The sequence below is a fragment of the Limnohabitans sp. TS-CS-82 genome (assembly GCF_002943475.1).
The window spans coordinates 1-57,671 of the sequence record NZ_PTQX01000001.1 but is presented as its reverse complement, the minus strand read 5'-3'; the positions used below and the strand labels follow the sequence as shown (position 1 = coordinate 57,671).

At 54.1% G+C, this 57,671-nt stretch carries 46 protein-coding genes and 3 tRNA genes (1 of these 49 running past the window's edge); 29 read left to right on the top strand and 20 right to left on the bottom strand.

The window, feature by feature from the left end; translation table 11 throughout:
* A protein-coding gene (locus C5F52_RS00245) for an AAA domain-containing protein (RefSeq protein ID WP_104796340.1) crosses the window boundary here: on the top strand, nucleotides 1–1,600 show its 3' portion. It extends 461 nt beyond the left edge of the window; 1,600 of the gene's 2,061 nt are visible here — the last part of the coding sequence; its start codon lies off the left edge, out of view; its stop codon occupies nucleotides 1,598–1,600.
* 234 nt (nucleotides 1,601–1,834) lie between these two features.
* Here C5F52_RS00245 and C5F52_RS00240 read toward each other — a convergent pair whose 3' ends face one another.
* The 5 genes from C5F52_RS00240 to C5F52_RS00220 form a co-directional block, all read right to left on the bottom strand.
* Complete coding sequence (locus tag C5F52_RS00240) at nucleotides 1,835–2,803, bottom strand: tripartite tricarboxylate transporter substrate binding protein (protein WP_104796339.1); 969 nt, start codon at nucleotides 2,801–2,803, stop codon at nucleotides 1,835–1,837.
* Between the two features lie 35 nt (nucleotides 2,804–2,838).
* The gene (locus C5F52_RS00235; protein WP_161499627.1) at nucleotides 2,839–3,147 is read right to left on the bottom strand and encodes a hypothetical protein; all 309 of its coding nucleotides are present in this window, start codon (nucleotides 3,145–3,147) and stop codon (nucleotides 2,839–2,841) included.
* A 109-nt stretch (nucleotides 3,148–3,256) separates the two neighbouring features.
* Nucleotides 3,257–5,017 (bottom strand): hydantoinase B/oxoprolinase family protein, encoded by a 1,761-nt coding sequence (locus tag C5F52_RS00230; protein WP_104796337.1) that lies wholly within the window; start codon nucleotides 5,015–5,017, stop codon nucleotides 3,257–3,259.
* Nucleotides 5,014–7,098, bottom strand: a complete 2,085-nt coding sequence (locus C5F52_RS00225; RefSeq protein ID WP_104796336.1) for a hydantoinase/oxoprolinase family protein — start codon at nucleotides 7,096–7,098, stop codon at nucleotides 5,014–5,016. Before C5F52_RS00225 ends, C5F52_RS00230 begins: the two co-directional genes overlap by 4 nt.
* 10 nt (nucleotides 7,099–7,108) lie before the next feature.
* Nucleotides 7,109–7,963 (bottom strand): fumarylacetoacetate hydrolase family protein, encoded by an 855-nt coding sequence (locus tag C5F52_RS00220; RefSeq protein WP_104796335.1) that lies wholly within the window; start codon nucleotides 7,961–7,963, stop codon nucleotides 7,109–7,111.
* Between the two features lie 138 nt (nucleotides 7,964–8,101).
* Between C5F52_RS00220 and C5F52_RS00215 the strand changes: the two genes are divergently transcribed.
* A complete protein-coding gene (locus tag C5F52_RS00215) occupies nucleotides 8,102–9,028 on the top strand; it encodes a LysR family transcriptional regulator (RefSeq protein WP_104796334.1) in 927 nt (308 codons plus the stop codon).
* 5 nt (nucleotides 9,029–9,033) lie between these two features.
* On the opposite strand, the gene C5F52_RS00210 is transcribed toward C5F52_RS00215, so the two are convergent.
* Complete coding sequence (locus tag C5F52_RS00210) at nucleotides 9,034–9,891, bottom strand: symmetrical bis(5'-nucleosyl)-tetraphosphatase (RefSeq protein ID WP_104796333.1); 858 nt, start codon at nucleotides 9,889–9,891, stop codon at nucleotides 9,034–9,036.
* A 13-nt stretch (nucleotides 9,892–9,904) separates the two neighbouring features.
* Between C5F52_RS00210 and C5F52_RS00205 the strand changes: the two genes are divergently transcribed.
* Complete coding sequence (locus tag C5F52_RS00205) at nucleotides 9,905–11,206, top strand: hemolysin family protein (protein WP_104796332.1); 1,302 nt, start codon at nucleotides 9,905–9,907, stop codon at nucleotides 11,204–11,206.
* Here C5F52_RS00205 and C5F52_RS00200 read toward each other — a convergent pair whose 3' ends face one another.
* A complete protein-coding gene (locus tag C5F52_RS00200) occupies nucleotides 11,207–11,950 on the bottom strand; it encodes a trans-aconitate 2-methyltransferase (RefSeq protein WP_236657668.1) in 744 nt (247 codons plus the stop codon).
* A gap of 63 nt (nucleotides 11,951–12,013) precedes the next feature.
* On the opposite strand from C5F52_RS00200, the gene C5F52_RS00195 reads away from it, so the two are divergent.
* Genes C5F52_RS00195 through C5F52_RS00175 form a run of 5 tightly spaced genes read left to right on the top strand, consistent with a single transcriptional unit; the run spans nucleotide 12,014 to nucleotide 16,594 of the window.
* Entirely contained in the window at nucleotides 12,014–13,198 is a 1,185-nt protein-coding gene (locus tag C5F52_RS00195; RefSeq protein WP_104796330.1) for an ABC transporter substrate-binding protein, read from the top strand.
* Between the two features lie 2 nt (nucleotides 13,199–13,200).
* Complete coding sequence (locus C5F52_RS00190) at nucleotides 13,201–14,121, top strand: branched-chain amino acid ABC transporter permease (RefSeq protein WP_104796329.1); 921 nt, start codon at nucleotides 13,201–13,203, stop codon at nucleotides 14,119–14,121.
* A gap of 41 nt (nucleotides 14,122–14,162) precedes the next feature.
* Nucleotides 14,163–15,137, top strand: coding sequence for a branched-chain amino acid ABC transporter permease (locus C5F52_RS00185; protein ID WP_104796328.1), 975 nt, complete (start codon nucleotides 14,163–14,165; stop codon nucleotides 15,135–15,137).
* On the top strand, nucleotides 15,134–15,880 hold the full coding sequence (locus tag C5F52_RS00180; protein WP_104796327.1) for an ABC transporter ATP-binding protein: 747 nt from the start codon (nucleotides 15,134–15,136) through the stop codon (nucleotides 15,878–15,880). The genes C5F52_RS00185 and C5F52_RS00180 overlap by 4 nt, the downstream gene beginning before the upstream one ends.
* A gap of 3 nt (nucleotides 15,881–15,883) precedes the next feature.
* Nucleotides 15,884–16,594, top strand: coding sequence for an ABC transporter ATP-binding protein (locus tag C5F52_RS00175; RefSeq protein WP_104796326.1), 711 nt, complete (start codon nucleotides 15,884–15,886; stop codon nucleotides 16,592–16,594).
* A gap of 74 nt (nucleotides 16,595–16,668) precedes the next feature.
* Here the strand turns inward: C5F52_RS00175 and C5F52_RS00170 are convergent, their stop codons facing one another.
* From C5F52_RS00170 to C5F52_RS00150, 5 genes are all read right to left on the bottom strand, one after another.
* Complete coding sequence (locus C5F52_RS00170) at nucleotides 16,669–17,682, bottom strand: class 1 fructose-bisphosphatase (protein ID WP_104796325.1); 1,014 nt, start codon at nucleotides 17,680–17,682, stop codon at nucleotides 16,669–16,671.
* Nucleotides 17,683–17,691: 9 nt separating this feature from the next.
* Nucleotides 17,692–20,385 (bottom strand): aminopeptidase N, encoded by a 2,694-nt coding sequence (pepN, locus tag C5F52_RS00165; protein WP_104796324.1) that lies wholly within the window; start codon nucleotides 20,383–20,385, stop codon nucleotides 17,692–17,694.
* Between the two features lie 8 nt (nucleotides 20,386–20,393).
* A protein-coding gene (gene prfB, locus C5F52_RS00160; protein WP_104796323.1) for a peptide chain release factor 2 occupies nucleotides 20,394–21,498 on the bottom strand; the annotation gives its coding sequence in 2 pieces (ribosomal slippage) (nucleotides 20,394–21,416 and nucleotides 21,418–21,498; 1,104 coding nt in all).
* 59 nt (nucleotides 21,499–21,557) lie between these two features.
* Nucleotides 21,558–22,109, bottom strand: a complete 552-nt coding sequence (locus C5F52_RS00155; RefSeq protein ID WP_104796322.1) for a hypothetical protein — start codon at nucleotides 22,107–22,109, stop codon at nucleotides 21,558–21,560.
* A 40-nt stretch (nucleotides 22,110–22,149) separates the two neighbouring features.
* The gene (locus C5F52_RS00150; protein ID WP_104797091.1) at nucleotides 22,150–23,067 is read right to left on the bottom strand and encodes an alpha/beta fold hydrolase; all 918 of its coding nucleotides are present in this window, start codon (nucleotides 23,065–23,067) and stop codon (nucleotides 22,150–22,152) included.
* A 25-nt stretch (nucleotides 23,068–23,092) separates the two neighbouring features.
* Here C5F52_RS00150 and C5F52_RS00145 point away from each other — a divergent pair, with 25 nt between their 5' ends.
* The 3 genes from C5F52_RS00145 to plsY all read left to right on the top strand — a co-directional run bounded on the left by C5F52_RS00145 (nucleotide 23,093) and on the right by plsY (nucleotide 26,749).
* Nucleotides 23,093–24,907, top strand: a complete 1,815-nt coding sequence (locus C5F52_RS00145) for an acyl-CoA synthetase (RefSeq protein ID WP_236657667.1) — start codon at nucleotides 23,093–23,095, stop codon at nucleotides 24,905–24,907.
* A gap of 85 nt (nucleotides 24,908–24,992) precedes the next feature.
* A complete protein-coding gene (locus C5F52_RS00140; RefSeq protein ID WP_104796321.1) occupies nucleotides 24,993–26,060 on the top strand; it encodes an aldo/keto reductase in 1,068 nt (355 codons plus the stop codon).
* Between the two features lie 23 nt (nucleotides 26,061–26,083).
* Nucleotides 26,084–26,749, top strand: a complete 666-nt coding sequence (gene plsY, locus C5F52_RS00135; protein WP_104796320.1) for a glycerol-3-phosphate 1-O-acyltransferase PlsY — start codon at nucleotides 26,084–26,086, stop codon at nucleotides 26,747–26,749.
* A 76-nt stretch (nucleotides 26,750–26,825) separates the two neighbouring features.
* Here plsY and C5F52_RS00130 read toward each other — a convergent pair whose 3' ends face one another.
* Nucleotides 26,826–27,311, bottom strand: a complete 486-nt coding sequence (locus tag C5F52_RS00130; RefSeq protein WP_104796319.1) for a YajQ family cyclic di-GMP-binding protein — start codon at nucleotides 27,309–27,311, stop codon at nucleotides 26,826–26,828.
* A gap of 39 nt (nucleotides 27,312–27,350) precedes the next feature.
* Between C5F52_RS00130 and murB the strand changes: the two genes are divergently transcribed.
* Nucleotides 27,351–28,403, top strand: a complete 1,053-nt coding sequence (gene murB, locus C5F52_RS00125) for a UDP-N-acetylmuramate dehydrogenase (RefSeq protein WP_104796318.1) — start codon at nucleotides 27,351–27,353, stop codon at nucleotides 28,401–28,403.
* A gap of 51 nt (nucleotides 28,404–28,454) precedes the next feature.
* On the opposite strand, the gene argG is transcribed toward murB, so the two are convergent.
* The 4 genes from argG to C5F52_RS00105 form a co-directional block, all read right to left on the bottom strand.
* Nucleotides 28,455–29,795 (bottom strand): argininosuccinate synthase, encoded by a 1,341-nt coding sequence (argG, locus tag C5F52_RS00120; protein ID WP_104796317.1) that lies wholly within the window; start codon nucleotides 29,793–29,795, stop codon nucleotides 28,455–28,457.
* Between the two features lie 33 nt (nucleotides 29,796–29,828).
* Nucleotides 29,829–30,146 carry a pyrimidine/purine nucleoside phosphorylase gene (locus tag C5F52_RS00115; protein WP_104796316.1) on the bottom strand — a complete coding sequence of 106 codons (318 nt, stop codon included), beginning with the start codon at nucleotides 30,144–30,146 and terminating at the stop codon, nucleotides 29,829–29,831.
* Between the two features lie 115 nt (nucleotides 30,147–30,261).
* Nucleotides 30,262–30,801 (bottom strand): glycine zipper 2TM domain-containing protein, encoded by a 540-nt coding sequence (locus tag C5F52_RS00110; RefSeq protein ID WP_236657666.1) that lies wholly within the window; start codon nucleotides 30,799–30,801, stop codon nucleotides 30,262–30,264.
* 86 nt (nucleotides 30,802–30,887) lie between these two features.
* Entirely contained in the window at nucleotides 30,888–31,247 is a 360-nt protein-coding gene (locus C5F52_RS00105; protein ID WP_104796315.1) for an arsenate reductase, read from the bottom strand.
* 55 nt (nucleotides 31,248–31,302) lie between these two features.
* Between C5F52_RS00105 and folC the strand changes: the two genes are divergently transcribed.
* The 11 genes from folC (at nucleotide 31,303) to C5F52_RS00050 (ending at nucleotide 41,376) form a co-directional block, all read left to right on the top strand.
* Entirely contained in the window at nucleotides 31,303–32,601 is a 1,299-nt protein-coding gene (gene folC / locus C5F52_RS00100; protein WP_104796314.1) for a bifunctional tetrahydrofolate synthase/dihydrofolate synthase, read from the top strand.
* A gap of 12 nt (nucleotides 32,602–32,613) precedes the next feature.
* Nucleotides 32,614–33,372, top strand: coding sequence for an SPOR domain-containing protein (locus C5F52_RS00095; protein WP_104796313.1), 759 nt, complete (start codon nucleotides 32,614–32,616; stop codon nucleotides 33,370–33,372).
* Nucleotides 33,373–33,382: 10 nt separating this feature from the next.
* Complete coding sequence (locus C5F52_RS00090) at nucleotides 33,383–33,877, top strand: CvpA family protein (RefSeq protein WP_104796312.1); 495 nt, start codon at nucleotides 33,383–33,385, stop codon at nucleotides 33,875–33,877.
* Nucleotides 33,877–35,391, top strand: a complete 1,515-nt coding sequence (gene purF / locus C5F52_RS00085) for an amidophosphoribosyltransferase (RefSeq protein WP_104796311.1) — start codon at nucleotides 33,877–33,879, stop codon at nucleotides 35,389–35,391. Before C5F52_RS00090 ends, purF begins: the two co-directional genes overlap by 1 nt.
* A 7-nt stretch (nucleotides 35,392–35,398) precedes the next feature.
* Nucleotides 35,399–36,610: an O-succinylhomoserine sulfhydrylase gene (locus C5F52_RS00080; RefSeq protein WP_104796310.1), complete on the top strand. Its 1,212-nt coding sequence runs from the start codon at nucleotides 35,399–35,401 to the stop codon at nucleotides 36,608–36,610.
* Nucleotides 36,611–36,618: 8 nt separating this feature from the next.
* Complete coding sequence (gltX, locus tag C5F52_RS00075; RefSeq protein ID WP_104796309.1) at nucleotides 36,619–38,010, top strand: glutamate--tRNA ligase; 1,392 nt, start codon at nucleotides 36,619–36,621, stop codon at nucleotides 38,008–38,010.
* Nucleotides 38,011–38,044: 34 nt separating this feature from the next.
* Nucleotides 38,045–38,120 (top strand) — tRNA-Ala (locus C5F52_RS00070).
* Nucleotides 38,121–38,178: 58 nt separating this feature from the next.
* Nucleotides 38,179–38,254 (top strand) — tRNA-Glu (locus tag C5F52_RS00065).
* A 58-nt stretch (nucleotides 38,255–38,312) separates the two neighbouring features.
* Nucleotides 38,313–38,389: transfer RNA gene (locus tag C5F52_RS00060), tRNA-Asp, on the top strand.
* 103 nt (nucleotides 38,390–38,492) lie between these two features.
* On the top strand, nucleotides 38,493–39,794 hold the full coding sequence (locus tag C5F52_RS00055) for a tyrosine-type recombinase/integrase (RefSeq protein WP_146100007.1): 1,302 nt from the start codon (nucleotides 38,493–38,495) through the stop codon (nucleotides 39,792–39,794).
* Between the two features lie 115 nt (nucleotides 39,795–39,909).
* Complete coding sequence (locus C5F52_RS00050) at nucleotides 39,910–41,376, top strand: tyrosine-type recombinase/integrase (protein WP_161499626.1); 1,467 nt, start codon at nucleotides 39,910–39,912, stop codon at nucleotides 41,374–41,376.
* 174 nt (nucleotides 41,377–41,550) lie between these two features.
* On the opposite strand, the gene C5F52_RS00045 is transcribed toward C5F52_RS00050, so the two are convergent.
* From C5F52_RS00045 to C5F52_RS00035, 3 genes are read right to left on the bottom strand one after another with little or no spacing between them, the layout of a single operon-like run.
* Nucleotides 41,551–42,774 carry an AAA family ATPase gene (locus tag C5F52_RS00045; RefSeq protein ID WP_104796306.1) on the bottom strand — a complete coding sequence of 408 codons (1,224 nt, stop codon included), beginning with the start codon at nucleotides 42,772–42,774 and terminating at the stop codon, nucleotides 41,551–41,553.
* Nucleotides 42,771–43,703 carry a toprim domain-containing protein gene (locus tag C5F52_RS00040; protein ID WP_104796305.1) on the bottom strand — a complete coding sequence of 311 codons (933 nt, stop codon included), beginning with the start codon at nucleotides 43,701–43,703 and terminating at the stop codon, nucleotides 42,771–42,773. Before C5F52_RS00040 ends, C5F52_RS00045 begins: the two co-directional genes overlap by 4 nt.
* A 1-nt stretch (nucleotide 43,704) precedes the next feature.
* Entirely contained in the window at nucleotides 43,705–44,385 is a 681-nt protein-coding gene (locus C5F52_RS00035) for a hypothetical protein (RefSeq protein WP_146100006.1), read from the bottom strand.
* A gap of 368 nt (nucleotides 44,386–44,753) precedes the next feature.
* Between C5F52_RS00035 and C5F52_RS00030 the strand changes: the two genes are divergently transcribed.
* From C5F52_RS00030 to C5F52_RS00005, 6 genes are all read left to right on the top strand, one after another.
* Complete coding sequence (locus tag C5F52_RS00030) at nucleotides 44,754–45,170, top strand: helix-turn-helix domain-containing protein (RefSeq protein WP_104796303.1); 417 nt, start codon at nucleotides 44,754–44,756, stop codon at nucleotides 45,168–45,170.
* A gap of 61 nt (nucleotides 45,171–45,231) precedes the next feature.
* Nucleotides 45,232–47,595, top strand: a complete 2,364-nt coding sequence (locus C5F52_RS00025) for a VIT domain-containing protein (protein WP_104796302.1) — start codon at nucleotides 45,232–45,234, stop codon at nucleotides 47,593–47,595.
* Nucleotides 47,596–47,656: 61 nt separating this feature from the next.
* Nucleotides 47,657–48,310, top strand: coding sequence for a hypothetical protein (locus C5F52_RS00020; RefSeq protein WP_104796301.1), 654 nt, complete (start codon nucleotides 47,657–47,659; stop codon nucleotides 48,308–48,310).
* 162 nt (nucleotides 48,311–48,472) lie between these two features.
* Nucleotides 48,473–51,421: a DEAD/DEAH box helicase gene (locus tag C5F52_RS00015; protein ID WP_104796300.1), complete on the top strand. Its 2,949-nt coding sequence runs from the start codon at nucleotides 48,473–48,475 to the stop codon at nucleotides 51,419–51,421.
* Between the two features lie 167 nt (nucleotides 51,422–51,588).
* Entirely contained in the window at nucleotides 51,589–52,989 is a 1,401-nt protein-coding gene (locus tag C5F52_RS00010) for a Fic family protein (RefSeq protein ID WP_201746930.1), read from the top strand.
* A 2-nt stretch (nucleotides 52,990–52,991) separates the two neighbouring features.
* Nucleotides 52,992–57,647 (top strand): class I SAM-dependent DNA methyltransferase, encoded by a 4,656-nt coding sequence (locus tag C5F52_RS00005; RefSeq protein WP_104796298.1) that lies wholly within the window; start codon nucleotides 52,992–52,994, stop codon nucleotides 57,645–57,647.
* Nucleotides 57,648–57,671: the final 24 nt, after the last annotated feature.

Genomic DNA, 57,671 nt, shown 5'->3' with positions numbered 1-57,671 from the left:
CAACGAAAGCACGTTAGGCATTGACCTCACCTTTGACGAAGTGAGCTACCGCGAGATGAACCAAGCCATGAGCGCGGTCATGGCCGCACACGGCAACCGCTTGGCCGAACTGCGCGACGTGCTGCTGGGCGTCAGGCAGGCCAGCTATCGCGAGCCCCAAGCCGACGACCTGTTTTACCCGAGTGCGCTCAACGACTCGCAACTGGTAGCTGTGCGCCATGTGATCTCGGCGCAAGACGTGGCCATCATCCATGGCCCGCCCGGCACGGGCAAAACCACCACGCTGGTGCAAGCTATTTTGGAAACCATCCGGCGTGAGCGGCGCGTGCTGGTGTGCGCCCCCTCCAACACCGCCGTGGACCTGCTGACCGAAAAGCTGGCCGAGCGTGGTGTGAACGTGATCCGCATGGGCAACCCCAGCCGCGTGTCGGAGCTGCTGCTAAAGCACACGCTGGACGCCGGTGTGATGGCTCACCCCAGCTACGCCAAGATGCACGCGATGCGCCAAACCGCTGAGCAGCACCGAGACACGGCCAGCGAACACGTTCGCCACTTTGGTTTTGAAGAGCGTCAGCACCGCCAATGGCTGCGTGAAGAAGCGCGCACGTTGCGCCAAGCCGCCGACGACTTGGAGCGCTTCATGACCGAGGACGTGCTCGAATCGGTGCAGGTCATCACCTGCACGCTGGTGGGTGCCAGCCACCGCCACATTCGCCACCTGAGCTTTGAGACCGTCTTCATTGACGAAGCTGCCCAGGCCCTGGAGCCGGGTTGCTGGATACCCATTGCCAAGGGCCAGCGCATTGTGTTGGCGGGTGACCACCACCAACTGCCGCCTACGGTCAAAAGCGAACAAGCCGCCCGCGAAGGCCTGCGCGAAACCCTGTTTGAAAAGTGCATCCAGCGCCAACCCAACACGGCCCGCATGCTCACCACGCAATACCGTATGCACGAGCACATCATGGGCTTCAGCTCCGAGAAGTTTTATGGCGGCCAACTGGTGCCGCACGCCAGCGTGCGCTGCGCTGGCCTAGAGGCTTATGACCTGCGTTTTGCACCCGACTTGCCGGTGGAATTCATCGACACGGCGGGCTGCGGTTATCAAGAAATGGCCATTCCTGAAAGCCGTTCAACCGCCAACCCCGAAGAAGCCCACTTGCTGCTGGAGCGGCTGGCGCAGCTGCTGGCGCCCTACGACGCCGCCGAACACGACGAACACCAACACACCCCGCTGAGCATCGGCGTCATCGCACCGTACCGAGCCCAAATCAACTATTTGAAAGACGCCATCGAAGACAGCGAAGTGCTGAATGGTTTGCTGCAGCAACGCAGGCTCAGCGTGGGCACCGTCGATTCGTTTCAGGGCCAAGAGCGCGACATCATTGCCATCACCTTGACGCGCAGCAACCCCCAAGGCGAGATCGGCTTTCTGTCTGACATCCGCCGCATGAACGTGGGCATGACCCGCGCACGGCGCAAGCTGTTGCTGGTGGGCGATTCGACCACGCTTTGCAGGCATCCGTTTTTTGTGGAGTTGTTGGCTTATGTGAAGGGGGTGGGGGGCTATCGAACACCGTGTGAGATGGGTAAACAGACCTGAATTTTTGATAGCCATCGCAGCGAAGTGTGCGTACTAAGCTATTGGATGGATATTGCCCACATCCGAACAAAGTATGGACTAAGCATGGCCTAGCAGTGGGGCAATAGGGGCTAGATCGCTCTGTTTGCGTTATCGAGCCATGTGGAGCCCGGCGGTACCAAGCAACGCTTGATAAATACCCATGAAAAATGCCAGTCAGTGGATTAACTGACTGGCATTAGCCGCATGGCTGGCTTATTCGGGCTTAAAGCCTGCGCCCTTTAATAATTCTGCGTTTTCGGTGATGTACTTGCCTGTGTACTTCTTGAATTCATCGACTGACTCTACGACGGGCTCAATGCCGAGCTGTTCAAAAGCACCTGATTTAGTGAGTTGACGCACAGCTTCATTAGCTGCCTTGTTCAAAAATTGAACGCGGTCATCAGGTGTACCCTTTGGAGCCCAAATGCCATACCAAGATTCGGTGACAAATTTTGGGTAACCACTCTCAGCGGCGGTAGGCACATTGGGCATCGCAGAGCTTCGGTTTGCAGAGGTGACGACGATGGGTTTCACCTTGCCTGCTTTAGCGATTGACTGCAACGAGATGATGGAGTCAATCAAAATTTGCGAGTGTCCGCCAGCGACATCGGTCAGTGCTGGGGCTGTGCCTTTGTAGGCGGTCATGGTCAGATTCAAATTACCTTCTTTGGCAAACATCAAGGTGGCCAAATGACTAGCTGCGCCCAATGCTGGCAAGCCGGCTGTCCACTTGTCTGGATTTTGCTTGGCAGAATCCATCACTTCTTTCAGTTTCGTTTGTGGCAATGTCGGTGCAATCACCATCAGCAATGGGGCTTCGCCTACGCGTGCCACATATGAAAAATCAGTGAACGGATCGTAGGGTGGGTTTGCGATGACTTGCTTTGTCAAAGCATGTGTCGACGCCGAGAAAAGCAAAGTCTGACCGTCCGCAGGTGATGTTTGAACAAACTTGCCGCCAATTGTTCCGCTGGCACCTGGTTTGTTCTCCACGACGATTGGAATATTTAAATTTGATTGCATCTGCTTTGCAATCAACCGGGCGGCATTGTCTACGCCACCACCCGCAGCAAATGGCACGATCAATTTGATCGTGCCATCTGGAAATTTTGTCTGTGCTGATGCAAATGCTGTTGCTGTTAGCAAAGCAATGGAAAGCATTTTCTTTGTCAATGAAATCATGTTTGTCTCCAGTTAAATTTTGAATTCACACCTACTTAATCTCTGTAACCTTGGCGCCATGCGGATGAGCCTCCAAATAAGGGAGCTTCAGGTGCAGGGCCATGGAGCTTGGCATATGACTCAATTGTTTTCGTCATACGCGGCAGCAACCAATCGGTGACAGATTCACTCACTTCATCGTCATCTTCCAAGCGGCTCAAGATGTTTCGAATGGCTTGGTTTTGTGAAGAAATAGGGCCGGGTGCAAGTAAAAAAGCCACGACATCTGTCTGGCCTAATCGTTCGCTTTCCGCCCATAAATAGTCTGCGATGTCGAGCTCGAAATCTTCGAGCGTGACACTCATGCCACTCATCGTGCATGAGCATCCCATTGCAACGTGCTGACCTGACAACCGGTTCCAAAGACCGGAGAGGTGAGCAGCTTGCTGTTGGGATGCCGTCATTTCAAATAACTCAGGCAAGGGCTTTGCTTCGTAATTGCTGCGTCTCAGATGGCTTCACTTTAAAGTCGTCATCCAAAACCACGCCGTAAAGTTTTTCAGCAGCTTCGCGACTGACATAGCCCTCGCGCGCGTCATGTGCCACTGCATCTGCATCACGTTTGAATGGGCTGCCAAAGCCACCGCCACCACCAGAAAGCATCTTGTAGGCATCGCCGCGTTCTAGGCGAACGTTGAAGATTTTGGCGTTGGGCAAATCTGAGCTCCACTCACCTTTGTGGCGGATGGCAATGCCATTGCCAGCGGCTTCTCCGCCACCTTCTAAGCCCCAAGGCTTGCAATGCATGCGGTCGATTCGTGTGGTCACAGAGAACGGTGATAACGCCTGCACCACCATCTCGGCACCTAGGCCACCGCGGAACTCGCCAGCGCCTGCGCTGTCTTCACGAATCTTGTAGCTTTCAACCAAAACGGGATATTTCGCTTCCAGTTGTTCGGTTGGGCTGTTGTGTGTGTCGCCATCGTTGATACAGACCGTGACAGACACACCGTCTTCGCGAGACTTGGCACCCCAACCGCCACCCAAGGGGCCAATGCCCACAATGAACAAGCGACCATCTTCAGGCGAAATGCCGTGGATGTTGGGGAACACCAAATCGGCATGGTGGCCCGCAATGGCACGGTGCGGTATCGCTGGTGCGAGGGCTTTGAAAATGGTGTCGATCACAGTCATGGGGAACGTCATCCACACACGCATGGGGTAAGGGCGTTCAGCACTGATAACCGTGCCCATGGGCATGATGACTTTCAGAGGGCGGAAGCTACCGTCATTCACGGGGTAGTCGGTCGGTGTGGTCAAACATTTGTAGGCCACTTGCGCACAAGCAATACCTGTTGTGAAACCAGAGTTGTAAAAGCCTTTGACTTGCTTGCTCACATCTGACAAGTCCACTTCCATCTCATCACCTTTGACGGTGACCTTGACGCGAATCGGGATGCGCTTACCGATTTCTAAACCATCGTCATCCATGAAGGATTCGGCTTCGTACACGCCATCCGGAATAGACAAGGTGTTTTGACGGGCGAGCGCTTCAGAGGCGTCCATGATTTGAAGAATGGAGGCTTGGACATCATGATTTCCGTAGCGCTGCACCAACTCCAAGAATCGACGCTCACCAGTAGTGATAGCCGTGATTTGGGCGCGTAAATCACCTAAAGCACGCTCGGGCATACGCACATTCATCGCAATGATGTCTAACAAGTCTTGGTTGACTTTGCCAGCAGTTTGATATTTCACGATAGGGATCTGGATGCCTTCGGAGTAAATATCAGTTGTGATCTGTCCCAAGCTACCGCCCACATCTAACCAGTGCGCCATGCAGCAGGTAAAGCCAATCAGCTCACCTTCGTGGAAGACCGGCATCGTGAATGTGAAGTGGTTCAAGTGACTGCCTGTGGTGTAGGCATCATTCGTGACCAAGATGTCACCAGGGTGGATGTTTTCATAACCAAAGTGACGAATCTTCGACTTGACTGTTTCAGACATGCCTCGAATGAACATCGGCAATCCCAAGCCGATCGAGACGGTATCCCCCTCCTTGGTGAATAGGCCGACCGTGAAATCCAACGCTTCATAAATGATGAGGTTGTATGCGGTGCGCATCAAGTTGGTTTTCATTTCCTCCGTGACAGCAAACAAGCCGTTACGGATGATTTCCACAATGACTGGATCTACAGTCTGTGCATTTGCGTGTTGTACTTGTGTCGTGCTCATGAACGGTCACTCCCGATAGAAATTTGAAGGTTGCCGTACAGATCAACTTTGACGCTATCGCCTGGTTGAACCACGGTGGTGGATGCATGCTCTTCCACGAGTGCCGGGCCGTGAAACTCATTGCCGCTCTTGAGCAAATCACGTCGATAGACAGCCGTATCAACAAACTGACCTGCACTGCGGAAATAGACGGGCTTGTGCGCACGCAAAGCTTTCGCATCAGGGGATGCTTGTCCGGATTCCACGGCGTTGCGTGGCGGTTTCTTCATGCGGCCCAACACGGTGACGCGCAAGCTGACGATGTCTGCCGCTTCTTTGGGGGCGGAAGTTCCGTAGCGAACTTTGTGCACTTCGTCGAAATGATTTTTGATCGCCGCACGGTCTTTGCTGACAAAAAACTCGTGAGGTAAGTCAACTGTCACTGCATGCTCCTGGCCGAAATAACGCATGTCTGCGGCACGCTCAAAGACGATTTCTTCTGGACGAATTTGTGAAGCACCAATCGCTGCACGGCCTTCGTCTTCCATCTCTTTGTAATAGGCTTCGATCTCATCAAATGACAAGCTATCCAAGCGGCGGAACACCGAGCGGACATAGTCGTAGCGTAAGTCGCTAAACAACATGCCATAGGCAGAGAAGTAACCAGGCGCATGTGGAATCAAGACCTTGCGGATACCAATTTCACGCGCAATGGCGGATGCGTGTAGTGGGCCTGCGCCGCCATACACCACCATGGTGAAACTGCCTGCGTCTAGACCTCGCTCAGTCGTCACGGCTTTGACGGCATGAGACATTTGTGTCACAGCGATACGCAAAATGCCATCTGCTGCCTTGGTTGCATCCAAGCCCAAAGGCTTTGCGATTTTTTCCTCCATGGCGTGCTTGGCACGGTCCAAGTACAACGGCATTTCGCCACCGAGGAAGTTGTGTTCATCCAAGCGTCCCAGAATCAGGTTGGCATCTGTCACCGTGGGTTCAGTGCCATCGCGACCGTAGCAAACGGGACCAGGCATGCTGCCTGCAGAGCGGGGGCCAACGCGCAATGAATTGCCCAGCTCAACGCGGGCGATAGAACCACCGCCCGTGCCCACTTCAAAAATGTCCATCATTGGGATCTGAATTGGCAAAGCCTTTTCATAACCTCCGATGAGCGCACTGCCAGTCGTCAATGGACGACCTTCACTGATCACGCCAGCCTTTGCCGTTGTTCCGCCCATGTCAAAGGCAATAGAGTCGGGCATTCCTAACTGTTCGCAAATTGCTTGCGCGCCAATCACGCCCGCTGCAGGTCCAGACTCAAGCATGCGCACGCAATCGCGGCGAGCATGCTCTACGGGAAACAAACCACCGGTAGATTGCACGGCATAAAAGTCACCTTCAAATCCCTTGTCGCTCAAGTGATGCTCTAGCTCACCGAGGTACTCCGAGACACGCGGGCCTACATACGAATTAGCTACGGCTGTCGATACGCGCTCAAACTCGCGGTACTCCTGTGATAGTTCATGCGATGCCGTCACAAATGCACCTGGAATTTCCTCTTGCAAGATGGCCTTGACGCGACGTTCGTGGTCAGGGTTGCGGTACGAATGCAACAACAGCACTGCAACTGCTTCAATGTGTTTTGCTTTCAGTTCTCGTGCAAGTGCCCGAACACCCTCTTCATCTAAGGGCTTGTGCAAGGAACCATCAGCACGCAAACGCTCTGATACCTCGTAGCGCAGTGAGCGCGGAACTAGAGGCTCATGCTTTGAAAAGAACAGGTTGTAGGCATCTGGTCGATTCACGCGGCCAATTTCATAGATGTCACGAAAGCCTTCCGTGATCAGCAACGCGGTTTTTGCACCATTGCGCTCAAGCAATGTGTTGATCGCAATGGTTGAGCCGTGCAGGAACAGATAGCCATTGCTCAAATCAATACCAGCGCCATCTAGTGTGTTTTGGATACCTGTGACCAGTTCGCCATGGGTTGAGAGTGCTTTACCGAATGAAATCGCACCTGTGGACTCGTCAAAGCAAGCCATATCCGTGAATGTGCCGCCAATGTCGACCGCAATTCGTAAAGAGTTTTTTGATTTAGACATTATTTTTCCTTTAAGCGGCGTTTGACACCACGTTGCGTAGGGTGCCTAAGCCAGTAATTTCGATTTCAATCACATCACCAGCTTTCATATATACAGGGGGTTCGCGACGATCACCCACACCACCAGGTGTGCCGGTCGCGATGACATCACCAGGTGAGAGGTTGGTAAATCCAGAGAGGTATTCGATGATCACGGGTAAGGTGTAAATCAAATCAGCCACGCTCGCATGCTGCATGACCTCGCCATTCAAGCGAGACTCCAAGGTGAGTTGGTTCACGTCTGGAATTTCTTTGCTAGTGGCCATGAATGGGCCGAGTGGGCCTGTTGATGGGAAGTTCTTACCGGGAATCCATTGGTGCGTATGACGCTGCCAATCGCGCGCTGTGCCATCGTTGAAGCAGGCGTAGCCAGCGATGTGATCAAGCGCTTGAGCCTGCGTGATGTTGCGACCACCTTTGCCAATGATGACTGCCAATTCACCTTCAAAATCAAAACGCTTTGTTTCTTTAGGATGCGGCAAAGGGGCGTTGTGTGCGGTCAAGCTATCAGCAAAGCGCGTGAAGATGGCGGGGTAGTCGCTATCTGCGCGTTTGGTTTCAGCGACGTGAGTTTTGTAGTTCAAGCCTATGCAGAAAATTTTGCTGGGATTAGGAATCACCGGCAATAGGTGCGCTTGCGATGCAGTCACGCTCTTGCCGCTTTGGCGTGTCAAGGCTTCACATTCATCGAGTTTGTTGGCAGCAATGACTGACTTCAAATCTGGATATTCAGCTTGAAATACTTGAGGCACTTGTATCCAGTTGCTCTCATCTTTCCAGAGGCCATAGGTCTGTTGACCGGCAATTTCAAAACTGACAAAGCTCATCGTTTTTCCTTTGATATACGGCACCGACCATCGGTGCTTCTGAACAATGAGCGCGAGTTTATGGATGGATAAACCATCTGCATAGGATGTTTTCTGAGATTTCAGATATGCCTAAAATGGCATATCTGAGAGGTGTCTATGCAAATTAATGATTTAAGGCTATTCATCGAGGTCGCTGAGCTTGGCAGCTTCACGAAAGTTGCTGTGCAAAGAAACACCGTGCAATCGCACATCAGCAGACAAATCAGTGATTTTGAGAAAACCTGCGGTGGAGCGCTGTTCAGACGAACGGGTCGAGGTGTTGTGTTGACCGAATTTGGCGAACATGTTCAGCAGCGTGTGCGAGGGTGGCTCAAAGACAGCGATGAACTTTTCTCCGATATACGTCAAACGTCCAAAGTACCCATGGGGGAAGTGAGGATTGGCGTATTGCCGTCAGCTGCGCATCCATTAATGACCCATATCTTCAAACGTCTTCACCACGAGTATCCAAAGATCAAACTGAATATTCGTGAGGGGCAAGGTAGCGAGCTAGATGCGTTACTGGATACAGGTGCTGTGGATATGGCGATCTTGTTTCGATATGAAAAACCAACCGGTAGCGATGAGACACTGCTGTCCACGGCGAATACATATCTTGTTTCGTGTCCTGGCCTTTCATTGACCTATTCAGATACCGTTGACTTCAAACGCCTTCAAGGTCTACCGCTTGTTTTACCAAGACGCCCCTCGCATTGGCGATCAATCTTGGATGAAACGGCAAAAAGTAAGGGGTTTAGTTTGCTGGCTGAAGTGGAGGCAGATTCATTGCGCGTTCAAAAGGAAATCATTGCATCCAACCCGCACATGTATGCATTGCTTGGACCGTTTTCTGTTGACGATGAGTTGCGTACTGGAAAGTTGCAAGCCGCAAAGGTCATCGGCCCAGACTTGAAGCGCTTTGTCACACTCGCTCACCCAAAACAGGGCCATTTCACACAAGCTAGTCGAATTGTTTCTCAGCTCATCAAAGAGACTGTCGCTGCTTGGAAGGGGCAATTGAACAGTCCCTCTGGATCAAATTAGTTTGATCAGGCCAGCGGGTTCAGGGTCTGCGGACACTTCACACTCAGTCGTTCCCATGCAGGAGCCTCAGTTACGCCCAAATGCGTGTCTGAGGCTTCAAGCTTCGCCGCACTCAAGCACCCACCCCACACACACCCATCGTCTAGGCACACCACATCAGGGCGGTCTGCAATATGCACGGTGGACCAATGGCCAAAGGCCATGCGCACATCGGCCGTCAGTCGGCCCGGCACATCAAACCACGGCATCAAGTGCGCGGGGGCTTTGTCTGCGCTTTCTTTCACGCTGAAGTCCATCGCGCCCTGTGTATCGCAAAAGCGCAAGCGGGTGAGGGCGTTGACGATCACGCGCAAGCGGTCTGCACCCTCTAGGTCATCACGCCACACATTGGGCATGCCGCCATACATCTGCGGCATGAAGTGCACCCAGTCGTCGCTGCGCAGCACGGCTTCTACTTCGCCAGCCAGCGCCATGGTTTGCTGTGCGGTCCACTGTCGCAGCACGCCTGCGTGCACCATCAGCAGGTTGTTCACACACAAGGCCATGTGTTGGTGGCGCAGCCAGTGCAGCAGCTCGGTGCTGTCGGAGGCGGTCAAGATATCTTGGATGGTGTCTTGTTTGTTGGGTTGGCGCACGCCCTGCGACACAGCGAGCAAATGCAAATCGTGGTTGCCCAGCAAGCATTGCGCGCTTGCTCCGAGGGCCATCAAGCGGCGCAGCACGCCTGTGTTGTTGGGGCCGCGGTTGACCAAGTCGCCCAGCAAATACAGCGTGTCGCAGCTGGGGGAGAACGCGATGTGCGTCAACAAACGTTCTAAGGCTTCGTCGCAGCCTTGCACGTCGCCAATCAAGTAAAGTGCCATGTAGGAGATTGTGATGGATGTTTTGTTGATTGTTTTTCTCACGCTGCTCAACGGCGTGTTTGCCATGTCTGAGATGGCGCTGTCATCCAGCCGCAAAGCACGTTTGGCAGCATTGGCCGAGACGGGTGATACCGGTGCGCACGCAGCGTTGCGCCTGATGGAGCAGCCCACGCAGTTTTTGTCCACCGTGCAAATTGGCATCACGTCCATCGGCGTGCTCAACGGCATCGTGGGTGAGGCCGCTTTTAGCGATGACTTTTCATATTGGTTGCTAGTGCAAGGCGTGCCCGAAAGCTGGGCCGCTGGTTTGGCCACAGCCTTTGTGGTGACCATCATCACTTTCAGCACCATCTTGTTTGGCGAACTGGTGCCCAAGCGCATTGGCCAGTTGTTTCCAGAGTCCGTGGCGCGTGTGGCGGCGCCCGTGATGTTGGCTTTGGCCACCTTGGCCAAGCCTTTTGTGCATTTGTTGTCCGCCAGCACCAGCGCTATCTTGAAGCTGTTGCGCATCGATGTGCATGGCGCACGCACGGTGACGGAAGAAGAAATTTCAGCCAGCTTGGTCGAAGGTGTGGACGCGGGTTTGATTGAACAGCACGAACACCAAATGGTGCAAAACGTGTTCAACCTGGACGAGCGTCCACTCACCTCCATCATGGTGCACCGCTCTGACATCGAGTGGCTTGATGCCAAGCTGCCCGTGCCCCAAGCCTTGGCGCAAGTGGGTGCCAGTGGCGCGCACTCGTGGTACCCCGTCTGCCGTGGCGACCTCGACAACGTGGTGGGCGCGGTGAGTGTGTCTCAGCTCTTGCGTTTGCCACCTGGCACCGACATGACGGTGGAGGCTTTGGCCAAGCCCGTGGCTTTTATTCCTGAAACCTTGAGTGGGTTGGATTTGCTAGAGCAGTTTCGCAAACCCGCCGAGCGCGCCACCGCGCACGGACGCATGGTGTTGGTGGTGGACGAATACGGCGTGGTGCACGGCTTGCTCACACCGCGCGATTTGTTGGAGGCCATCACGGGTGAGTTGCTTCAAGCCACGCCCACCGATGAGGCATGGGCCACACAGCGCGAAGACGGTTCTTGGCTGGTCGATGGTTTGATGCCCGTCACTGAATTCAAAGCGCGCCTGGGCATCAAAGAATTGCCAGACGAGGACCGTGGCATTTACAACACGGTGGCGGGCTTGGTGATGGCAATCTCTGGCGAGTTGCCCGCTGTTGGCGATGTAGTGACTTTTGGCGAGTGGCGCTTTGAAGTGGTCGACCTCGATGGCCGACGCATTGACAAGCTGTTGGTGAGCCGTCTGACTTAATTAGCGACGCGCATCGCTGCGTCGGTTAAACGGCACCTGATACATCCACACGGGGCGGCCATCGCGGCAGGTGAGGATGGCGCTGGGAATCAGCTCTTGTGCTTCAAACTCTAAGCTCACCAGCCAAGCGCCACGGCGCAGTTCAGCCTCTGCTTTTTCCACAGCGCGGGGCATGCTTTCGGGGCGTTGAAACATGTAAACCATGTCAAAGCTGCGCCAGTCCACCAGCCAAATGTCGCCTTGGCGAATGCGCGCAAACGAGCAGCGCATGGCGCTGAGCACGCGCAATGGCCAGCTCATTTCGACGCCGTGCAGCTCGGCACGTGGAAACGCATCACGCAAGGCCAACAAACCGTCACCCATGCCACTGCCTGCATCTAAGATGCGCGCGCCTGCCGGCAGCACGATGTGTTGCTGCATTTCACGCAGCGCTTTTTTAGGGGTGGGGAACAGCGGTGCATCGCGCCATGCTTTGCGCGGGTAAACCAAAACGATCAAACCCAGCAAGAACAGCCAGCCAATGGGCGGTACGTTCAGGGTCGATGAAGACGCCGCCATCGAGAGTGGAAAACCCAACACGATCAAGGCCTTACGCATGGGCGTGTGCGCCAAGGCGCTTAAAAAACCACCCAAACACGTGGCCGCAATGAAAGCAATGGCTTCACTCAGGCCCACCGCTTGCAAACCTTTGAAGATGAGCCAAGACGAACCCCAAGCGAGCAGGGCGGGAACGGGCCAAGTCATGAATTTCATGGGAGAGAATGATAGCCAACTTAAAATCTAGCCCTCATATTTGGAGACTTGTTCATGCACGCTTTTCGCCGTTCCTTGATTGCCCTGAGTTTGGGCTTGGCTTGCGCATCTGGTTTTGCGCAAAACGACGCACCTGTGAAGGTCGGTTTGCTCAGCACCTTGTCAGGCCCCGGCGCGGGTTTGGGCGTTGACATCCGTGACGGCTTTCAGCTCGCGGTCAAACTGTCGGGTGGCAAGTTCAGCGGTAAGTCCGTGGACGTCATCGTGGCTGACGACCAAGCCAGCCCCGACGTGGGCCGCCAAACCGCAGACCGCTTGGTCAAGCGCGACAAGGTCGACTTCATGACGGGCATCGTGTTCTCCAACGTCATGCTGGCGGTGGGCGCGCCTACCTTCCAATCTAAAACTTTCTACATCAGCGCCAACGCTGGCCCATCGCAGTTTGCGGGTGAGCAGTGCAACCCTTACTTCTTCAGCGCGTCTTACCAAAACGACAACATGCACGAAGCCGTGGGCAAAGTGGTGACCGACAAAGGCTTTAAAAAAGTGGCTTTGATCGCCCCTAACTACCCCGCAGGCAAAGATGCCATTGCAGGTTTCAAGCGTTTCTTCAAAGGCGAAGTGGCATCCGAGACCTACACCGCTTTGAACCAACTCGACTACGGCACAGAGCTGTCTAAGCTGCGTGCGACCAAGCCTGACGCTGTGTACATCTTCTTGCCCGGCGGCATGGGCATCAACTTCATCAAACAGTTTGTGGGCGCGGGTTTGTCTAAGGACATCACTTTGTTTGGCCCTGGCTTCTCAGGCGATGAAGACGTGATCAAAGCCGTGGGTGAGCCCATGCTCGGCATGTTCAACACTTCGCAGTGGGGCCACGACATGGACAACGCAGCCAACAAAAAGTTTGTGGCCGAGTTCGAGAAGGCCTATGGCCGTTTGCCCACGTTGTACGCCGCCCAAGGCTACGACGCTGCACGTTTGATCGAAGCTGCAGTGCGTGACAGCAAAGGCAAGCTCGACGACAAAGCCGCCGTGCGCAAAGCTTTGGAAGCCGCCAAGTTTGATTCGGTGCGTGGTGCGTTCAAGTTCAACAGCAACCACTTCCCCATTCAAGACTACTACTTGCGCGTCATCACCAAAGACGCCAAAGGCCGCGTGACCAACCGCACTTTGAGCCCCGTGTTCAAGAACCATGCAGACGCATACGTAGCTAGCTGCAAGATGCCTAGCCTGTAAATATGGATGGCATTTTGCTGTTTGAGCAATCGCTCAACGGCTTGCAGTTTGGGTTGATGTTGTTCTTGCTGGCCGCGGGCTTGACGCTCGTGTTTGGCATCATGGACATGATCAACCTCGCGCATGGCTCGCTCTACATGGTGGGCGCTTACCTGATTGCCACGGTGGCTGCGGCCACCGATTCTTTTTGGCTGGGGCTGGGCGCAGGTGTGGCGGGTGCTGCGCTGTTTGGCGTGTTGCTCGAAGTATCTATCCTGCGTCGCCTGTACGAGCGTGACCACCTCTCCCAAGTGCTGGGCACCTTTGCCATTCTCTTGATGTGCAACGAAACCGTGCGCTTGATTTGGGGCGCACAGCCCATCACCTTGAACCCGCCAGCTTCTTTGAGCGGCCCTGTGGAATTGGTGAGTGGCTTTTTCTATCCCGCCTATCGCTTGTTCATCATTGGCGTGGGTTTGGCTGTGGCTTTGTTTTTGTATGTGCTCATCACGCGCACGCGCGTGGGCATGCAAGTGCGTGCGGGTGCAGCCAACCGTGAAATGGCTTTGGCCATGGGCAGCAACGTGACACGTTTGTTCACAGCCGTGTTTGCTGTGGGTGCTGCACTGTGCGCCATTGCGGGCGGCATGCTGGGCCCGCTGCTGGCCGTGCAAGTGGGCATGGGCGAGAGCATTTTGATTTTGGCGTTTGTGGTCATCGTCATCGGTGGCATTGGCTCGATACGCGGCGCGTTCTTGGGCGCGATGTTGGTGGGCGTGGTCGACACAGCAGGACGCACTTTGGTGCCCATGGTGTTTGACTCGCTGCTCAGTGCCGAGGCGGCATCCAGCGCTGGCCCCGCTGTGGCGTCTATTCTGATTTACATGCTCATGGCGACTGTGTTGTTCTTTAAGCCGCGCGGGTTGTTTCCGACACATGGTTAAACAACGTACGACTTAGAGAAATACAGCACTACAAAATTCGCATGGCCCATTCACCTCGCTCCACATCTTTAGACCACTCTTTGCAGTGGCGCTGGAGCGTGCCTGCGTTGTTGCTTTTGGTCGCGTTGCCTTTCATCGCCAACGCAGTGGGCGAAGGTTTTTACATCGCCTTGGCCAGTCGCATTTTGATTTTTGCATTGGCCGCGACCAGCCTTAATTTCATTTTGGGTTTTGGTGGCATGGTCAGCTTTGGTCATGCGGCGTTTGTGGGCGTGGGCGCGTATAGCGTGGCCATCCTCACGCAAATGGGCATCACGGACGCGTGGGTGTTGTGGCCTGCGGCGATGGTGGTGAGCGCTTTGTTTGCTTTGCTGATTGGTGCGATCAGCCTGCGCACGCAAGGCGTGTACTTCATCATGATCACGCTGGCCTTTGCCCAGATGATTTACTACCTCACCATTTCCATCAAAGCCTATGGCGGTGACGATGGGTTGTCATTGGCCACTCGTTCGCAAATTCCGTTTGTGGACATCAACGACGAGACCTCGTTTTATTACGTGGTGCTCGCTGTGTGCGTGGCGGCCATTTATGCCGTGGCCCGTGTGCAGAATGCGCGCTTTGGCCATGTGCTGCAAGCCATTCGCGAGAACGAAGTGCGCATGCAAGCGCTGGGCTACGCGGTGTACCGCTACAAGCTGGCTGCGTTTGTGATGGCCGGTGCGTTGGCCGGTTTGGCTGGTGCGCTGCTGGCTAACCAAGGTGGCTTTGTTAGCCCTGCGCTCATGCAGTGGAGCCAATCGGGCCTGTTGATGATGATGGTCATCTTGGGTGGCGTGGGCCACTTGTATGGCGGCGTGTGGGGTGCGGTGGTGTTCTTGCTGCTAGAAGAAACACTGAGCCACTTCACCATCCATTGGCAACTTGGCCTAGGTGCTTTGCTGCTACTGGTTGTGCTGCTGGCCCCCAATGGCCTCACCAGTGTGTTGCAACGCCTGCAGCGAAAGGACACGCCATGAGCGCGCCTTTGCTGCACGTGGACAACTTGGTCAAACGATTTGGTGGTTTGGCTGCGACCGACCACGCCACACTGCAAGTGAAGCGTGGCGAAATTCACGCGCTCATTGGTCCCAATGGCGCGGGTAAGACCACACTCATTCACCAAATCTCAGGTGCGTTAGCGCCCGACGAAGGCCGCATTGTGTTTGATGGGGCAGACCTCACGCACACGGCGATGCACCAGCGTGCAAGGCTGGGCTTGGTGCGGTCTTATCAAATCACCAGCGTGTTCACACGCCTCACGGTGCAGGACAACTTGGCGTTGGCTATCCAAGCTGATGAAGGAAGCAGCTTCAAGTTTTGGCGCGCCGCACGCAGCGAGCATGCGCGTTATGCGCGCGCTGCCGAGGTGGCCGAGCGCGTGGGCTTGCAAGCGCAACTCATGCAGCCCGCAGGTGCGCTGTCGCACGGCGAGCAACGCCAGCTTGAAGTGGGCTTGGCTTTGGCCACTTCGCCAAAGTTGATGCTGCTCGACGAGCCTATGGCTGGCATGGGCCCTGATGAATCTGAGCGCATGGTGCAACTGCTGCAAAGCTTGCGCGGTGACACCACGCTGCTGCTGGTCGAACACGACATGGATGCGGTGTTTCGCTTAGCCGACACCATCTCGGTGTTGGTGTCGGGCCAAGTCATCGCGTGTGGCACGGCAGAGCACATCAAAAACGATACGGCTGTGAAGCGCGCTTACTTAGGCGACGAATAAACCATGAGCGCCTTGTTAGAAGTTCACGACTTGCACAGCGGCTATGGCAGCAGCCAAGTGTTGTTTGGCATCAGCCTGTCCATCGAAGCTGGCGGTGTGTCTACTTTGCTGGGCCGTAACGGCATGGGTAAAACCACCACCGTGCGTTCCATCTTGGGCCTCACGCCTGCGTTGTCGGGCACGGTGCGTTTTTGTGGCGAACGTGTCGAGGGCTACAGCCCCGACCGAATTGCCCGCATGGGCCTGGCCGTGGTGCCCGAAGGTCGGCAAATTTTCCCAACACTCTCGGTGCAAGAAAACCTGTTGGCCTTTGCATCCAATCGCAACAGCAGCACCAACCCATGGACTCTAGAGCGCGTATATGCCCTGTTCCCGCGCTTGGCCGAGCGCCACCGTCACATGGGCAACCAACTCTCGGGCGGCGAACAACAAATGCTTGCCATTGGCCGCGCCCTCATGACCAACCCACACTTGCTAGTGCTAGACGAAGCCACCGAAGGCTTGGCCCCCTTGGTGCGTGAAGATATCTGGCGTTGTCTGCACACCTTGCGCGGCGAAGGTCAAAGCATTTTGGTGATCGACAAGTATGTGCAAAAGCTTGTTCAATTGGCCGACCAACACACCATCATTGAGCGTGGGCAAGTGGTGTGGCAGGGTGCGTCTGCGGAGTTAGAGGCCGACCACGGGTTGTGGCATCGCTTCATTGGGGTTTAGTACGTCACAGAGTCGCGAAAAAGCCCGCATCAAGCGGGCTTTTTGTTTGGCATACGGCCCCCTGAGCGCTGCGTTTATTTTTGCGTGTGATAGCTCGTCACACGTTCCACTTCGTTCTTAGAACCCAACACCACGCTCACGCGTTGGTGCAGTTGTGTGGGCTGAATGTCCATGATGCGTTGACGGCCATCGGTGGATGCACCACCGGCTTGCTCGACCAGCCAGCTCATGGGGTTGGCTTCGTACATCAAGCGTAGCTTGCCGGCTTTGCCTGGCTCGCGCTTGTCCCAGGGGTACATGAACACGCCACCGCGTGTGAGGATGCGGTGCACGTCGGCCACCATGGAAGCAATCCAACGCATGTTGAAGTTTTTGCCGCGTGGGCCTTCTTCACCTTGCAAACACTCGTCGATGTAGCGCTTGACGGGCTCGTCCCAGTGGCGCATGTTGCTCATGTTGATGGCGAACTCTTTGGTGTCCGCAGGGATCTTGACGTTTTCTTGCGTCAACACAAACGAGCCTTGCTCGCGGTCCAAGGTGAACATGGCCACGCCGTCACCCACGGTCAGCACCAAGGTGGTTTGTGGGCCGTACACGCAGTAGCCGGCGGCCACTTGTTGGGTGCCGGGCTGCAAGAAGTCGTCTTCGCTCACGCCTTTGCTGGGGTCGACTTTTTTGAGCACGCTGAAGATGGTGCCAATGCTCACGTTGACTTCGATGTTGCTTGAGCCATCGAGTGGGTCAAACATCAAGAGGTATTCGCCTTGGGGGTAGCGGTTGGGCACGACGTGGATGCTGTCCATTTCTTCGGACGCCATGGCTGCCAAGTGGCCGCCCCATTCGTTGGCTTCAATCAACACATCGTTGGCGATGATGTCGAGTTTCTTTTGCACTTCACCTTGCACGTTTTCGCTGCCGGCTGAGCCCATGACATCGCCGAGTTCGCTGCCCAAGGCACCTTTGTTCACGGCGTGGCTGATGCTTTTGCAAGCACGTGCCACGACTTCGAGCAACAAGCGCAGCTCAGATGGGATGAGGCCTTTGGCGCGTTGTTGTTCGACCAGATAGCGGGTGAGAGAAATAGGCATGGCAAGTCCTTAGTTGGAGAGGGCGCGCGAAACCACTTCGCGCACGTCGTTGCTTAAATCGGTTTTGGCGGCGACGCGTTTGATGGCTTCGTGCGCGGCGGTGCGGTAGGGCTCGGCCAATTTGGACCAACGGTCCAAGGCGCGTGCCAAACGGGCGGCGACTTGGGGGTTGATGGCGTCGAGCTCCAACACGCGTTCACTCCAGAACACATAGCCTGCCGCATCGCTGCGGTGGAATGCGCCGGGGTTTGCACTGCAGAAACTGAAAATCAGGCTGCGTGCGCGGTTGGGGTTTTTGATGTGGAAGTCGGGGTGCAACATGAGGTTGCGCACCAGCGACAAGATGTTGCCACCACGGTCGGTGCTGCCCGCTTGCAGGGCAAACCACTTGTCCATCACCAAGGCTTCTTTGTGGAAGAGGTTGTAGAAGCGTTGCAGGGCATCGCCTGCCAGCTCGTGACCTGCGCTGACCAAAGCGCTTAACGCATTGAAGCGGTCGGTCATGTTGTGCGCGTCTTTGAAACACTGGAAGGTGCGGCCAGGCCACACCACGTCGCCGGTGGTGCGTGCGTCCAAACACAACATGGTGAGCGCCATGCCACTCAAGGCGCGGCGGCCACTCGACACGGAGTCGGGGTTGAAAGCGCCGTTCTCGCTGTGGGCTTCAAAAGCCCAAGCCCAATCGTCGTGCAACTCGCGGGCCAGTTGCGCACGCATAGATTCGCGCACAGCGTGGATGCGTTGTGGGTCCACCACGTCCAGCTGTTCGGCGATGTAGGTTTCAGAAGGCAAGGTGAGCACCAAGTCTTTGAAGGCTGCGTCCAAAGCGGGGTTGCGCAGCACGGTGCGCAGGGCTAGCACCAAGGCGGCATCCAACACCTGTGTGGGTGCGTTGCTGGCGGCAACTGCGCTGAGCGCTGCATTCAAGCACAGGCGTTGCGCTGCTTCCCATTGGTTGAAGGGGTCGGTGTCGTGCGCCAAGAGCGTGAGCAGTTGCGTGGGCGTGAAGTCTTTCTCCAACACCACAGGAGCGCTGAAGCCGCGCAAGATGGATGGCACAGGCTCTTCGCCCGCTTGCAAGGTCAAGTCTTTGAACTCGAAGCTTTGCTTGTTTTCAGTGAGTACCAAGAGTTGCGTGGGCAACACTTCGCGGCCATCGGCACCCAGCAAGCCAAATTGCACGGGAATGACAAACGGTTCTTTGTGCTCTTGGCCAGGGCTGGGTGGGCAACTTTGGCTCAGGTTCAGTGTGTAACTGCGTGTGTCGGCGTGGTAGCTGCCAGCAGCTTGCACACGCGGTGTGCCTGCTTGCGCGTACCAACGCTTGAACTGCGCCAAGTGTGTGGCCAGTGCAGAGCCAGGGTTGGCATCGGCAATCGCTTGGGCGAAGTCGTCGCACGTCACCGCTTGGCCATCGTGGCGCTCGAAGTAGAGCGACATGCCTTTGGCAAAACCTTCACGCGAGGTCAGGGTCTGCATCATGCGCACAACCTCAGAGCCTTTTTCGTAAATCGTGACGGTGTAGAAGTTGTTGATTTCTACATAGCTGTCAGGACGCACAGGGTGGGCCATGGGGCCTGCGTCTTCTGGGAACTGTGCAGTGCGCAACAAGCGCACGTCTTCGATGCGCTTGACGGCTTTGGCCGAGGCGGCAGCCGTTGGGTTGTCTTTCAACGCTTCAGCCGCCAAGTCTTGGCTGAACTCTTGGTCGCGGAAAACCGTCAGGCCTTCTTTGAGTGAGAGCTGGAACCAGTCGCGGCAAGTCACGCGGTTGCCCGTCCAGTTGTGGAAGTATTCATGGCCGACCACGCTCTCAATGTTGGCGTAGTCCATGTCGGTGGCAGTGGCAGAGTTGGCCAACACAAACTTGGTGTTGAAGATGTTGAGGCCCTTGTTTTCCATCGCGCCCATGTTGAAGTCGCTGGTAGCGACGATCATGAAGCGCTCAAGGTCGAGGCTCAAGTTAAAGCGCTGCTCGTCCCACTTGATGCTAGCCATGAGCGAGTTCATGGCGTGTTCGGTTTTGTCCAAATCGCCAGAGCGCACAAACACTTGCAGCAAATGCTCTTTGCCCGATGGCGCTTTGACGCGCTGCTCGCGGCACACAAACTGGCCTGCTACCAAGGCAAACAAGTAGCACGGCTTTTTGTGCGGGTCGACCCACTTGGCAAAGTGGCGGCCTTCTTCGAGGTTACCTTCTTCCACCAAGTTGCCGTTGCTCAGCAACACAGGGAACGCCTTTTTGTCGGCGCGCAGCGTGACGCTGTAGTTGGACATCACATCGGGGCGGTCCAAGAAGTAGGTGATGCGGCGAAAGCCTTCAGCCTCGCACTGCGTGAAGAACGAGTCGTTGCTCACATACAAGCCCATGAGCTTGGTGTTCTTTGCAGGGTTGCAGGTGGTGAAGATTTCCAGATCAAAAGCCTCGTGGCCTTCGGGCAAGTTCTCCAGCACCAATTGGCTGCCGTCCATCTTGAACGACGTGCCTTGGCCGTTGACCAACACGCGGGCGAGGTTGAGCTCATCGCCATCCAAACGCAGGGGCTGGGCCGCCACGTCAGGGTTGCGGCGCACGCGCATTTGGTTGAGCACGCGGGTCTTGGCGGGGTCCAAGTCAAACGTCAAATTGACGGTGTCAATCCAAAACGCTGGCGCGGTGTAGTCGGCGCGTTGAATCAATGGGGCTGTGCCTTCACGGTACATGGTGTTCCTTAGATGCCTTGCTTGAGTGACGCTTCGATGAAAGCATCGAGGTCGCCGTCCAAGACTTTTTGTGTAGCCGAGACTTCAACGTTGGTACGCAAGTCTTTGATGCGGCTGTTGTCCAGCACGTAGCTGCGAATTTGGTGACCCCAGCCCACATCGGTCTTGGTGTCTTCGAGCTTTTGCTGTTCTTCTTGGCGCTTGCGCATCTCGAAGTCATACAAGCGTGAGCGCAAACGTTTCCAAGCCACGTCACGGTTGCTGTGCTGGCTGCGGCCGTCTTGACACTGCACCACGATGCCGGTGGGGATGTGGGTCAAACGCACAGCAGAGTCGGTTTTGTTGATGTGCTGACCACCCGCGCCAGAGGCACGGTAGGTGTCGGTGCGCACGTCGGAGGGGTTGATGTCGATTTCGATCGAGTCATCAATTTCGGGGTACACAAAGACGGACGCAAAAGAGGTGTGGCGGCCGCCCGAGCTGTCAAACGGCGACTTGCGCACCAAGCGGTGCACGCCAGTTTCGGTGCGCAACAAACCAAAGGCGTATTCGCCTTCGATCTTGATAGTGGCGCCTTTGATGCCGGCCACGTCACCCGCAGATTCGTCTTCGACGGTGGTTTTGAAGCCCTTGCGTTCAGCGTATTTGAGGTACTGGCGCAGCAGCATGCTGGCCCAGTCGCAGGCTTCGGTGCCACCGGCACCGGCTTGGATGTCCAAGAAGCAATTGAGAGGATCCGCTTCGTTGCTGAACATGCGGCGGAATTCGAGCTCTTCGATGGTTTTGACCAAGCCTTGGGTGTCGGCTTCGATGGTCATCAAGCCGTCTTCGTCGTTGTCGGCTTTGCTCATTTCAAACAACTCGGCGTTGTCTGCCAGCTCTTGGGTCAGGCGGGTGAGGGTGACGACCACGCCGTCGAGTGCTTTCTTTTCACGACCCAGCTCTTGCGCTTTTTTGGGGTCGTTCCAGATGGTTGGGTCTTCTAGCGACGCGTTGACGGTGCGCAGACGCTCGGATTTGGCATCGTAGTCAAAGATACCTCCGGAGATCTACCGTGCGCACGCTCAGGTCGGCGAGGGTAGATCCAATGAGGTTGATGCGTTCTGCTTCCATGATGCGGTCTTCTTTAGGTGTCTAAGTAACCGCGTATTTTCTCACGTTCAGACCGGCTCTTAGAAGCTGCGGCTGTAGGCAAATAAAAGGCCCGCCGTACCCAGCAAATAGACCTGTGCGGAATCTTTGGGGGTGACGTAATAGCCGAGAGATGGAATCACAGCTGGCGCGATGCCGAGGTGGTTGAACGGAATTTTCTCTTTGTATTCGCCCCGATAACCCCACAACAAGCCGGCTGACACTTTCGTGAACAGTTTGGGGTTGCCCAAAATGCCATCCCATTGCTTGCCCACGTACACATAGGTCGAGGCTTGGCCAAAGGAGTTGGTGAACAAAGCTAAACCGCAAAAGCGACCGCCAGAAACGTGACTGTCCAAAGAGATCAGTTTGACGGGGCGGTGTTCGGGGTTGTCATTCCAGTGGTGGGTGTAAGGCGACAGCATCACCTCCCACTTTTTGGTGGTTCGTGTTTCGCCTTCAACGGCCAAGCTGTCGGGGCAAGGTTGCCAGTCGTACAAACCGTTGTCTGTGGCATGAGCGTTACCAACGCCTGTTGTGCAAGCGAGTGCCAAGGCTGCCATCGTGGCGCGAAATGAAGAGGGGAATGCCATGAGTTGCTGAGATCGTAATTAAGTGCCAAATTTTAGTGGCTTATATGACAGTTTGAAGACTTAAGAATTCTTCTATGTGTCGAGCCAGTATGGCGGGCTGATCGTGGTGCAGCATGTGTCCCGCCTCCTCAATGACCGCGTGGGTGAGATGGGGTACTGCGGCAATGCGTTGCATGAATTCATCCAAGGTGTAGCTGTCTTTCCACCACTGGCTCATGCTGTCTGTGCTGGCCACCACACACAAAGTAGGCGCAGTGATGCGCTCGTAAATGGCTTGGGTCTCGTCGGTTTTGAACAGCTGGGCGTTGACCACTTTGTGGGCTGCGTGGCCCAAGATGCGCCATTCGCCTTGGTCGTTGACACGCGCCCAATGCTGAGCCAGCCAATGGGCTTTGTCTGAGCCTAAGCGTGGGTTGGTTTTGATGAGGCGCTGCGCCACGGCTTCGAGGTTGGGATAGGGCTTGAGGTCCATCTCGCCGCGCTGCAAGGCTTTGAGCTCGTCCATCCACTTGGCCAAACGGCTGGGCGCTTGTGCCGGGCGAGTGGCAGGCATGCCAAAGCCTTCGAGGTTGATGAGCTTCTTGATGCGCTCGGGGCGAATGCCCGCGTACATCGTGGCCACGTGGCCGCCCATGCTGTGGCCTAGCAGGTGGATTTGCCGTTCGCCCACGTAATGGTCTAACAGCTGGTCGAGGTCAGCCAAGTAGTCGGGGAAAAAGAAGTTGTCGGTGTCGGGCGTTTCGGTCAGGCCAAAGCCGCGCCAGTCGGGCGCGATGACCCAATGGTCGTCTTTCAAAGCATCGATGACAAACTGAAACGAGGCTGCCACATCCATCCAGCCATGCACCATGACCAACGGTGTTTTGTCGGGCGAGGGCGTGCCCCACTGCAAGACGTGGTAACTCAGGTGACGGATTGGGACAAACTCGCTGCGCGAAGGCTTTTGGATTGGGTACATTGTTTGAATCATAAGGACACGAAACATGGCCAAGCATTCCGTAGACGCGACTTCACACGACTTTTACCAAGCCATGCAGCAAGGCTTTGGTTGGGCCGTGCCCGAGCACTTCAACATGGCCGAGGTGTGCAGCCGCCGTTGGGCTGCTGAGCCCGATGCGGCACAGCGTGTGGCGATCGTTGAACATGCCGCCGCCGATGCGAGTGGGCGTGCCGTTGCGCCACGCAGCTTCACCTATGCCCAGTTACAGCAAGCCGCCGATGCGCTGAGCCATGTGCTGACCGACCTTGGTGTGCAGCGTGGCGACCGCGTGGCCATCGTGCTGCCCCAACGTTTTGAAACCGCTGTGGCCTATGTGGCGGTGATGCAAATGGGTGCGGTGGCCATGCCACTCTCCCTGCTGTTTGGCCCCGAAGCCTTGGAATACCGTCTGCAAGACAGCGAGGCTGTGGTGGCCATCGTGGATGCAACGTCTGTCAGCAACGTGCTGGCCGTGCGCGCCCAATGCCCCGCGCTGCGCGAAGTGGTGGGCGTGGACCTGAGCAATGCCGCCGACATGCTGCACGTGGATGTGGACTACGCCAGTGCCATTGCCGCGCAGCAACGCGCGTTCACAGCGATACAAACCAAAGCGGACGAGGGCGCGGTGTTGATTTACACCAGCGGCACCACCGGCCCGCCCAAAGGCGCACTCATTCCCCATCGTGCCTTGATAGGCAACTTGACGGGCTTTGTGTGCAGCCAAAACTGGTTTGGGTTTGCCACGCAAGCCACCTCAAATCAAGCCTCAAACGCCGCGCATTTGCCCACAGGCAGCGCCGCTGTGTTTTGGTCGCCCGCCGATTGGGCGTGGACCGGCGGTTTGATGGATGCCTTGTTGCCCACGCTGTACTTTGGTCGCCCCATCGTGGCGTGGAACGGGCGCTTTAGCCCAGAGCTGGCGTTCACCTTGATGCAGCAGCACGGCGTCACGCACACGTTTTTGTTTCCTACCGCTTTGAAGGCCATGATGAAGGCCTACCCCAAGCCCAGCAGCCAATTCAAACTCAAGCTGCAAGCCATGATGAGCGCAGGTGAGGCGGTGGGTGATGCGGTGTTTGGCTATTGCCAAACGCAGCTGGGCGTGACCGTGAACGAGATGTTTGGCCAAACCGAAATCAACTACATCGTGGGCAACTGCGCGATGGAGTGGGGCGTGATGGGCGAAGGCGTTTCAGCCCATCGCAAGAATGTAGGCTGGCCCGCCAAGCCGGGCAGCATGGGCAAAGGCTACCCCGGCCATCGCGTGGCCGTGATTGACGACGATGGCCACGAATGTCCCGTAGGTGTGCCCGGTGATGTGGCACTGAGCCGCTACAACCAACACGGCCAGCCTGACCCAATTTTCTTTTTGGGCTATTGGAAAAACGAAAAATCAACCTTGGGTAAATACACAGGCGACTGGTGCCGCACGGGCGATATGGCGGTGCAGGATGTTGATGGCTACCTCTGGTACCAAGGCCGCGCCGACGATGTGTTCAAAGCGGCGGGCTACCGCATTGGCCCGAGTGAGATTGAAAACTGCTTGGTCAAACACCCCGCCGTGGCCAATGCTGCGGTGGTGCCCAAGCCCGATGCCGAGCGTGGTGCGTTGGTGAAAGCTTATGTGGTGTTAGCCGCAGGACACGAAGCCAGCGATGCCTTGGTGGCTGACCTGCAACTGCATGTGCGTGGCAAGCTGGCACCGTATGAGTACCCCAAAGAAATTGAGTTCACGCCAGAGCTGCCCATGACCACCACGGGCAAGGTGCAACGTCGCGTGCTGCGCTTGCAAGAAGAAGAGCGCGCCAAGGCGAAATAACGCACATACGCTGAGCCAAAGAAGGCACCCGGCAGGCTTTAGACTTGTAGCGTTTTTCATCTGTCTCCTTCCTCGGAGTGAATCCATGACTTTTCCTTTCGTTCAGCTGGGCACCAGCGATTTGCACGTCACGCCTATTTGTTTGGGCACCATGACTTTTGGCGAACAAGTCAACGAAGCTGATTCACACGCCATCCTTGACCACTCGCTGGCGCGTGGCGTGAACTTCATCGACACCGCCGAGATGTATTCGGTGCCGCCTAAAGCTGAGACCTGTGGCCACACCGAAACCATCATTGGTAACTGGTTTGCCAAGAATCCAGGCGCACGGCAAAAGCTGGTGCTTGCCACCAAAGTGGCCGGCCCTTCGCGCGGCATGCCTTGGATTCGCGACCACATGGGGCTGAAAGTCAAAGACTTCGTTACCTCGTGCGAAGGCAGTTTGCGCCGCTTGCAAACCGATGTGATTGACCTCTACCAAATCCACTGGCCCGAGCGCCATGTGCCAGCGTTTGGTGGCGTGTACTACGACCCCCAAAAAGAAACGTCAGAGACGCCGATTCATGCTCAGCTAGAAGCGCTGGCGCAGTTGGTCAAAGCTGGCAAGGTGCGCCATGTGGGCTTGTCCAACGAAACACCCTATGGCGTGCACGAGTTTGTGCGCTTGGCCGAGCAGCATGGTTTGCCACGCGTGGCCACCACGCAAAACCCGTATTGCCTGATCAACCGCACGTATGAAAACGGCTTGGATGAGACTTGCCACCGTTTGAATGTGTCGTTGTTGGCGTATTCGCCCTTGGGCTTTGGTTTGCTCACGGGCAAGTACGACGCCAGTGGCATCACCGGCCCAGACGCGCCCAAAGGTGCGCGCATCTCCGGCTATGAGAGCGTGCGCAAGCAACGCTGGGGTCGCCCCGATGCTTTGGTGGCAGCACGCCGCTACAACGCACTCGCACTTGAAAACGGCATGACGCCTACGCAAATGGCGCTGGCATTTTGTTACACCAAGTGGCAAGTGGCGAGCACCATCATTGGTGTGACGTCGATGGCGCAACTCGATGCCGACTTAGACGCATGGGGTACCACCTTGTCGCCTGAAGTGTTGGCCGCAATCGATGCCATTCGTTGGGAAATGCGCGACCCTGCGCAATAAAAATTAAAAAAGAGGAAAGATAAATGTTTGCTGATGCTTCAGTCGTGGTGTTGCTCGCCTTGGGCGGTTACTTGGTAGGCTCCTTGTCCTTTGCGGTCATCGTGAGCCGTGTGATGGGCTTGGATGACCCTCGCACCTACGGCAGCCAAAACCCAGGTGCCACCAACGTGCTGCGTTCGGGCAACAAAAAAGCGGCCATTGCCACGTTGTTGTTTGATGCACTCAAGGGTTACTTTCCTGTGCTGCTGGTCAAGTTGTACGGCCCAGATTTTGGCTTGGACGACCGTGCTGTGGCCTTGGTGGCCACCTCGGCATTCATGGGTCACTTGTGGCCTGTGTTCTTTGCGTTCAAAGGCGGCAAGGGCGTTGCGACTGCCGCAGGTATTTTGTTTGGTGTGGAGCCCTTGTTGGGCGCTGCGGTGATGGGCACTTGGTTGCTGATGGCGGTGGTGTTCCGCTACTCGTCGCTGGCGGCTTTGTCGGCTTCTTTGCTGGCGCCTGCCTACTATTTGATGGGAAACCAAGTGGTGTGGCAAATGAGCGAAGCTGAGTTGTTGGCTGTGATGGTGATGAGCGCCTTGCTGCTGATGCGCCACAAAGACAACATCCAGCGTTTGGTGTCGGGCCAAGAGACGAAGATTGGTGCGAAGAAAGAAGCACCGGCTGAAGAGACTGACGCACAGGCATAAACGCGGACTGCCTTGCGCAGACGCAAAACAAAAGGGCCTCTGTTGAGGCCCTTTGTGTTTGATGCTAAGGCGTGGCTTAGTCGCGGAAGTTATTGAACGACAAAGGCAAGTCGGTCATGTCTTTGCGAATCAGAGCCATGGCGGCTTGCAAGTCGTCGCGCTTGGTGCCGCTCACGCGCACCGCGTCGCCTTGGATGGCGGCTTGTACTTTGATCTTGCTGTCTTTGAGCAAGCGTTGAATTTTTTTGGACACTTCGGTTTCAATGCCGTTGCGAATTTTGATGACTTGCTTGACCTTGTCGCCGCCGATTTTTTGCACGTCGCCTTTGTCGAGGAAGCGCACGTCCACTTCGCGCTTGGTCAGTTTGTTGCGCAATACGTCTTCGACTTGCACCAGCTGAAAGTCGGCGTCGCCGAACATGGTGATTTCTTTGTCCTTGAGTTCAACAGCGGCAGATGTGCCTTTGAAGTCAAAGCGGGTGGCGATTTCTTTGGAAGTGTTTTCAACGGCGTTTTTCACTTCGACCAAGTTGGGTTCGAGTACGGTGTCAAAAGAAGGCATGGCAGTCGGCTTTCAAAATCAGAATGAGACAATTGCCCTATGTTAGTGGAACCCAACACCCCCCTTCAAGCGCACAACAGCTTTGGCATTTCGGCCAAAGCCCTGCAATTGGTGCGCGTGCGCACCGAAGCTGACGTGCAAGCTGTGCTGGCCGATGCGGCCTTGCGCGAGGCGCCCAAGTTTGTGCTGGGCGGCGGCAGCAACATTGTGCTGACCGGCGACGTGAAGCCCTTGGTGCTGAAGGTAGAAATCAAAGGCATGCGCTTGGTCGAAGAGACCGACAAGGCCTGGGTGGTCGAGGCCGCCGCAGGCGAAAACTGGCACGACTTGGTGGCATGGACGTTGGACAACGGCTGGCCCGGCCTAGAAAACATGGCCCTCATTCCCGGCAGCGTGGGCGCGTCGCCGGTGCAAAACATTGGCGCGTATGGCGTGGAGCTGCAAGACCGCTTTCATTCGTTGGACGCGATTGACCTGACTACGGGCCAGCACTTCAGTCTCGATGCTGCGCAATGTGCGTTTGGCTACCGCGACTCAGTGTTCAAACACGAAAGCAGTGGTCCGAATGGTTTGGGCTTGGCAGGCAAAGCCCTGATTACCCGTGTGCGGTTCTTGTTGCGCAAAGACTGGAAACCCGTGCTGGGCTACCTCGACCTCGAACGAAAAATGGCCGAGACCGGGATCAGTAACCCCACGGCTCAACAAATTTTTGAATGGGTGTGCGCCATTCGCCGTGCCAAGTTGCCGGACCCAGCCGTCATTGGCAACGCCGGTAGCTTCTTCAAGAACCCCACCGTCACCCAAGACCAGTGCGACGACATCATCGCGCGTGAGCCCAAAGTGGTTCACTACCTGCTGGACGATGGTCGCATCAAACTGGCGGCTGGTTGGCTGATCGACGCCTGCGGCTGGAAAGGCAAAACCGTGGGCAATGCGGGTGTGTACGAAAAACAAGCCTTGGTGTTGGTCAATGTTGGCGGCAAAGAGCACCCCTGCACGGGCGGCGAAGTGATGACTTTGGCAAAAGCCATTCAAACCAGTGTGTATGAGCGGTTTGGCATTCGACTTGAACCCGAACCTGTGGTGGTTTAAGCAATAAAAAAGCGACCTGAAGGTCGCTTTTTACTTGGTGCAAAGAAGTGTTTACTTCTTAGACCCGCCTTCCAACTTGATCATGTCAGCGCCTTCGCCCAACGACAGCAAGCCGGTGTGTGCGTAGATGCCCAGCTTGGCGCGTGTGTCCACGATGTCCAAGTTGCGCATGGTCAATTGGCCAATGCGGTCGAGTGGGCTGAACGGTGCGTCTTCCACCTTTTCCATGCTCAAACGCTCGGGAGCGTAGGTGAGGTTGGGGCTTTCTGTGTTCAGGATGCTGTAGTCGTTGCCACGGCGCAGTTCTAGGGTCACGGTGCCGGTCACGGCGCGTGCCACCCAGCGCTGGGCGGTTTCGCGCAACATGATGGACTGTGGGTCAAACCAGCGGCCTTGGTACAACAAACGGCCCAAGCGCAGGCCGTTGATGCGGTACTGCTCGATGGTGTCTTCGTTGTGAATGCCAGTGACCAAACGCTCGTAAGCGATGTGCAACAGCGCCATGCCCGGGGCTTCGTAGATGCCGCGGCTCTTGGCTTCGATGATGCGGTTCTCGATTTGGTCGCTCATGCCCAAACCGTGGCGGCCACCGATTTCGTTGGCTTTCAAGAACAGCTCAACGGGGTCAGCGTATTCCACACCGTTCAAGGCGACGGGTTGGCCTTCTTCAAAACGGATGCTGATTTCTTCGGCTTTCACCGCGCAGTCTTCACGCCAGAACGGCACACCCATGATGGGGTTGACGATCTTCATGCCGCTTGAGAGGCTCTCAAGGTCTTTGGCTTCGTGGGTCGCACCCAGCATGTTGCTGTCGGTGCTGTAGGCCTTTTCGGCGCTCATCTTGTAGCCAAAACCGTTGGCAGTCATGAAGGCGCTCATTTCAGCGCGGCCACCGAGTTCGTCGATGAACAACTGGTCCAGCCAAGGCTTGTAGATTTTCAAGCTGGGGTTGGTCAACAAGCCGTAGCGGTAAAAGCGCTCGATGTCATTGCCTTTGAAGGTGCTGCCATCGCCCCAGATGTTGACGTCGTCTTCCTTCATCGCAGCCACGAGCATGGTGCCGGTGACGGCACGGCCCAAGGGCGTGGTGTTGAAGTAGGTGATGCCACCGGTGCTGATGTGGAACGCACCGCACTGAATGGCGGCAATGCCTTCATGGGCGAGTTGTTTGCGGCAGTCGATGAGGCGGGCTTTTTCAGCGCCGTATTCCATCGCTTTGCGTGGGATTTCGTTGTAGTCCGACTCGTCGGGCTGGCCGAGGTTGGCGGTGTAAGCGTAGGGCACAGCGCCCTTTTGCTTCATCCACAAGAGGGCCGCAGAGGTGTCGAGGCCGCCTGAGAAGGCGATGCCGACTTTTTGGCCTTTGGGGAGGTGTTGGAGGATGGTGCTCATGGTGTTCTTATCCTGCTTCTGATGGCTCGGCAATTAACCGAAGTGGCAAATGTAGTGGTAGGGCTCGGTCACGCGGATGTCGAATTTCGAGTTGCCGGGCACGTTGAATTTTTCGCCAGCGCTGGACTTGACCCAGTCTTGGGTGCCGTCGAGTTTGTATTCACAAAAACCGCCCACGCATTCCATGATTTCAGGTGCGCCTGTGTTGAAGGTCAAGGTGGCGGGCAAGATGACGCCCACCGACAGTTTGGTGCCGTCAGCGAGTGTCAGGCCGTGGCTGACACATTTGCCGTCAAAGTAAACATTGGCTTTGGTGGTGACGCTGGCGCCGTCGATTTTTTCTGTGGTCATGGTGTGCGCTCGGTATGGATTGCAAAACAGTAGATTTTAGGTGACCCAAAACGCCAAAAGCCGCTGAAAGCGGCTTTTGCTTGGTTCAAACGCCCAAACAGGCGTTTGGACTGGCTTAGTAGCGTGGGGCAGAGCCGGGTGGCGGCACATTGCCGTAGCTGGTGTTGGCGGCTGGTGCCATGGGTGTGATTTGCAAACGCACGGTGGGGCCTGGGTCTTGGGGCATTTGCACGGTGTATTGCTTGCCTGCGAATTCATAAACCACGTTGTATGCCATCGTGCGGTTCTCGTAGAACATTTGCTGGCTGCAGTTTTGTACGTTACGCACTTCTGGTGTGCCGCCGCCTTCCACCTTGTCACCCAAGATAGCGCCGCCGAACAAACCCAGCATGGTGGCGGCAGCACGACCGGAACCCTGACCCATGCTGTTACCAATGGCGCCACCAGCGATCGCGCCCATGGCGGCACCAGCGCCAGATTTTTGGCCTTCGGTGACCACTTGTTGGTTGTTACAGACTTGGCGTGGCACGGCCACTTGCTGAATGATGGGGGTGCTGGAGATGACTTTGCCCACTTCTTGGGCGTGTACGGCAGCAGATGCCAACACAGCCATCAGGCCGGCGAACAATGTGATTTGAATGGTGATCTTTTTCATGGGAAATCCCTGTTTAACTTGGCAGAAGTGTAGTGCGTGCACTGTGAATGTCTGTAAAGCGACGGTAAAACCTGCGCTGTTATCACTTATCCAATAACGCGCGCCCACGCCTCAGGGTTGACGCCCACGATGACGGTTGCACCTTTGACCACCACAGGGCGCTTGATGACGCTGGCATGTTCCAGCATCAAGGCGCGGGCCGAGGCGTTGTCCACCACGCTGGCTTGCAGGACTGGGTCTAGCTTGCGCCAAGTCGTGCCTTTGCGGTTGACCAACACGTCCCAGCTCACATGCTTGAGCCACAGGTCGACGGCCTCTGGCAGCACGCCTTGTTTTTTGAAATCGTGAAACACATAGTCCACACCATGGTCACTCAGCCACATGCGGGCCTTTTTGACGCTGTCGCAGTTGGGAATGCCGTAAACGGTGATGGTTGTTTTGCTCATAGGGTGAATCATGCCGCAAACCAAATGGCCTGCAGCGGTGGGTGACAATTGACAGATGAATTCACTCGCCAGTTGGCTCGCGCATTGCGAGCGTTTGCACCCCAAAAATATCGACATGGGCCTAGAGCGCGTGCGCACCGTGGCCGAGCGCATGGCGCTCAAGTTTGATTGCCCCGTCATCACGGTGGCGGGCACCAACGGTAAGGGCTCGACCTGCGCCATGTTGGAGGCCTGTTTGCTTGAGGCGGGCTACCGCCCCAGCGTCTACACATCGCCCCACTTGGTGCATTTCCAAGAGCGCTGCCGGGTGCATGGCGAAACCGTGCAGCCCGATGACTTGCTGCCGCATTTTGCAAAAGTAGAAGCTGCGCGGACTCAAGGCAGTGAGGTGTCACTCACTTACTTCGAGTTCACCACCTTGGCGATTTTGAGTTTGATGGCTTCGTCGCCCATCGATGTGGCCATTCTTGAAGTGGGCTTGGGCGGCCGCTTGGACGCGGTCAATGTGATTGAGCCAACTTGCTCCATCATCACCAGCGTGGACTTGGACCACATGGACTTTTTAGGCCACGACCGCGAAACCATTGGTCGCGAGAAGGCAGGCATCATGCGCACGGGCCGCCCTGTGATCGTGAGCGACCCCCTGCCGCCGCAAAGCGTGATCGACCACGCCACCGAAATTGGCGCAGACCTGTGGCTCTTTGGCCGTGACTTCAACTTCACGGGCGACAAGCAGCAGTGGGGATGGGCAGGGCGTGGCCGTCGCTACAGCGGTTTGGCTTATCCCGCGCTGCGTGGCGCTAACCAGTTGGTCAACGCCAGCGGTGTGTTGGCGGCGCTTGAGGCTTTGCGTAGCGAGATGCCTGTAACGGCCCAAGCGATTCGCAATGGCTTGGCAATGGTCGAGTTGCCAGGGCGCTTCCAAATCGTGCCGGGTCAGCCTGCCTTGGTGTTTGACGTGGCGCACAACGCCCACGCGGTGGCGGCACTCACTGAAAACCTCGATGCCATGGGCTTTTATCCCACCACCCATGTGGTATTTGGGGCCATGGCCGACAAAGACGTGGCGCCTATGCTGGCGCGTGTAGGCCCTTTGGTGGACCGTTGGTACTTTTGTGATTTGCCCACCGAACGCGCCGCCAAAGCCACTCAGTTGCAAGACGTTTGGCAGGCGGGCAACACCCGTCAAGACGTGCAAGCTAGCACCCATGCCAACCCCCAAGCCGCGTTGGACGCGGCCGTGGCCGTGGCAGACCCCGCTGATAGAATTGTGGTCTTCGGATCGTTCTTCACGGTCGGGGGGATTTTGGCGAATGGCATTCCCCGTTTAGACGCCCCACATTTGAGCTCCTGAGACCCCATTCACATGGCTTTTTTCAAGTTTCGACTGCCCGGTCAAGCGACCAGCGAGCCCCAAGGCAACACCAGCAATTCTCCCGCCGAGAGCGTGGACGCCATGCGCCGCCGCGCCCGTCACCGTTTGATTGGTGCTTCGGTGTTGGTCGTGTTGGGTGTCATTGGCTTCCCATTGTTGTTTGATACTCAGCCACGCCCTGTGTCGGTGGACATTGCGGTGGACATTCCTGATCGCGCGACAGCCAAGCCCTTGGTGGACACCTCAACGCCCAAGCCCTTATCTGCTTCTGCGGGGCTCGACGCCAAAGAAGAAGTGGTGCCTGACGCCAAAGCTGAAGCCAAGCCAGATGTGAAGCCTGAAACAGCTATGGCCGCAGCTGCTGGCGCAGCAGCCGTGGCCGCGGTGGTGCCCAAGGCCGAAACAAAGTCAGAGCTCGCTAAGGCTGACAACAAGCCAGCAGTCAAACCAGAAGTCAAAGCAGCAGAAGTCAAAGCCGATGCCAAGCCTGCCACTAAGCCCTCGGACAGCAAAGATACAGGCGCGCGCTTTGTGGTGCAAGCCGGCACGTTTTCGGACGATGGCAAGTTGCGTGAAACGCGTAACAAGCTCGAAAAAGCAGGCATCACCACCTACACCCAAGTCATCGAGAGCAAAGAGGGGCGTCGTGTGCGCGTACGCGTAGGCCCCTTTACCAAACGTGACGATGCCGACAAGATGGCAAACAAGATCAAGCAGTTGCAATTGCAGCCGCAAGTCTTGACGCTCTAACTCTTTCGCTATGCAAACACTTTCGGCCGTAGATTGGATTCTGCTGGCCGTTTTGGGCCTGTCGCTTCTGCTGGGTCTGTGGCGCGGCATCGTGCAAGAGGTGTTGTCGTTGGTGGGATGGGTGGCTGCGTTTTATGTCTCGCAGATGTACGCCCCGATGGCTGCCGCGTGGTTGCCCATGGAGGGCAGCAGCCAGATGCTGCGTTACGCCGCTGGTTTTGTGGTGGTGTTTGTCGCTGTTTTGGTGGCCACGGTGTTGGTCAGCTGGGTGGTCAAAAAATTAATTTCTGCAGTCGGTCTTGGTCCGTTAGACCGCTTGCTCGGTAGCTTGTTTGGATTGATGCGCGGTGTGGTCATTTTGTTGGCCGTGACCGTGTTTGTGGGCATGACGCCCATGCGTGAAACCGAGGCTTGGAAACAAGCGCAGGGCGCGCAATGGTTGCAACAGTTTTTGCATGTGTTGAAGCCGGTGTTACCGGCTGATTTTGGAAAGTACCTCCCCTAATGTGTGGCATCGTCGGCGTTGCAAGCAACGCACCTGTGAACCAGTTGATTTATGACGCCTTGTTGCTCTTGCAGCACCGAGGTCAAGATGCCGCGGGCATCGTCACCCAGCTGGACCGTAAATTCTTCATGCACAAAGCCAAGGGCATGGTGCGTGACGTGTTCCGCACACGCAACATGCGCGCCTTGCCCGGCAACAACGGCTTGGGCCAAGTGCGTTACCCCACCGCAGGCAATGCGTTCAGCGAAGAAGAGGCCCAGCCTTTTTATGTGAACGCACCGTTTGGTTTGGTGTTGGTTCACAACGGCAACCTGACCAACGCGCATGCGTTGAAAGCTGAGTTGTTCTCTGAAGACCACCGTCACATCAATACTGAGAGTGACTCTGAGGTGTTGCTCAACGTCTTGGCCCACGAAATTGACAAAGCCACGCGTGGCTTGCCACTCAAAGCGTCTGACGTGTTTGAAGCTGTGCGCCGTGTGCACCGCCGCATCAAAGGTTCTTACGCCGTCATTTCGATGATTGCAGGTCACGGTTTGCTGGCTTTCCGCGACCCATTTGGCATTCGCCCTTTGTGTATCGGACGAGGTGCTGACGGCACTTACATGTTGGCCAGTGAATCAGTCGCCCTGGATGGCACAGGCCATGTGTTTGAGCGCGACATCGCGCCAGGCGAAGCCGTGTTCATTGACCTCGCAGGTCAAGCGCACTTCATGCAATGCGCCGATGCGCCGCAACTCAAGCCATGTATTTTTGAATACGTGTATTTGGCCCGTCCTGACTCAACGATGGATGGCATCTCTGTGTATCAAGCTCGCTTGAACTTGGGCGAGACCTTGGCCAAACGCGTGATTTCGGTTGTGCCGCCCACAGACATTGATGTGATCATCCCGATCCCAGAATCGAGCCGCCCCAGCGCCACACAGCTGGCGCATTTGTTGGGTGTGCCTTACCGCGAAGGGTTTGTGAAAAACCGTTACGTGGGCCGCACCTTCATCATGCCGGGCCAAGGTGTGCGTAAAAAGTCCGTGCGCCAAAAGCTCAACGTGATTGCCAGTGAATTCAAAGGCCGCAACGTGCTGCTAGTGGACGACTCCATCGTGCGCGGCACCACCAGCAAAGAGATTGTGCAAATGGCCCGTGATGCTGGCGCGCGCAAGGTGTATTTGGCCAGCGCTGCGCCGCCTGTTCGTTTTCCTAACGTGTATGGCATTGACATGCCTACGCCGGAAGAGTTGGTGGCACACGATCGCACGGTTGAAGAAATTCGCAAATTAATTGGTTGCGATGCTTTGATTTACCAAGACGTCGACGCCATGAAGCAAGCCGTGCGCGATGCCACGGCAGGCACTGCGCCCAAGCTCGACGGCTTTGACGCATCCTGCTTTGACGGTGTGTACGTGACCGGCGATGTGTCCTTGAGCGACATCGTGCGTTTGAACGAAAAACGTGTGGGCACAGAAGAGGGCGCTGAAGACAACTCGCGTCTCGCCTTGCCCAACCCATCGGAGTGACCAAGGTATGAGCCAACACCCTTTGCCCACTGATTTGCACTTAGAAACCTTGGCCGTGCGCTTGGCTGCAGACCGCAGCCAATACGGCGAGAACTCAGAAGCCCTGTACCTGACCAGCGGTTATGTGCAGCCGTCTGCCGAAGCCTCGGCCCGCCGCTTTGCAGGCGAAGAAGACGGTTACACCTATGGCCGCTCGGGCAACCCAACTGTCACTAGCTTTGAAATGCGCTTGGCCGCCTTAGAGGGCAGCGAGGCAGCTTTGGCTACATCGTCCGGTATGTCTTCGGTCATGTTGATGCTGTTCAGCTTGCTCAAAGCGGGCGACCATGTGGTGTATTCGCAGTCGATGTTTGGTTCGACTTTGAAGCTCATTGGTTCTGAGTTTGCACGCTTTGGCGTGGAGTCCACCGTGGTGTCGCAAACTGATTTGGCTGCGTGGCAAGCTGCCATTCGTCCCAACACCAAACTCTTGTTTGCCGAGACGCCCACCAACCCCTTGACCGAGGTGTGTGACATCGCCGCCTTGGCTGACATGGCGCACAACGCGGGTGCTTTGCTGGCGGTGGACAACTGTTTTGCAACGCCGATTTTGCAGCGCCCCATTGCCATGGGCGCAGACATCGTCATGCACTCAGGTACCAAGTATTTGGATGGCCAAGGCCGCGTGATGGCGGGCGCTTTGTGTGCCAGCGAGAAACTCATCAAAGAAAAGCTGCTGCCCGTCATGAAAAACAGCGGCATGGTGTTGTCGCCCTTCAACGCATGGGTAGTGCTCAAAGGTTTGGAAACACTCGACATTCGCATGCGCGCCCAAAGCGCTCATGCCCACGCGATGGCTCAGTGGCTTGAGCAGCATCCTGCTGTGTCGCGCGTGTACTACCCAGGCTTGGCTTCTCACCCACAGCACGACTTGGCATTGAAGCAGATGTCTGGCATGGGCGGTGCGGTGTTGTCGTTTGATGTGAAGGCAGCTGACTCGCAGCAAGCGCGCACCCGCGCGTTTCATGTGCTCGACAGCTTGCGCACGCTCTCGCTGTGTACCAACTTGGGCGACACCAAAACTTTGCTCACGCACCCCGCCAGCACGTCGCACGGCAAATTGTCGGAAGATCAGCGTCAAGCCGCAGGCATCGGCCAAGGCATGATTCGCTTGGCCGCAGGCCTTGAGCATTTAGACGACATGAAGGCTGACCTTTTGCGCGGCTTGGACACTCTGTAAATTTTGTAATGACTTCAAAAATTCGTACCCGTTTCGCGCCATCCCCCACTGGCTTTATTCACCTTGGCAACATTCGCTCGGCCTTGTACCCTTGGGCGTTTGCACGTGCTACGGGTGGCGACTTTATTTTGCGAATTGAAGACACCGACCTGGAGCGTTCTAACCAAGCGTCGGTGGACGTCATCATCGAAGGTATGAAGTGGTTGGGCCTCGACCACGACGAAGGCCCGTTCTACCAAATGCAACGCATGGACCGCTACAAGGCCGTGTTGGAAGAGCTCAAAGCCGGTGGCCACGTGTACCCCTGCTACATGAGTATGGAAGAGCTCGACGCCCTGCGCGAACAGCAAATGGCCAACAAAGAAAAACCACGCTACAACGGCACATGGCGCCCAGAGCCAGGCAAGACCTTGCCTGCCATTCCTGAGAGCGTGAAGCCTGTGTTGCGCTTTAAAAATCCACAAGGCGGCTCTGTCGTTTGGGAAGACAAAGTCAAAGGCCGCATCGAGATCAGCAACGACGAGTTGGACGACTTGGTCATTGCGCGCCCCGACGGCACACCCACCTACAACTTCTGCGTGGTGGTAGACGACATTGACATGGCCATCACCCACGTCATCCGTGGTGACGACCATGTGAACAACACGCCTCGCCAAATCAACATCTTCAAAGCGCTGGGCAAAGACACTCCTGTCTATGCCCACTTACCCACCGTGCTCAATGAGCAGGGCGAGAAGATGAGCAAGCGCAATGGCGCCAAAGCCGTCACGCAATACCGTGACGAAGGCTACTTGCCCGATGCGATGGTGAACTACCTCGCACGCTTGGGTTGGAGCCACGGCGACGATGAAATTTTCAGCCGCGCTCAGTTCTTAGAGTGGTTCAACCTCGACCACCTAGGTCGCAGCGCTGCTCAGTTTGACGAAGCCAAACTTAAGTGGGTGAATGCCCAGCATTTGAAAGCCATGGCAGATGATGTTTTGGCGCCCCTGGTGAGCGCTGAGTTGGCCAAGCGTGGCATCACTGCCGACGATCGCTTGCCTGCCATTTGTGGCTTGTTCAAAGACCGTTGCGACACCTTGTTGGTATTGGCTGATTGGGCCACTGCTTTCTACAACGACGTCATTCCACAAGCTGACGATGTGGCCAAACACATCACACCCGCCGTATTGCCTGCACTCGATGCCTTGGCTGCCAAGCTAGGTGCATTGGCCGAGTGGAGCACAGCCAACGTGAGCGCAGCCTTCAAAGAGGTGTTGGCTGAGCAGGGTTTGAAAATGCCGCAGCTCGCCATGCCTGTGCGCGTGTTGGTGATGGGCACGCCGCAAACGCCATCGGTCGATGCGGTGCTTTTCTTGTGCGGAAAAGAAAAAGTTTTGGCACGTTTGACGAAACGCTAAAAATTTAGCTATACTATTGTTCTCGACACCCAACGGGGGTATAGCTCAGCTGGGAGAGCGCTTGCATGGCATGCAAGAGGTCAGCGGTTCGATCCCGCTTACCTCCACCAAAAATGTCGAGACGTTTCGAAAGAAGCAACAAGTTTCGAAAGAAACAGTCCAGGTTATGACCCTATCGTCTAGAGGCCTAGGACATCACCCTTTCACGGTGAGTACCGGGGTTCGAATCCCCGTAGGGTCGCCAAGTTTTGTAGCACTTGGCTTTGGTTGCGAAAGCAACTGAGCAAAAGTTACAGCTACCAGGAGTGGTAGTTCAGTTGGTTAGAATACCGGCCTGTCACGCCGGGGGTCGCGGGTTCGAGTCCCGTCCACTCCGCCAAAACGAGAAAGCCTTCTAAGTCGTTGATTTAGAAGGCTTTTTTCTGCTCTATCGATAGAGTAATCGATAGGTGGTAGCAGTTCTGGTAGCAGGCAGAACTAACATGCACATTCAATTTCCGGTTTATCGCCGCGGAAACACGCTCGTACTTCACGTCCGCATCGCAGGGCGACAAATCAAACGCTCCCTTCGGACTCTTGATCCGAATCTTGCTAAAGTCCGAGCCACTCAGCTGCTGGGCCAGCTCATGGCCGGTGAACTCGCCAGCACCCAACCCGCGGCACATGCATGGTCGCAGATGAACACTCAATCACGCGATGCAGCGATTCACAACGACTTTTTGACGCCAGAGCTGACGTTGGCTGTGTCATACGGCGCTCAGATTGCACCGGCGGAATCAACAAGCACGCATAAACCACCAAATAGCCTAATGGGTCGGCGAGTTCCGAAATTGCCGGATCATGAAAAGCACGTGCTGGCCGCGGTGTTTGCCGAGTACGCGCAAATCAAAAAGCTTCGGATGGTGACTCAAAATGACTACGCCGGCTACGCAAAAGAAATGGTCCAGTTCTGGGGTAACCGTGATATCCGCACCTTGTCTGAGCGCGACATCAGCGATCTAATCATTCACTTGCGATCAGCTGCTGGAAATGACCCCCGCACAATCGATAACAAAACGGGTTTCGTGCGTGCTGTCATCAATTTCCTAATCAAACACGGTCGCCATCCGGGGTCAAATCCGGCAGCTGACAAGAACTTGGTTAGCAAACGAGAAAAACGCAAGGCTGGCACCAAACCGTTCGCATACAACGATTTGAAAGTTGTATTTGGCGGGGAAGAGTTTCAGCGATACGGTGCGAAGCGTCCTGAAATTTATCTAATTGTGATGGTCGGCTTAGTGACTGGCATGCGTGTGTCAAGCGTAGCGAGGCTCACGTCAGCAGACCTCAAACGCAGCATGCATGAGACTCCTTACATTGACATAAGTAATGACAAGACTATTGCGGGTAACCGCGACATTCCGATTCCTGAGTTGTTGTTCAAGGCATTGGGTGAATTCTTTGATGCCCATGATGACTTTGGACTTCAAGAACGGGAAGACGGAAAAGGCTACTCTGATCAGCTCAACAAACCGCTAAAGGCTTTCATGAAGGTGCATGGCTATGACAAGCAGTACACGAAGATGAGCTTTCATGCCTTCCGCAAAAGCTTCAATCAGCACTTGCTGATGAACAAAGTAGAGCGCCACATCTGTGGTGCGATCCTTGGGCATGTTGATGAAACGATGACTACGGGCGTTTACGCGGACCCGCCGTCAGTAGATTTTTTAGCAGAAAAAATTTGCCCTAAACAAATTGAATTACTGGACTACTTAGGATTCAGGTATCCACCAATGACTATGTAGTGCTTGCCTGCAGTTGAGAGCTTGGATCTAACAGTCAAGGATGCTGAAGATATCGGATGGCCTATCATTCAAGTGTTTACTCACCTGCTCGTCTCTTCACGCAGAGGTCTCTTTAATGTCAAGAACTTTTAGCTACACCGTAAATCTCCCCAAAGGTCAAATCAAGGCGGAGCCGGGAGCTGATGATAAAAATAAAAACGAACTGCTGGCGTTTTTGAAAGATGAAGATTTAATAAAGCAGTACGCTGCCAAAGAGGGAGTTGATCTAATCGATTCAGCCGGACAAACGCTAGAAGAAGTCTTTTCTATCGATTTGCCAAACGGGATTTTTAAAGCTGATACTGACGAACAGCACGAAGCGCTGATGAGCAATCTTCGCTCGATGAAAGAAGCTGGAATTCTTCAGCCGCTTGCCACAAAGATTGCGCAGCCAGTGCAGGCAGCAGCAACGCCACCAGTGCAGACAATCGTTCAAGTTGTCAATTCACCTCAACAGCAGCTGGGTGTGCAAGACGTTCTGGGCTATGACAAAGAGCTACAAAAAATGGAAGAGATCAAAAGCCTGTATCACGCTGGCCTTGCATTTACTCTTTCGGAAGCAAACGAAATTTATATTAAGTTCTCGTTTGATGACATTGTGAAAAACGCAAAAACAATCAAAGATTACAGATCGAGAATGAACACTGTCATCGAGATTTGTGGAGATCGTTTTTTACATGAATTAGAAAATGATGATGTAATCCATATCGAGAATGCCTTGATGGAGACTCCAACATCGAGACCACAAAAAAAAGTTGTCACGAAAAAAAGATCGAGCGAAGAGGACAAGCCGCAAGTTCTCAACAGGAGCACCATATCTGAACGACTCCGCCATCTCAAAGCCGTTTACAGCATGATGATTGCAAGGCGACGCTACTTTGGCGAGAACCCGTTCGATTACTGGCAATCGATTGTTTCAAGCAAGGATCGAAAAAGGGATGGAAGAAAATCGATTCGTTCAGTTGAGCGCGTAGAAGTAATTTTTAACGGCGATTACTACAAGAAAATTCGCGGAGATGCGCCAAATATGTATTTGCTCCTCATGACTGCAATTGTGACGGGTATGCGTGCGTCATCTATTGCGCGTCTTAAAGAAGAAGATTTGATGATTAGTGTGGGTGGCACACCGATGATTGATGTGACGCGAGATAAAACGGTCGCCGGCGTCAGACAAGTACCGTTGCCTCTGCCACTCTTTGACGCGCTGAAAGACTTCTTGAAGAAAAACAAAAATATGGGTTTTAGTGCGGACATTGCAGATAACTACTCAACAGCTATTTCAAAAGCCAATCGTCGCTTCAAAAAGATTTTTAACGGAGAAACTGCTGAGCAGCTCACAGCGCATGACATGCGTCGCTCATTTAATGAATATCTAAAGAAGAGGGGCGTGCAGCTAGACATTCGTTCGGCGGTTATGGGTCACAATCAAAGAGAAGTAAATGTTGTGTCATACACAAACGGAATTTCTGTAGATGAATCTGCTGATGTCGTTTCGTCGATTCAAGAAGACTTGTTGAAACTGATGAAGTTTCAGTGGCCATGAAATTCATTACGGATGCTTTATTCTCAAATTTGAGAGACGATAATCTTGCAGCGACCGTTTAGTCGCTTGTTTCTACAAAGATAGCGATCGTCGAGATTTTTCAAAAAACAAGCTTCAGAACTCTCCGAATAAATCTATCTCGGCGTAAGCCGTCTAGGACGGCTACCGCGGTTCTCAATCTAAAAGCGCTGCCACGCCTTCATCCGTTGGTTTCCATGAACCTGCTGTGTCCGAAATCCATTTCGAACTCTTAACGCTTGTGAACAAGCGTCTCGCTGACATGTCACGTGCTGAATCTGTCTTGCCAGTCAATAAGTCTGCATCTGAAGCCTTTAGCTTCCATGCTGCAAACGAAAGAGAGACAGGGCCGATTTCCCCGGTTTCTTCATCGGTTTCAAAGAAGAGTTCAAGTGCAGACCTAGGCTTTGAAATAGAGACAGGCTTCAGGTTCGCCAGCGTCAAGGCTCCGCCATTCACGCGTTCAAGCCAGATTGGGTGCATCAAATCTGGCGGAAGCGAGTTGGCTTTCGTTACTTGCATCCGAACAAAGCGGTGGCGATCTGGATCAGCTATTTGAAAAGTCTTCGCTTCTTTTGAGGTCATGACCCGCATCAACACCTCTAGCCTGAATGCATCTGTGATCGCACCGCTACCTCTGCTAGCGTGAGAACCAACTTCCTGCTGGTACTGAACAGACTTCGCCGCATGGCTGATCACGAGCACGGCAGCCCCCGTTTCAATTGCAATTTTTTCAACTGTATTTGCGAGATCTCTTTGAGCAAGCTCGTCTAGCTCGCGACCGCGAGTTAGTGCAATTGCTGGGTCTAGCCCGACAAGGCGAACATCGCCGAGTGATTGCACAAAGCTAATCAGTTGATCAAGCTTTAGCGATGTCTTATCGCTCTCAGATGAGACGATCACACAATCTTTACCAGCGGCTGCAAAAATGAAAAGCCGCTCATGAACCAAGGTGATTTCGTCATCACTCAGGTTCATCGACTGAAATATTGCATCCAGACTTCGATAGGCGTCTTCGGGTGTGTCCTCCGCCAAAACTAAAACTGCTTTACCGGGCTTGGTCACGCTTAAACCGAGTGCTGGCTTTCCCGATGTGACAGAAATTGCCAGCTCTTTTAGAAGCGTAGACTTTGATGAAGCGCCAAGGCCAGTAATTAGCGCAGCTCTTCCAGCTCGGAAAATAGGCGAAATGGCATAGTCCACGGTTTCGTTGGCGACTCGATTTGTGTGGCTTAGGTCAAGTGATGGTTCCAGCCAATCTAAACCAGATTGCTTGACTGATACTTGACTTGTGAAGCTGCGACCAGCTCCGAATGGACTCTGGTCTGGCAAGTTTGAAAATGACTCAAGTAGACCCATCTTGTTGTTTTCGTTTTTCATTTTTTCGCCCTTTCATAATGCAAGGCTTCACGTAACCGCCCGAAATTTGAGTCTTCTAGCATTGCTAAAAAATCTTCGTTGAAATCATCAAGGCTCGATGTCAAAACAAATCCAGCATCACCACACATGCTTGCAGCACGCTTTGCTGAATCGATTCCGACCTTATCGTTATCTGCAAAAAACCAAACATCTTGCCTAGCTTTTGCAAAGTTTTTGGCAGCGCCAAGATTTGCAGCGCCAAATGTCACCAGCATAGGTAACCCGCCAAGAGCTGCATGTATGGAAACAGCAGTCGACCATCCCTCGGCTACGCCAAGTACCGGGCTTTCTTCAGGATTGCCGATGATCAACCCGTTCCCTGTCTTGTGTGTCCCATCCACACAAAATTTGTTTTCATGACGGTCGATGTACTCAATTCCTTGGAGCTGATATTCGTTGTCATGGATCGGCAGTACGAGATTTTTAAGAATCGGTTCGTACATTGCGCACAGCGGCAAGATCCCTTTTTTTAAAACGTACGGGTGAAACAATGGGACGTCGACACAATGCGACAGAACTCTCAAGATCTCATTTCTATCCGCTACTTCCTTGACGCTCATCGAGCTTGTGACGAAATTCGGCGCGATAGTGATTTGCTTGTAGATCGCATTGTTTCCAAACAACCGTCTACGAAGCCACCTTGCTGCAGTTGAAAAATTGTTGGCATGCTGCATGGCAATAACTAGGTCAAGCATTGAGCCGCCTCGTGGTGTACACGTGCAATAAAAGCGCTCGGTTTCTTTGTCGACACGAAATGAAGGATGGCGGTCATCGTGACTTGGTAGCGGGCAATGAACGTGTGTGTAACGTGCTCTCTGATCGATGTCGAGAAGGTCCAGAATAGCCGCAGATTGACCGGCGATATCTTTAAAAATGTCGTATCGGCTCATGTCACACCCCCATTTTCGACAAGAGGCTATGAGCTGTGTAACTCAGCACTTGCTTATCCCTAAGGATCGGAAATACTGTTTTCAGCTCTAAATTCCAGAGGGTGTTCGGTGGGCCGCATCTTTTATGCGAAAAGACGTCTTCATCAAAACGCCCAACTCCGGCTACGAAAAGCCCGGCGTCGTTTTTCTCAACATCTATGTAGTGATAGCAGTCACTGTCTGTGGTTTTAAAGATGCGCCTTGTTAGCTCATAGCGAGCTGGCTCCAAAACATCTGCCAGATGTTTAAACTCATCGCTCATCGGGACTAATGCAAGATCTTCGGGATATTGAACATCCGTATCTCTTGTGTGTCGTTTCAAATCCCAGTCGTTGACGTACCAGCGCACAGCGATTTTTACTATCCGATCGAACGACACATGTAAACCGGCGCGTCTTTGCCAATGACATTCGCGCTCATTCCAAGAGATGCAGCCTCGATAAATAGCGTCAAGTTCTTCTTGGGAGCAAGTTTGTAGCTCACATTGAGAATCCACCAAGCCACTTGACCGGGCGATTTTGTAAATCTCTTGAAGCGCAAACGCGGGTGATCGCGGATTTGGATCACTTGTCGACAGTGCGACGCGAATTGCTTGTGTTTCTAGGTCGCGACCGAAAGTCACGATTTTTGTTTTGGTTGTCATTTTTACCCCTTGCTTGAAGGCCCGATCGCACGCCGCGTCAGGTCCTTTAGAAGTAATCGCTGACCTTTTCAGCTTATTAAGAGGCAATCCAAAAAATATTTTCAAAATTCAGAAATTGCAGTTTCTGAGTCCATCAAAAGGCCCTGCAGGACTAACAACAACACACTAAATAGTGTGTTGTTGTTAGTCTGCTTATTGGGTCTTCAGGGAAAAAGGCGGATGGATCTGCGCCATGCGGGCGCTGACTTGAGGTGAGAGATTGGTTTGGTCTTCAGGAGAAAAGCCCCCTGTGTGACGGTTCTATAGCGACACCAATTAACGACAGTATTGGTGTTATAATAATTTCAACTCGTCAACCAACCTATGCAATGCAAGTCAAAATCTTCTCACTGGACGAACTCTGCACGCTGACTGACTTTCCGAAGCGAACGGTGCGTTACTACATCCAGCTCGGCTTGGTCGACAGGCCAATAGGCGAAACACGCTCCGCGCACTACCTCGATGCTCACTTAGAGCAGCTATTACGGATCAAGAAGCTCACAGATGCAGGGGTATCGCTTGAGCGAGTTCGTGAGGTCTTGTCGGGTGAAGTCAGTCCTGTTTCAGAGCGTCAAAGACGTCCGGGTTCGGTTGACGTCAAAAGCCACTTATTCATAAGTCCCGGCATTGAGCTTCAGATTTCGCCAGAGCAGGCTGGCATGACGCCTGAGCAGGTAAGGGCGTTGATCAAGGCGGTGATGGTTGCCGCACAAAAAGTGCTCGAAGGTAAAGGGGAGAGCCAATGACTCTTTCTGACGCAATGACTTATTTCCACGAATCGACAACACAACAGCTTGGAGCCATCTGATGAGCACGTACACCGGTCTAAAAAATGATATGGGTCAGAGCGTCGCACTCAAATCAGTGCACCTTGATGGACGCCTAGATGGCTTGTTGTTATTGATGAAGATTCGTCAGAGCTACTTCAACGACTCGGATGAAACAATCGAGGCCAGCTACACCTTCCCTGCTGGCTGGGGTTCAAACCTGCTTTCGTTCAGTGTGGAACTCAATGGCAAACGCATGCAAGCCATTGCTTTAGAAAAGCAGAAAGCCGAAAAGGACTACGAAAAAGCAATCGAAGATGGTGACACACCGGTCATGATTGAAAAGTCTCCGTTGGGTTTGTACACAGCTAATCTTGGCAACTTAAAAGCTGGTGAGAGTGCTGTCATTGAAATCGAGTTTGCGCAACTGCTTCGATTTGAGTCGGGCCGGTTGAGGATAACTGTTCCTACCGTCATTGGTGAGCGTTACGGCGATGCACAGACACAAGGTCACATTGCTCAACACCAAAGCGTTGATGTAGATCACTTGGTTGAATACCCATTCACTGCGCGTTTGGATGTTTTCGGTGCGGCGTCTAAAGGGGTGATCACGTGCTCAAGTCATGACGCTGATCTGTTTGAAATTGAGGGTGGTCAGCGCATCGAGCTTACAAAAGGGGGTCTGTTAGATCGAGACTTCGTTGTGTTGATCGATGAGCTTGAGGGCGCGTCGTTTGCGTTGGCCGCGACAGACGATGACGAGTACGCTGTTGTGGCTAGTTTTTGTCCGCAATTCCCGGAACAAGTCTCGAAGCCATTGGCGCTGAAGATTTTGGTTGATTGTTCCGGCTCGATGCAGGGGGAAAGCATCTCTCAAGCGCAAGAAGCGGTCTATGAGTTGAGTTTCACGCTTGGACCGGATGACGCAATTTCTTACAGCAAGTTTGGTTCGACTGTTGTTCACACATCAAAGGGTTTGGAGAGATGTTCGCCTAATTACTTGAAGAATGTCTTGGCGCGTGCAATTTTTGAAACGCATGCCAACCTTGGTGGCACTGAGTTGCAAGCCGCGCTCACGTCAACTTTCAACCTAAGCAGTAACGTCGCGTCCACGCGCGGCTGCGATTTATTGTTGATCACGGATGGTGATATTTGGGACATTGAAGAAGTGGTCGCAAAAGCCAAGCAATCAAACCACAGAATTTTTGCGATCGGTGTCGGCTCAGCCCCCGCCGAAAGTCTATTGCGAGAGCTTGCAGAGCAAACGGGCGGCTCGTGTGAGTTAGTTACGCCGAGTGAGAGCATCGCAGAGTCAGTCATGCGAATGACAAAGCGCATGCGCTCATCGAGAACTTCGTCAATGCGTATTGACTGGAGCGAAGAGGTGGTTTGGCAGTCTGCACTGCCGAAGCAAGTCTTTTCCGAAGAAACAGTACATGTGTTTGCAAAGCTAAAAACTAAACCTCAGGCGATGCCTGTGCTTAGTTGGTCGGTCGATGAGAAGGCTTTTACTGCTTCACCTTCAAGTGTGGAGTTGCAAAGCACCAACACCGTTGCCCGTCTGACTGCTGGCATACGTCTACAAGCTGCGAACGATGAGAGTGAGGCGACCCAGCTGGCATTGAAATATCAGTTGGCAAGCAAATACACCAACTTGCTTCTTGTTCATGTTCGAGCTGAAGAGGACAAGGCGCAAGGTTTGCCATCGCTGCAAAAGATCAGTCAGATGCAGGCTGCTGGCTGGGGAGGCTTTGGGCAAGTGGATACTTCAGCAGCTTCGGGTCGAATGCGCTTCGGTAAAAACGCACCGTCCTATAACGCTATGAGTGCCCCGCCTGTTTGGCGCTCTTGCCGCTCGAGCACTACTCCCAGCTTCGACATGAAATCATCAGGTGGTATGGATGACTTCGACATCCCAGCGTTTCTGCGACGTACCGATATTGACGACATCTCGGAAGATATCCAATTTGTGAGCAATCAGCTGGAAGAGGATAACTTCACGCCTGAGATGCTGATTGAGATGTTCAATCAACTTGCAGTGACAACTACTAAATTCAGTGATATCACAGGTGAGTTGACTGTTGAAGTTTCTAGTCAGCACATTTGGAAAGTCCTTGGTGAACTAACCAAAGATGACGGACATGTTGACCATCTCGACTTTTATTGGGCTTGCCTGATTGATTGGGTATCTAAGCAGGATTCCGGAATCGTTCCGCTGAACCGACACTCTCAACGCCTTCTCAATGCAGAACTTGCAAAGGTCGAGCGCGCAGAGCAAGAAAAAGCCGAAAAAGCGTTCCGGCAAGCCTACCCGAAAATTGCCCGGAGCACTTGGGGCATGGCAGAAAAACAGGAAAAGCTCACGTTGCTTGAGAGATTCAAAAGGGTTATTCAGCGTAGTTGACTAGCTCATCTCTTGAGCTTTAGGGGCTGGAGAATTCGCGTGTGTAACCAACTAGAACATCATGGAAAAATTCTTCAAACTCATTGAGCGGGTCAATGCCCTAGCGTTCTTTTCAGCAGTGATTCTGGCTCTATGCCTGCTTATTTGGGCTGCTGTCGGTTCCATCTGGGGGGTAAAGGGGCGAACTTCTGTTGTTGCTCCCAATGAGGCCAAAAAAGAATCAGAAGTTTTGAGCCTTGCTGCATGGGAGTTCATTCCCGACTTGAGCATGCAAGTCCTGAAGCTTCAGTCGACGGATGGCAAATCTGGTGGTTACGAGGGTGAAGGGCGCACGCATCAAGTCAGAAACTTGTTGTTTGTCGGTACTGGCGCTCAATACTCAAAATGGATGCTCCCTGATCAGTCCCGCGTTCTGAGCCGACTTGAGAGTCTCTCTGCTCAGACGGGAAGTTCAAAAGCCATTTACTTTGAGTCAAGAGCGGTAGGAAGCGAGACCACTCAGACGTTTTCAGTCAATTTGGTGAAGCCAGATGGGACCGGCGCTGCTGAGGTTCTTAAAGATGTGTCGCATCTTGTCAGTCGCCGAGTTTCGGGCGACGTGGTTCATTTCATCTACCAAAGCGGATTGGAGATCAGGCAGGCGAAGGTTTCGTTACGAACCTTTGAGCGTCTTGGGGATTCTTTGGTCGCCAAGATGGTCGAGGTGCCTCGCTAACTATTCAATGAGACATAAATCATGCTTGTTAGCTCATTTTGTGAGCATACTGACGAGTAAACTTTGTGTCTAAATTGACCGCCTTTTAAGATGTCAGAATGAGAACATCTGACGCCACTCAGTGCGGTTTTTCCCCTGTCGAAATTTCACAACAAACAAAATATGTCTTTGTACGCCCCGGGTTCGCGAGTTCTCATCAGAGACGAAGAATGGCTGATTCGTCGTGCTGATCCATCTGCAGATGGTGGCTATTTGCTCACGTGCGATGGCATCTCTGATTTGGTGCGCGGTCAAGCCGCCTTGTTTCTCACAGAATTAGAAGACAACATCGAAGTTCTCAACCCCGCTGAAACTTTGCTGGTGCCTGACGATAGCCCCACGTACAACGCCACCATGCTCTATTTAGAGAGCCAGCGCCGTCGCACCGTTCCTAATGACACGCGTATTCATCTGGGGCATCGTGGTGTCATGAACGTTGTGCCGTATCAGCTTGACCCAGCACTTCAGGCGCTTAAGCAACCGCGTGCACGTATCTTGATTGCCGACTCAGTCGGTCTTGGTAAAACCCTCGAAGCAGGGGTCTTGGCCAGTGAGTTGATTCAGCGTGGCCGAGGCAAACGCATTTTGGTTGTTACCCAGAAAGCCATGCTCACCCAATTCCAAAAAGAGTGGTGGAGCCGTTTTTCTATTCCATTAGTCCGTCTGGACTCTATGGGCTTGGCCCGTGTACGCAACCGCATTCCGGCAAATCACAACCCATTCAATCACTTCGATAGAAGCATCATTTCCATTGATACGCTGAAAAGTAATCTGGAGTACCGCAACTATCTCGAAAATGCGTGGTGGGACATGATCGTCATCGACGAGTGCCATAACGTTGCTGCGAGGGCAGGGGAACAAGGTCTGGCTAAACGTGCCAAACTTGCGCGGTTGCTTGCGACTCGATCTGACACCCTTATTCTTCTGTCAGCTACACCGCATGATGGTTCGGCACGCAGCTTTGCTTCGCTGATGGCGCTGCTCGACCCCACTGCCATTTCTGATCCAGACGACTACACGCCTGACGACTTCAAAGACAAAGGCTTGGTTATTCGTCGGTTCAAGAAAGACATCAAAGATCAAGTTTCTGCTGACTTTCAAGAGCGCATCACTACTTGCTTGCGTCAAGGTGCCAGCGCGCAAGAAGAGGCGGCGTACCGTTCATTGATCGACATCCCGTTCACGCAAAACGGGCAGCACAAGGGTGGCAAGCAGCAACAGCTTCAACGCGTCGCCTTGCAAAAGGGTTTGTTCTCTAGCCCTGCCGCTTCTTTAGAGTCTGCTAATAAGCGCATTCAGCTATTGCAGCAAAAACCTGCGCCTACATCGGACGAAGGAACGGAAGTCGCTCATCTGAAAGACTTCATCTCTACCATAGAGCCGTTGGTTCAAGATGAAACTGCATCAGGCTTTAGCAAGTATCAGCGCCTGCTCAGCCACTTAAAAAGTGCCGAGTTTGGTTGGAACTCTCAAGACCCAACTGATCGTTTGGTCATCTTCTCTGAGCGAATTGAAACACTGCACTGGCTGCAAAAGCAGCTCGCCAGAGATCTCAAGCTCAAGCCGCAACAGCTCGACATATTGCACGGCGGCATGCCAGACACTGATCAACAAGAAATGGTCGAACGCTTCGGCCGTCAAGACGACACCATTCGTGTGCTGTTGTGTTCAGACGTTGCGAGTGAAGGTCTGAACCTGCACTACTTCAGTCACAGACTGGTTCACTTCGACTTGCCATGGTCATTGATGGTCTTTCAGCAGCGTAATGGCCGTGTTGACCGCTACGGTCAAAAACACCAGCCTTATATCGTTTACCTGTTCACTGAAGCTGTTACTGAGCACATCAAAGGTGACCTGCGCATTCTTGAAATTCTGCAGAACAAAGATGAGCAGGCCAACAAGAACTTGGGTGACCCATCTGCATTTCTGAATGTCTTCGATCCTGAGAAGGAAGCCGAAAAGGTTGGCGGGTTTATGGCCGAAGGCTTGACCCCTGAGCAAGTCGAAACGACGCTTGATCAAGCTGCCAGCAACAAACAAGACAACGAAGGCGATTGGATGCTCACGCTGTTTGGTGGTGGTGAAGCAACTAAGCCCGCAGAGGCTAGCGCTACCACTGCAGCAGAGTCAAAGGGTTCTAGCCTCGACCACATTCACGACCCCAAATCGCTTTTCAAAAGCGACTTTCATTACGCCACTACGGCCCTCACACAAATCAACCAAGGTGAAACGGTTTGCCCGTGGACGAAAGTCGATGACGAGCAGCTAATCAGTCTTACTGCGCCGCTAGATTTGCAAGACCGTTTGCGTCAATTACCGCGGGAAGCTCAAGCTGAAAACGACCATTACTCTCTTAGCGCCGATCGTGAGCGCATGGCTGATGCCATCGAGCAAGCTCGTCAAGCTCGCGCTGAAGAAGAGACGTGGCCCAAGCTGCATTACCTCTGGCCTCAACATCCAATCATGGAGTGGCTGGGCGATAGGGTGCTGACGCACTTCGGTCGTCATCGCGCGCCATTGCTGCAAAGTGCCAAGTTGAATCCGGGCGAACAAGCTTTCATCTTTATGAGCCTCGTTCCAAACCGCAAAGGCCAACCGCTGATGGTGGAGTGGCAAGTCGCAACCCGTGTCGGTGACCAAGCTGCTTTCAAATTAGAGCCGTTTGAGTCATTTGCTGAACGTGCAGGTCTTCAAGCCAATGGGTTGCCAAACCGTGGGCAGAACGCTGACTACCAATCCGTTGTTTCATCCATGCAAGTGGCGTTGCCTGATGCTGTGGCAACCATGCACGATTTCATGGCACAGCAGCAATCTCAGTTTGCTGCGCAGCTTGAGACGCGTCTCAAAACGACATTGGAAGAACTCAAGCGCTTGCAAGACAAGCAAATCGTTCAGCTTGAGCTGAGACTAGAAAACCAGATTGAGACTGTCAAACGCAGTCGGTTCGAAACTCGCAGCCGCCAAATCGGACACGTCTTTGATGACTACCGAAATTGGGTGCAAGACACACTGACGACTGAGCCAAAGCCGTGGATTCAGGTGCTTGCTGCTGTAGTAAACCCTGTTGTATAGTGAAATCGCGACAAAAAGTAGAATTGCAGACTATTTAAGCGACAAAATACCTAATGGCCGGCTCACTAAATCTAAAAAACGCGACAACCGATACAACTTTAATTTTGTATGCGGAGATCACTCCTGCACAAAAGCGGCAGGTTCAGCGGGATATCCAAGCCGGCAAATTGACGCGAATTGCAACGGGCATTGTCAGCAGCTTGCCAGAGGCCGATTGGCCTAATGTCATTGCGCGCGAGCGCTTGCGCGTGCTCGCGGCCATGTTCCCCGGTGCCGTGCTCAGTCACCGCACGGCTTTCAATGGTGGCCAACCCGAGGATGGTTTGATTCACTTGACTCACAGCTTTAAGCGAACAGTCCAGCTACCCGGTCTAACAGTCATGCTCTGGAAAGGGCCAGCCGCCGCTGCGGGCGATGCACCTATGCTGGGGCGCGACCTCTACTTCCCATCTCTGCCACGCTTGTTGCTTGAAAACTTGCAACCCAGTCGTGCGCCTCATCGCCGTTCTGTTGGTCGTGAAGCCGTCGAAAAACGGTTACTTGAAACCTGTGATGCCCGCGGCGAAGATGCCCTGTCGCAACTGCGCGAGCAGGCGCGCAGCTTAGCCCCAGTTTTGGGGCTGGAGTCTGAATTCAAAGTACTCGATGATTTGGTAGGCAGCATTTTGGGCACCCGAGCCTCGCAACTGACTACCCCAGAGGGCATCGCACGCACAGCGCATATGCCTTATGACCCTAAGCGCTTAGCGCTGTTTGAGCAGCTCGCTGCCCAGCTGCGGTCTACCCCTTTGGCGCAGCCTCCTGCTGTCGTGCAGACCGAGGCCGCAAGAGCCAATTTCGCTTTTCTTGAGTCGTATTTCAGCAACTTCATTGAGGGCACAGAGTTCGATGTGCAGCATGCGCGTGCTTTTGTCCTGCAAGGCCAACCGATTGCTGAGCGGCCAAAAGATTCGCATGACATCCTTGGCGTATTCCGACAGGCGCTGCAGCCCAGCTGGGCATTGCAAACACTGGCAAGCGGCGAACCCGTGCTGAACCAGCTGCGTGCTCGACATGCCGATCAGATGCAAGAGCGTCCAGAAGTTGGACCGGGCGAATTCAAAGTCTTGGCGAACCGCGCAGGCAATACCGAGTTTGTTGCTCCTCAGTTAGTGCGGGGCACGTTGGTGCAGGGTACGCAATTGCTGCCCAGCGTTCCTGCCGGAACTGCTAGGGCATTGCTGGCCATGTTCATCGTTTCAGAAGTACACCCATTTACTGACGGTAACGGTCGCTTAGCCCGTTTGGTGATGAACGCTGAACTCTCTGCTGTTGGTAGCTGCAGAATCATTGTGCCAACTCTGTTTCGCGAAGAGTACCTTGATAGCCTGCGTGCACTTAGCCGCCAAGGCGATGCGGCTCCTTTCTTGGCTGCCATGCAAAAGATTCATCGTTGGACCGCGGCATTTCGCTTTCAAGATTTGGACGACACCATTGCGGAAATGGCTAAGTGCAACGCATTCGAACGCTCGCCCGTGCAGTTCAAGCTACTCACCCCATCAAATAACTCCTCTACGGCTGGATCCTAAGCATGCCTGTACTTGACGCCGTTCAAACCTTCGCTGGCATTGCCAACGAAAACGAGTTTTATAGCCATCACTATTTGGCTGAAGTTTTCAAGGGCGATATCAAAGCCAAGCTTGAATCATGGGAATCATCAGAAGCCGAGCATCCCGGTGATGAAGCCTATCGTTCTCCACACAAACGCCTGCAAGGTTGGGCGCAAAAATGGTTTGCTGTGCGAGGTCAGATTAGCCGCGCCAAAGACGATGCTGAGAAGCTCGCACTCTTCACCCAGTTGCAAACAGGCTTGCTTGAAGCATTGGGCTACACCATTAAAAAAGACGCAGCTGAGCATCCAGTCGAGCTGGTGGCAGGGCAGGCTATACCGCTGTGGAGTCTGCTGGCCAAAGACGCCAGTAGCCATACCAGTGCAGCCCAGTTGGCTTTGCAACCACCGCAGTTGGCCATCGTGCCCGCTTATCGGCCCGGTGCTGAAGATGAAGACTTGTTAGACCACACACTCACCAGCTTGCACTATGCGGGGGCCGATGTCCCCGCGCAGCTGGTAGGCGAGGGCTGGGACAGCTTGGTGTCTGAAGCCATCTTTGGTGCGGACCACGCACCGCGTTATGTGTTGCTGATTGGCCTGAATGAGTGGCTGCTGCTGGACCGCTACAAGTGGCCGCAAAACCGTGCGCTGCGTTTTGATTGGTCTGAAATTCTTGACCGCAAAGACTCAGCCACTTTGCAAGCCGCTGCCGCATTGCTGCACAAAACAAGCTTAGCCCCGGGTGAGGGCAACAGCTTGCTGGAGAGCTTGGACGAGAACGCTCATAAGCACGCTTTTGGCGTGAGTGAAGACCTCAAGCACGCACTGCGCGAAGCGATCGAGCTGCTAGGTAACGAAGCTGCCAACCAACTGCGCCAACAAGCTGCCGATGCCAGCAAAGGTTTCTTTAGCGGCAAGAACCAACTCGAACCTGCAGATCTGAGTTTGGAATGTTTGCGCATGGTCTATCGCTTGCTCTTCATGTTCTACATCGAAGCACGACCAGAACTAGGCTACGTGCCTATCTCTAAGAGCGAGGTTTACCTCAAAGGCTATAGCCTTGAATCGTTACGCGAGCTAGAAGAGAAGAAGCTACTCACACCTGCTGCACGCGATGGTCTGTACTTTGATACCACCTTGCGCCGCTTGTTCAAGCTTGTGGCTCAAGGGTGCGGTCTGTCCGACCAGCGGAACCTCCATGCCGTAGCCGGTGCCAAAGACACTTTTGCGTTGGCTCCACTCGATAGCCGCTTGTTTGACGAAACCACCATGCCTTTGTTGGCCAAGGTGAAGTTTCCCAACCATGTGTGGCAAACCATCATTCGGTTGATGTCGTTGACGCGAGTGAAAGGTAAAGGGAAAAGACCGGGACGCGTCAGCTACCAACTGCTGTCTATCAACCAGTTGGGCGCTGTGTACGAAGCCTTGCTGAGCTACCGCGGTTTCTTCGCTGCTGAGGATTTGTACGAAGTCAAACCCGGCAAGAGCAAAGGCAAAGCTGCTGACGAGGCTGGCAGTGATGACAGCGATGAAGAAGCCGAGGCCGAAGAAACCAGCACTCGTGGCCGCAGCGCTGAAAGCAGTGGCGACGACAAGCTAGACAACGCATGGTTCGTACCCGCCAGCCGCTTGGGTGACTACACCGACGATGAAAAGGTGTACGACGTCAACGAAGCTGGCCACCGCCAACTGCGCAAGCACCCGCGTGGCAGCTTTGTCTATCGCTTGGCAGGTCGTGACCGCCAAAAAAGTGCAAGCTATTACACACCACAGGTGCTCACCCAATGCTTAGTGAAATACGCCTTGAAAGAACTGCTGGGCAGCGACCGAGTGAAGTGTGCGGACGACATCCTCACACTCACTGTGTGTGAGCCAGCCATGGGAAGTGCTGCGTTCTTGAACGAAGCCGTCAACCAACTTTCTGAAGCCTACTTAGAACGCAAACAGGCCGAGCTAAAGCAACGCATTCCGCACGACATCTATCCGCAAGAACTGCAAAAAGTACGGATGTACTTGGCCGATCGCAATGTGTACGGCGTTGACTTGAACCCCGTGGCAGTAGAGCTGGCAGAAGTGTCTATTTGGCTCAATGCCATTTACGGTGAGACCGACAGCAAGGGCCAGCCCTTGCCTGCGCGCGTGCCATGGTTTGGCTACCAACTGTTCAATGGCAACAGCCTGATTGGTGCACGTCATCAGGTTTACAAAACCAGTAGCCTCGACAAAAAAGCCAAGCCCGCTTGGCACGAAGAGCCACCACGTCGCGCCACCGCAGACCAGCCGCGCAAGCCCGATGAAATTTGGCACTTCTTGTTGCCCGACCCCGGCATGGCTGACTACACAGACAAAACGGCCAAGGCACTCTACAAAGACGAGTTTGATCATCTCAAAACATGGCGCAAAGCCATGCTCAAACCACTAGAGCCACACGAGCTGGCCCGCTTGCAACAGCTGAGTGCTCGTGTGCAAGATTTGTGGAACGAACATACTCAAGCCCTTGCGCGTGACCGTAACCGCACAGAAGACCAGCTAACTGTGTGGCCGCATGTTGGTAAAGACACTGAAGCAGGCCCCATCAGTCGAGCGGCAAAAGAAGCCATCCGAAAGCAAGGCTTGTTGAATGAGGATGGCGACTTGGCCACCCCGTTCCGTCGCCTCAAATTGGTGATGGACTATTGGTGTGCTCTTTGGTTCTGGCCAATCACCGGTGCCAAGCAACTACCCAGCCGCGAAGAGTGGTGGATGGAAGTAGGCGCAATTTTGGAGGGCAACATTGTTGACATCGGTTTGCAGCCTAGCTTAGACCTGCAACCTACTGAAGCAGAAGCGCCCCAAGTCATCGTGCCCGAAGTGCAGCCAAGTTTCTTCGGCATGGAAACCCAGCTGCCATTAGCTCAAGCAGCTGACCAACCTAATTTGCACGACAAGCTGGGTCAACTGCGCATTGGCAAACTGCGTCAACATTTCCCGCGTATTGCTCTGGTTGAGGCCGTGGCTGCCAACCGAAAATTCATGCATTGGGAACTGTGTTTTGCAGACGTACTCCTGCAGCGAGGCGGATTTGATTTGATCTTGGGTAACCCGCCTTGGCTCAAGGTGGAGTGGAATGAGTCAGGAATCTTGGGCGAACGTAACCCAGTGTTTGCGATCCGTAAAACCAGTGCGAGCGGGTTAGCTAAGTTGCGAGTTGAAGCCTTTGAGCAATTTAAGGACTTGCAATCTGCGTGGACTGATGAGTTACAGGAAGCTGAAGGTACGCAAAACTTTTTAAACGCAGTGCAAAATTACCCCTTGTTGCAGGGTATGAAAGCTAACCTGTACAAATGCTTTATGCCGCTGGCTTGGCAAATCAGCAGTACCAAGGGGGTAACTGGGTTGTTGCACCCAGAAGGCCCATACGACGATCCTAAGGGGGGCAGCTTGCGTGAGGCTGTTTATGAGCGGTTGCGTCGGCATTTCCAATTTGTAAATGAATTAGCACTGTTTCCAGAGGTGCATCACCTAACCAAGTACAGCATCAACATTTACGGTCCGAAGCAAGGCCAACCGGCATTTGACCAACTAGCCAATTTGTTTTCTCCTGCTACTGTGGACGCCTGCTATGTGCATGAAGGACAAGGTGAGGTTGGAGGGTATAAAAATGAATGCGGCCAATGGAACACGTTAGGTCACCGAGATCGCATTGTGAAAGTGGATGAAACTGCTCTCGCTACTTTCGCAAAGCTTTATGACGAGCCTAGCACTCTGTCGCGCCGTGCTCGGTTGCCAGCGTTGCATGCAGGTCAATTGAGTAGTGTGCTAGTCAAGTTGGCCGCTTACCCTAAACGACTAGCAGATTTGGATGAGTCGATTCAATCAGTCGATATCGTTTGGAATGAGACGGAGGCTCAAAAAACAGGTGAACTGAAACGGCGCGATGACATAAATGAATTTCCATCTGAGAATTGGAAGCTCATATGGTCAGGGCCTCATTTCCACGTGGGAATGCCGTTTAATAAAACTGCACGAAAGCGATCAAAATCTAATAGCGACTATGACCCGTTGGTGTTGGAAGATTTGCCTACTCAATACTGGCCGCGTTCAAATTACTCACCACTATTATCAACAGAAGAACACTTCGCAAGAATTCCACGACTTAAGTGGTTTGATAAATCAATCCCTAATTTGAAATCGAGTATTTGCAGCGACTATCAACTGATTCATCGACGCCGCCTAGCGCAGGCTGGCGAACGAACATTGATCGCTTGTCTTGCCCCACCAGAGACCTCAGTTGTAAATACTATTGTCGCAACAGCTTTTCAACAAAGAATCGATTTAGCAAATGCTTTGGTAGGTACCTGCTCATTGGTTTTCGACTTTTTTGTTAAGACAACAGGCCGAGGAGATTTATATGGGGAAGGGTTGAGCCGCTTGCCACATATTTATTTTTCATCAAAAGGAGTGGCGCGCGTTTTGTCATTGAACTGCCTATCCGAATCTTATGAAAACTTCTGGAGAGAAGTCTTTGATGCAAGTTTCGCTGAGCAAGGATGGAGTCAACCTCATAACTTACGCCTCCCACAAGACTTCTGGTCTGTTGAATTGCATCCAAATCTGACCCAGGATTTGCATCGAATATTGACCCACCCGATTTAAGCTTTTTAGAGCTCCTGTTTTGAT

Coding starts and splice junctions, on each gene's coding strand:
- C5F52_RS00210 (WP_104796333.1), bottom strand. CDS start 9,891: ATGGCACTTTACTTGATTGGCGACGTGCAAGGCTGCGACGAAGCCTTA.
- C5F52_RS00155 (WP_104796322.1), bottom strand. CDS start 22,109: ATGGCATTCCCCTCTTCATTTCGCGCCACGATGGCAGCCTTGGCACTC.
- C5F52_RS00225 (WP_104796336.1), bottom strand. CDS start 7,098: ATGTCTAAATCAAAAAACTCTTTACGAATTGCGGTCGACATTGGCGGC.
- C5F52_RS00235 (WP_161499627.1), bottom strand. CDS start 3,147: ATGAGTGTCACGCTCGAAGATTTCGAGCTCGACATCGCAGACTATTTA.
- C5F52_RS00020 (WP_104796301.1), top strand. CDS start 47,657: ATGGAAAAATTCTTCAAACTCATTGAGCGGGTCAATGCCCTAGCGTTC.
- C5F52_RS00230 (WP_104796337.1), bottom strand. CDS start 5,017: ATGAGCACGACACAAGTACAACACGCAAATGCACAGACTGTAGATCCA.
- C5F52_RS00095 (WP_104796313.1), top strand. CDS start 32,614: ATGGCTTTTTTCAAGTTTCGACTGCCCGGTCAAGCGACCAGCGAGCCC.
- C5F52_RS00130 (WP_104796319.1), bottom strand. CDS start 27,311: ATGCCTTCTTTTGACACCGTACTCGAACCCAACTTGGTCGAAGTGAAA.
- C5F52_RS00080 (WP_104796310.1), top strand. CDS start 35,399: ATGAGCCAACACCCTTTGCCCACTGATTTGCACTTAGAAACCTTGGCC.
- C5F52_RS00185 (WP_104796328.1), top strand. CDS start 14,163: ATGGCCCATTCACCTCGCTCCACATCTTTAGACCACTCTTTGCAGTGG.
- C5F52_RS00035 (WP_146100006.1), bottom strand. CDS start 44,385: ATGACAACCAAAACAAAAATCGTGACTTTCGGTCGCGACCTAGAAACA.
- C5F52_RS00170 (WP_104796325.1), bottom strand. CDS start 17,682: ATGCCTATTTCTCTCACCCGCTATCTGGTCGAACAACAACGCGCCAAA.
- C5F52_RS00150 (WP_104797091.1), bottom strand. CDS start 23,067: ATGTACCCAATCCAAAAGCCTTCGCGCAGCGAGTTTGTCCCAATCCGT.
- C5F52_RS00175 (WP_104796326.1), top strand. CDS start 15,884: ATGAGCGCCTTGTTAGAAGTTCACGACTTGCACAGCGGCTATGGCAGC.
- C5F52_RS00045 (WP_104796306.1), bottom strand. CDS start 42,774: ATGAAAAACGAAAACAACAAGATGGGTCTACTTGAGTCATTTTCAAAC.
- C5F52_RS00240 (WP_104796339.1), bottom strand. CDS start 2,803: ATGATTTCATTGACAAAGAAAATGCTTTCCATTGCTTTGCTAACAGCA.
- C5F52_RS00115 (WP_104796316.1), bottom strand. CDS start 30,146: ATGACCACAGAAAAAATCGACGGCGCCAGCGTCACCACCAAAGCCAAT.
- C5F52_RS00215 (WP_104796334.1), top strand. CDS start 8,102: ATGCAAATTAATGATTTAAGGCTATTCATCGAGGTCGCTGAGCTTGGC.
- C5F52_RS00040 (WP_104796305.1), bottom strand. CDS start 43,703: ATGAGCCGATACGACATTTTTAAAGATATCGCCGGTCAATCTGCGGCT.
- C5F52_RS00200 (WP_236657668.1), bottom strand. CDS start 11,950: ATGACTTGGCCCGTTCCCGCCCTGCTCGCTTGGGGTTCGTCTTGGCTC.
- argG (WP_104796317.1), bottom strand. CDS start 29,795: ATGAGCACCATCCTCCAACACCTCCCCAAAGGCCAAAAAGTCGGCATC.
- pepN (WP_104796324.1), bottom strand. CDS start 20,385: ATGTACCGTGAAGGCACAGCCCCATTGATTCAACGCGCCGACTACACC.
- C5F52_RS00205 (WP_104796332.1), top strand. CDS start 9,905: ATGGATGTTTTGTTGATTGTTTTTCTCACGCTGCTCAACGGCGTGTTT.
- C5F52_RS00105 (WP_104796315.1), bottom strand. CDS start 31,247: ATGAGCAAAACAACCATCACCGTTTACGGCATTCCCAACTGCGACAGC.
- C5F52_RS00030 (WP_104796303.1), top strand. CDS start 44,754: ATGCAAGTCAAAATCTTCTCACTGGACGAACTCTGCACGCTGACTGAC.
- C5F52_RS00005 (WP_104796298.1), top strand. CDS start 52,992: ATGCCTGTACTTGACGCCGTTCAAACCTTCGCTGGCATTGCCAACGAA.
- gltX (WP_104796309.1), top strand. CDS start 36,619: ATGACTTCAAAAATTCGTACCCGTTTCGCGCCATCCCCCACTGGCTTT.
- murB (WP_104796318.1), top strand. CDS start 27,351: ATGTTAGTGGAACCCAACACCCCCCTTCAAGCGCACAACAGCTTTGGC.
- plsY (WP_104796320.1), top strand. CDS start 26,084: ATGTTTGCTGATGCTTCAGTCGTGGTGTTGCTCGCCTTGGGCGGTTAC.
- C5F52_RS00220 (WP_104796335.1), bottom strand. CDS start 7,963: ATGAGCTTTGTCAGTTTTGAAATTGCCGGTCAACAGACCTATGGCCTC.
- C5F52_RS00190 (WP_104796329.1), top strand. CDS start 13,201: ATGGATGGCATTTTGCTGTTTGAGCAATCGCTCAACGGCTTGCAGTTT.
- C5F52_RS00110 (WP_236657666.1), bottom strand. CDS start 30,801: ATGAAAAAGATCACCATTCAAATCACATTGTTCGCCGGCCTGATGGCT.
- purF (WP_104796311.1), top strand. CDS start 33,877: ATGTGTGGCATCGTCGGCGTTGCAAGCAACGCACCTGTGAACCAGTTG.
- C5F52_RS00055 (WP_146100007.1), top strand. CDS start 38,493: ATGCACATTCAATTTCCGGTTTATCGCCGCGGAAACACGCTCGTACTT.
- C5F52_RS00025 (WP_104796302.1), top strand. CDS start 45,232: ATGAGCACGTACACCGGTCTAAAAAATGATATGGGTCAGAGCGTCGCA.
- C5F52_RS00090 (WP_104796312.1), top strand. CDS start 33,383: ATGCAAACACTTTCGGCCGTAGATTGGATTCTGCTGGCCGTTTTGGGC.
- C5F52_RS00015 (WP_104796300.1), top strand. CDS start 48,473: ATGTCTTTGTACGCCCCGGGTTCGCGAGTTCTCATCAGAGACGAAGAA.
- C5F52_RS00145 (WP_236657667.1), top strand. CDS start 23,093: ATGGCCAAGCATTCCGTAGACGCGACTTCACACGACTTTTACCAAGCC.
- C5F52_RS00140 (WP_104796321.1), top strand. CDS start 24,993: ATGACTTTTCCTTTCGTTCAGCTGGGCACCAGCGATTTGCACGTCACG.
- C5F52_RS00195 (WP_104796330.1), top strand. CDS start 12,014: ATGCACGCTTTTCGCCGTTCCTTGATTGCCCTGAGTTTGGGCTTGGCT.
- C5F52_RS00050 (WP_161499626.1), top strand. CDS start 39,910: ATGTCAAGAACTTTTAGCTACACCGTAAATCTCCCCAAAGGTCAAATC.
- C5F52_RS00180 (WP_104796327.1), top strand. CDS start 15,134: ATGAGCGCGCCTTTGCTGCACGTGGACAACTTGGTCAAACGATTTGGT.
- folC (WP_104796314.1), top strand. CDS start 31,303: ATGAATTCACTCGCCAGTTGGCTCGCGCATTGCGAGCGTTTGCACCCC.